Source organism: Variovorax glacialis, from assembly GCF_051216375.1.
Lineage (GTDB): Bacteria > Pseudomonadota > Gammaproteobacteria > Burkholderiales > Burkholderiaceae_C > Variovorax.
Genome location: NZ_JBPJZT010000004.1, coordinates 1 through 57,671 on the forward strand (window position 1 = coordinate 1; position 57,671 = coordinate 57,671).

Here is a 57,671-nt window from a genome sequence, read left to right on the forward strand (position 1 = left end):
CTGCCCGGAGGACAACTGCCGGCAGTTGCCGGCGCCGCCCTATACCGTCACGGCTCGATGGCCGGGACGGAGGAATTTACGTGTCGATAAGTGGGGGAGTTTGGGTGTCGTTCGGGGCTCGAGGCCGAGAACAACAAGCTCGAGAAGCTGTTGGCGGAGGCCCATTTGGACATCCACACGCTGAACACCGCCTTCGGGGTAAAGCGATAGCCCCACAGGCCAAGCGTGCCGCCATCGCCACCATGATCGAGCAATGCGATCTGAGCGAGCGGCGCGCATGCAGGCTTGTGGGGCTCTCCCGCGACAGCTACCGCAATCCACCCGAAGTCGATGCCATGACCCAGGAGCTCAGCAGCAAGATCGTCGAGATCGCGCATGTGCGCCGGCGTTTCGGCTATCGGCGCATCCACGACATGCTGCGCCCGCACTTCCCCGGCGTGAACCACAAGAAGGTCTACCGGCTCTACAGCGCCGCCAACCTGGCGGTGCGCAAGCGCAAGAAGGCCAAGCGGCCGGTCAACGATCGCGTGACGCTGCAACTGGCCAGCACGGTCAATGGGGTGTGGAGCATGGACTTCGCCGGCCGATACAGCCGCGATTCAAGTTCTTCGTCGGTGAGCGTCTGGGCCACCGCCCAGTCGATGCCTGCGGCACGGGCGAGCGAGACGTACTTGCCCGCGGCACTCTTGGAGATCTTCAGTGCGCGGCCGATCTCGTTGTAGCTGAGGTCTGCCTGCAGGTGCAGGCGCAATGTCTCTCGAATTCGGCGCATCGTGACTCTGTTCGTGGGCATCAGGCTTCACCGCAAAAAACGATGAGCTTGACGCCCGGTCAAAAGATCACTTGCACGCTCCCCAATCGTCCACGATCACGCTGAAACAGCGTCCACGATCAGTTTGAAATGCCGTCCACGATGGGCTGAAATACGCACAATCAATGGATCTGAAGCCAGGTGCCCGCATTTTGGAGATGGGATTTGGCTGGGGCAACACGACTGTGCAAATGGCGCTGTCCGGTTACCAGGTGACGGGCATCGACATCACACCCAACTACGTCGAACTCGTACGACGCCGGGCCGGGACCTTGGATCTAGACGTGGACGTGAATGTGGGCAATTTCTTCGACGTCGAGTCCGTCGAAAGCCAGTTCGATGCTGTGCTGTTCTTCGAGTCGTTTCACCACTGCGCAGACCATGTGCGGCTGCTCAAGGCAATACCCCGAGCACTCAAGGCAAGTGGCAAGCTGATCCTGGCTGGCGAGACCATCAACAACGCGTTGCCCTATCCATCGGGCATCAATCCCGATGGGCAGGCGATTTACTGCATCCGTAAATACGGATGGCTCGAATTGTCATTCCGCGAGGAGTACATCCTCGGCCTCTTGGACCATTTGGGTTGGAATGTGACGAAGCATGCCTTCCACCAAGCGGCGGGCATCACGTACGTGGCAGAGCGGCGGTAGCTTTCTACCACTTGTGCCCGCCCTCGAATGGAAACCGCTCCCACGTGTCAGATTTTTCGACCCGTGATGATTGGAGCGAACGAGAGAACATCGCTTCGTTCAGATCGTTCGAATGCGAATTGACTTGAGGCCGAGCCCCAAGACTCGACCATCCTCGTTGATCCCTGCAGCTTTGGGGGACAGAGGGCGTTCGTTGACGAGTTCGACCAGTAGTTTTCCGTCCTCGGATAACGACTCTGGGATTTCGATCTCGACGGACTTATCTCCGTTGATTTCAAACGCAAACCGAACACCGTCGACGAGGACTCTGGTGGCATCGTTCGACCCGATACGAGATGGAAGACTGCGAAGGTCGAGCTTCAGGAGGAGTTTCTTTCCCCGAATTTCGTCCGGCAGATCGAACTGCATGGCTCCGATCTTCCCGTTGCTCCAGACGCCCCAATCCTCTTGTGGCCACCACCCACTCTTGAGATAGAGGTCTGACGCCTGGTTAAAGCCGAAAGAGATCTCACCATTTGCTGGCAGTCGCATGAGGCATCGGGTGGGAACGATGGCGTATTCGCTGTTCTGCGCCTGGGGAACAGGGCATCTTTCTCGCAACTGCGTCGAGTTGTCGATCATTACGTACGCTTTTTTGGTGGTGTCAAACGTGCCATAGATGACGTTGAGTGCCTCCTCGTTGGAAGTCATCTTGAAAACCGCCAGATCGATCATATAGCGGGTGACCGGGTCAACCCCCTTCGCAATGACCAAGGTGTTGCCTGGCTTGAAATCACCGAACGAACTCTCTATTGCGCTCTGCGCAAAATTCAATGGCTTGATGACAGCCCGCATCGACATGGGATGTGCCAGAAAATACAGCACGAAGGTCGTTGCCATACCACATGCAGCAGTCGTCGCAAATTCATGCTTGCGTGCATGAAACGGACGAATCGCGGCCGCGATCAACCGTGAACCATTGAGCACTGTCAGTGGCACGAGAAAGAAGAAATGCTTTTTGATGGCATATATGGAGCCGTCGCCCCTGAGCCAGAAAAGCGCGAGTTGGGCCGACAGAAGCACGATCGACGAGATCAGTGCGGACACAAGCAGCGTGTCTATGTTGCCTCGAGAAGCCGGGTCGAGCTTGAAGAGCCGGTAGAGGGAGCCTAGAGCGACAGCGACACCCGCTACGAACAACAGGTAGGGGCTCACTCCAAAATTGAGTGAGCCATCGTTCAGCGACAGCACCTTCATGGCGCGGAGTGAGGGATGGAGCACCACGATGACCAATGCGCCGATACCGAATCCGATCAATATGATTGCCCGCCTGTGTCTGATCGATTTCGTATCGAGAGCCAGAAATGAGAATCGAAGTAGCAGGAATATCGAATAGGCCCCCATCAAGTTCAGCGTCGGCAGTGCGTGAAAGAACATCAGCACTACTGATGCAACCAGCATTGCCACCACCACTTCTGGAGCTTCTGGGTCGGCGGCCTTTGACAAATACGCCAGCAGCAGGAAATAAACCGAGGTTCCTACGAGTTGGGAATAGAAGAAGTTCCCAAAGATCTCGTACCCGGTCACGGCGGCGGTGAATCTGAGCAGAAGCATGCCTCCGAGGAATGCCGCCAGTCCGACATAGCCGCCGCTCGCCAATGCGATCCTGGACATCGCAAAGTAGGCAAGATAGATCGCAGCCATGCATATCATCCACATGGCGACATACGGAGCCGCTGTAAAGAATCCAACGGCCGCGGCCAGCCAGTGGGACCCTCTCGGATAGTTGGCCATGGCCGACATGGACGGATCGGTTGCGAGACGGCCGACGTCGTTTTTGGCCAGGAAGTCGATCAGCTGGAAGTGCGCTGCGACGTCAATGCTGCCCGAATAAACGTTTGCGCCAAACAGAAGAGCCAGCAAGGCAACTGCTGCAGCGTGAACCAGGAAATGTCGAAACTCAGGCAACCTGATCTCCCATCTTAAGAAGGTAGTGATGTCGGGATTGGGCGCGTCCCGACCAAAGCGTTGTTCCTCGCGTGCTGCCTTGAGACGTAGGCGAATAGTCTCAAGCTCGCGCGGTCCCCGCGAGGCGTTGCACCAGCCGGCCTGCCGCGTCGCGGCCTTCTCTGATGGCATAGTTGGTTCCGCGATCTTCCGGGTAGATCTGAGCCATCGTGGAGATCATCGCGTTGTCAAACGGCGTGGTCGAGCCGGGCACGTAGGTGGAATAGCCGCGCTCCGTGACAGGTTGCGCATACTCGGCGCGCCAAACTCGATACTCCAGGATCCACGATTCGTCGAACTCCGGAAACATCCGGCTGAGATGGTCCAGTGCAAACTCAAGATACTGCTCCTCCTTGAAGGACCACACAGGATCCTCGACGGCGAGATATCTCGACAGGAACGCGATTCGACTTCCGTTGTAGTTCTTGGGGTCGTCGAAGTTCGTGTGTTCGATCACCCCCACAAAAGGAAATCCCGGGTCATTGACGTTGGTCCAGTATGTGTCCGAGAGGCTTCGCTTGAGCCGCAAGACCAGACACATGTTGCCCAAGTATTTCACCCTGCGTAGTTTCTCTAGCCAAGCCTCGTCGGCTTTGCCCTGAAAAATGTCGGCGATGATGGGGAATGCCGGGGTAAACAAGAACTCCTTGCCCGCGACTTCGCCGGCGGGCGTCCTCACCGCACGAATTCGATCACCGTCGACTTCGAGCCCCGTCACATGCTGCCCCAAGCTCACCTCGCCGCCCAGGTTGCGAATGGCTGTCACCAGCGCTTCCGCCAATCTTCCAAACCCGCCTTTGAAGTAGGCAAGCTCTTCGCCGCCGGCCTTGTCGCGAGTGCTACCGCGCAACACGAGCTTTTTCCAGAACCAGACTGCGTTCACCGCCTCGGCGTAGATCGAGAACTTGGCGTTGATGAGCGGCTCCCAGACGATCTTGAACACCGTCTTGCCGCAAAGTGGCTCGAGCCACTCGCGAATGCTCAAATGCTCGATGGTGCGCCAATCCTTTACTCGTCGAACCTGAAGGACGAGCAACCCCAGTCGAATGCGATCAACAAACGGAAGTGCCTTGAAGCGCAGCAGGTCGAGCGGCGTGGAAAGTTTCCACATGCGCCCATTGAAGTACATCCCCGTGCGTGAGGGTAAGGTGATCACATCGCCATGCATTCCCAGTTCCTTGACGAGTTCGGGGACATGGACGTCATTGTTGAACCAATGGTGATAGAACTTCTCGAGCTTCACTCCGTCACTGAACTCGAAAGTCCCGGCCAATCCCCCGGGGGCGCCGTCAGCCTCTATCACTCGCACGGTCTTGCCGGCTTTGGCCAGGCAGTAGGCGGCGGTCAGGCCAGCAAAGCCTCCGCCGACAACTACAACGTCATACTGCTTCATGCTCGTTCTTCAATTGGTTGATGGGTCTGGTCGCGACGAAGACCTCTAAACATTTGTGGATTGCGCGCGATCGCGATCGCGCCAGCGAGCGTGGTGGGAGCCCACAGCCCGAGGTGCGACAGCACTGCAAAACTTGCGGCCTGTTCGCTGGTGCCGCCCAGGAGCGATATGCCCGCAAAGGCCGCCAAGTGAAATGGGCCAACATAGCCCGGCGATGACGGCACGAGGGTGGCCAAGGTGGCAATTGCCATGATGATCACCGCAGCAGAGGGCGTTGCGACCAGGCCGAAGCCCAGCAGCAGGTTGTAGAAGAGGCCCGCTTCTCCAAGCCATACCAGCAGTGACAGGCCAAGCAGCATCGCAAGAACACGAGGGCGCGTCATCGCGTCGAAGCCTTGAAGCAGCACCACGAGGGCCTTGATGGGTGGACGCGGGATGGCATGAAGGCGGCGGGCTATTGTTCCGCTCAGGGCGAACACCGCGACCAATGCCACGCTGCCGGCGATCGCCAGGGTGACGGCCGTGTCCTTGAGCCAGCCGGGCACTTCGAGTTGATGACTGAACGCAAGGCTCGCGGCTAGCCACACGAGCAGGGTCATCAGGTCCACTAGGCGCTCCATGATCAGGCTGCTCGTGGAGGTACTGCGTGACACACCCAGAGACGATGGAAACACGAGTGCCCGGACGATGTCGCCAAGCCGCAATGGCAGGACATTGTTGATGGCAATCGATCCCAGGAAAGGTGCGGCGCACTGTCGAAACTTCACCTGTGCCCCAGCCGCGTTGAGCATCCTGGTCCAGCGGAGGATACGAATGACGTACCCGAATGCTAGGCACAAGACTCCCAGCGCAAAGTAGCGCCATTCGAATCGAAGGAATGCCACCCTGACCTGATCGAGATCGACCTTGTGAAGAATGAAGGCGAGGCAGGCGATCGAGATTGCCATCCCGATCGCCATTGACGTCCATTTCCCATGACGGCGCGGCGTCGTCTCAACCATGCCAGACTCGCCAGCGAGCTTGGCCAGTCTCCCAGAGTTCCTCCAACTGGCGCTTGTCACGCAGCGTATCGCAAGGTTGCCAGAATCCTTGGTGCTCGAACGCGGCGAGTTGACCATTTCGTGCCAGGTTCTGAAGAGGCTCGCGTTCCCAGGAGCTGGAGTCTCCGTCGATGTAATCGATCACACCAGGCTCCAGCACGAAGAAGCCTCCGTTGATCCATCCGATCTCGTCACTCGGCTTTTCTTCGAAGGACCGGACATTGTCGGCTGCATCGACGTTAAGGACACCGAACCTGCCGGGTGGCTGAACCGCTGCTACCGTCGCCAGCTTGCCATGCTCGCGATGGAACTCGATCTCCTTGGAAATATCGATGTCCGCGAGTCCGTCACCATAGGTCAGGCAGAAAGTGGCATTGTCCAGGTAGGGTGCGACACGTTTGAGCCGACCGCCCGTCATCGTGTCGGCGCCCGTGTCTATCAACGTGACTCGCCAATCCTCGGCTTGGCTGTTCAGAACTCTGTGGGTGCCCTGCTTCAGATCGATCTCGAGGTCGGCCGTGTGGTTGTGATAGTTGAAGAAGAACTCCTTGATCGCATAGCCCTTGTAGCCAAGACAAATGACGAAGTCGTTTACACCGTGGTGCGCATACGTCTTCATGATGTGCCACAGCAACGGGCGTCCCCCCACTTCGACCATTGGTTTGGGGCGATGGTCGGATTCCTCCGCGATGCGCGTTCCGAGGCCGCCAGCCAGAATCACTGCTTTCATAGTTTCGAATCGTTCAAAGTTTGAGATCGGAGCGCGCGAAATTGAGGCTGTTTTCCACGATGGCAACAGGCTCCGCGCGCAGGATGAGATAGATCCGCAACAGATACTCGCCCACGATGCCGAGCAGCAGCGACTGCAGGCCGATCCCGAACAAGACCAGGATGTGGATGCTGGCCAAGCCGCGCGGGAGTTCGGGTTGCATGATCTTCAATACCGTGTAGTAGATCGCCCCGATAAAGCTGAACACCAGCATTCCGATACCGGCGATGGACGCCAGTCGCAAGGGCACCGTCGAGTGATTGAAGACTGCGGTCAGACCGAGCCGGATGAGACGAGAGACGCCGAACTTGCTTTGCCCCGCCGTGCGCGCCTCTCGCTCGTAGTCCACGCCGATCTGATTGAAGCCCAGACCCGCGATCATCCCACGCAGGTAGGGGCTCGCGGTCTTCATTTGCAGAAGCGCCTGGACAACTTTTCGGTCGATCAGCCGGAAGTCACCCGCATCTCGCGGGATCGAGTGGTCGCTGATGCGGTCGATCAGCCAGTACCCCAGCTTTCGAAATCCGTTGATCAAGGCATTCTCTTGCCGCTTGCGACGGACCCCGTAAACGACGTAGTAGCCGGCCTGCCAACGTTCGTAGAACACTTCCAGCAATTCGGGCGGGTCCTGCAAGTCTGCGTCGATCTGCATGATCGCGTCGCCGCGGGTGTGCATGTAGTTGGCAAGAATGGACCGCTGAAAACCGAAGTTCTTCGAGAAGCGGATAGCGCGTACCCGCGGATCCTTCTGCGCGAGTTCGGCAAGCTTGGACCACGTCGCGTCGTCGGAATGGTTGTCCGAGAAAACGAACTCCAGGTCGCAGCGATCGGACAAGCGTTCGGCCAATGCAGACAGTCGCGCGTACAACGCATCCAGATTGTCCTGTTCGTTGAGTACGGGGATCGACAGCGATATCAGGGGCCTGATGCGTGTCATGTTCTGTGTAACAGGCGTCATGCCTTCGGTTCCCGCAAAAGTCTGCTCAGGTAGTCGGCCATGTTGATGCGAACGTCTCGAAATACATGTCCTTCGAGAAGCGGCGTGCGCGAAAAGCGGATGCCGACCCTTTCGTTCTCCGGCATCGGAAGCGCGCCCACCTGCAGGAGCTCGGGCGCGCCGAGGATCCGGAATGTGCTCTCGGCAATCTCGGCCAGCGAGACGGCATCGCCGTGATTGAGCTCGACGATCCCGCGGGCATCCGAACCGGCGAGCGCAGCCACTGCTGGCCCCTCGTCGTCTATATGGTGATACTCCCGCAACTGCGTTCCCGGCGACATCCGAAATTGCGTGCGGTTGCGCAAGGCGTGCAACATCTGCCCGGTAAACATGAAGGAAGCGGGTAGTCCACCACCGTAGAGCGTGTGGATTCGCAGATGCATGGCAAGACTGTTCTTTTGCACCTGCCGCTCGACGAATTCGGCGAGCGCCACTTTGCTCGCTACATATCCTGAAGAAGGGAGTCTGTTCGTGACGGCTTCCATCACGGTGCCAAAGGTTACGACGCGTATTCCCAATGGCGCCATGGCCAGGATCACCTGCTGAGGAAGCAGGAAGTTGACGCGTTCGTGGTCCGCCGCTGATGCAGCCGGGTCTATGACGCCCGCCGCGACGAAGACGGCATCGACATTTTTTCCGTGCTCTTCGACATAGCGTGTGATTTCAGGAACGGCGTCGGGACGCCACCAGTCTTGGTAGACGCTCCTGTCCGGGGACTGCACGCCCGGCATTGCAAATTGCGAGCTGAGGGCGCCGCCCAAGCGGCCCTTGGCCCCAAGCAGAAGCTTCATGGCGTCGGGGCCAGCTCAGAGCGCAAGGCGTTGATCTGGCGAAGAGAGGATTCTCGGGCTTGAGTTGGATCGGAATAGTAATCCCGATACCACTGGGCTGTTTCGGCAATGACCCGCTCGGTATTCCATGGCGATTGCCAGCCCAAGTGAAGACGTGCCTTGCTGCTGTCCAGTGCAAGCGCGCGAGCCTCGGGTAGGGGATTGTCCAGATAGTCGACGTCCGGTCGTGCCCAGGCGTCGGACATCAGTTCCAGCACCTCGCGGACGGAATGCTCGCGCGAGTCCGACGGCCCGAGATTCCATGCCTGCGCGAACCTAGCCGGATCGTCTGAACTGAGCCCCGCCAACAACATGAGGTAGCCATGTACCAAGGCCAATACGTGTTGCCATGGTCGAGTGGCGTCCGGATATCGAAGGGTCAGCTTCGTGCCCCGAGTGACTGCGCGCACGAAATCCGGAATCAGGCGATCTTCGGACCAGTCACCGCCTCCAACGATGTTGCCACCCCTCGCAATGGCGATTGCCGGACCTTCCTCTTTCTGCCAGGGGTAGGACGCGGCGAAACTCTGGATCACGAACTCGGCCGCGGACTTCGAGGCGCTGTAGGGGTCTTTTCCGCCCAATGCATCGTCTTCACGGTACGGCCAGACCCATTCATTGTTCTTGTAGACCTTGTCGGTGGTCACGCAGAGCACGCCCCGGACGCCTTTGTCGTGCCTTGCCGCATCGAGGACGTGTGCCGTTCCCTGGGCATTGACCATGAAGGTGCGTGCAGGCTCCCGGTACGCGCGTCTCACCAGAGGCTGTGCGGCCAAGTGAAGGATCAACTCGGGACGATGCCGGTCGATCACATCGTGCACCACCCGGGGATCCGAAATGTCGCCGAAGGTGGAAGGGATGTCCGGCGCGAGACCAACGGCGTCAAAGAGCGCGGGTTGGGTCTCTGGAGGCAAGGCCAATCCGACAACGTCGCAACCGATCGTCTGCAACCAGAGGCAGGCCCAGCTGCCTGTGAAGCCGGTGTGGCCGGTTACGAGAATTCTCTTCGACTGCAAGGCCGTTTCGAAAGGCAGGCGGAGGTCGGGTAAGGAGAACTGCATTGTCAAGCAAGTTTAACTGCGCGGTCGAAGTGGCCGAACCTCGCGGCCCGGTCGGCGCCCGTGAATCGAAGTCCCTGTCGGAAAAATGAGCTACCGCTTCAGTTGCCAATGACCGCCGGCAAGGGGAGAAGGTCGAGTTCGACAAAATGATCGAGCATCTGGAAGTGGTCATCCGTGAACTGGCCTTCAAGCTCTGGCAGTTCGGAAATGGGCACCCACTCGACGGCCGCGGCGTCGTCGCCCGCGCGAACGAAGGGCAACGGCCGGTTGCCCAAGTCAAAGTGGTGGACGTTGGTCAACATCCTGCCACGACCGCTTCGGCCAGGACGATCGAAAAGCGCCGTGCTTTTCAAGCTTGCACGCAATGTCGTCGTGGGCAGGTCCAGATGAGTTTCTTCTTCGAGTTCGCGCAAGGCCGCTTCGCGTGCGGATTCGTGTGCTTCCATGAAACCGCCTGGCACCGCCAGAAGTCCCTTGCCTGGCGAGTGCCCGCGCCTGATCAGCAATGCGTGGTCCTGACAGCGAACCACGCAATCGACCGTGAACAGAATGGGGGGATAGGGCGTGCTTGCCCATGAAGCCCGGTAATCCTTGAGAAGTTGCCACTCCGTCCGAAGTTGGCCGATGACCGGCAGATCAACCCAATCGCGCAAGAAATCGACGGTGCCGCGCGGCAAATGATCATCTAGGTGTTCAAGAGCGGAGTCTGCGCTGAAGAGTGCATCGCGCGCCGCCGCCGCCGTGATCGAGGGTGCCCATTCCGCGTCGCGCCACTGCCAACCACTAAGCTCGCGGAAGTCATTGTGCATCTCGCCCTTGAGGCGACCAAGTAGCAGCCGGGAACCGCTTGCCCTCATCGCTGCATCGACGTCTCTTCCAACCGCCTCGATCCAGCGCGACTCGGCAAAGTGGTCCCGCACCGGTACGATTCGCAGGCGCGCGCGATCCTCTGTGGACAGCGACGATTCAATCATCTGCGCCCGCTCCCGCCACGTGAAAGGATGGATCGGAGAGCGTGCTTGTAGTGGCGAGGATATGACCACGACGCAGACAGGCGCCGCATTGAGCGCCTGGCGCAGGAGGGCCAAGTGTCCGTTGTGAAACGGCTGGAATCTGCCGATCAAAACGGAAGTGTCCTGATCAGCAAGGCTCTTGGCGTGTTGGGGGTTCATCGCATCTGGATGCGGCCTCGGTACTGAAGCTGGTACAAGTGCTCAGCGACACGCGACTGTAGCAACGCACCGCGTTCACATAGGCAACAAGCGTAGATTGCGCCAGCCCTGAACGCCATCAACGCGCACGGAGGGGACGCCACTGGAAACGTCAAATATCGCCGGACGTTCCATCTCCAATCGCCAGCCGGCAGCGACAAGAGCTTGGAAAAGCCGACCCTCGATGGGTTTTGTATGAGTGCCAATCAGCATGTAGGCCACCTTCTCATCGAGAACCGGTAGGCAGCCATCGATCAAGTCGGCCTCCCCACCCTGGATATCGATGTGAAGCAGATCAATGCGTTGATGCGGCTCCGCCAGCTTGTCGAGAGAGACCATCGGCAACTCGTCGTACTTTCCTGTGGCAACGGCATCGGCGCGCTGCTGGTCGGTCGCCGCCAACACGGCCTCTAGACCCCAGTTCACCCCGGCCAGATCCTGCTTGGGAAACAAGGCAACTCCAGACTTCGCCGCTGCGATGCCGCGATGGAGCGTTATCTGATCGTCGACAAATCCGTTTGTGGCCAGCGACTCGCGCGCAAATTCCACGTGTCCCTCATCGCCCTCCACGCCGATGACGTGAACCTTTCGACCAGCCCTGCGGGCGGCCGCGCCGGTATTGTTCATCCAACAACCCCAGCCGCAGCCGAGTTCGATCATCGTGAATGTGTCGACCGAGAGGTCGATCGCCCGCAATGCGACACCCCATTCAGCGATGTCCGCGTGCCAGTTGGCCGGAATCGGGATGCCTTCGACCTCGCCCGCGCGCTCGTTCAGAATTCCAGGGAAAAACTTCGGATCGATCTTCACGCCTAGAAAGTTGGTCAGGAACCCTGGAGTCGGGCTCAGCCCCTGTACCGCATAGCGATGCATGAGCTCGATCGCATCGAAAGTGGTGCTGTAGTGGAAAAAGACACTCTGCGCCGCTTTAGCACGCTCTTCAGCTTCTTGCAAGCGTCGGATTAACTCGTCGTTCTGGTCCCGTAGAAGATTCCTGTGTTGATAGAGCCTTCTGATCGGTGCATATTGAAGTGCGGCATCGCGTATCAAGGACATGAGTAACTCCTAGCGCCTGTTTCGTCATCAGTCTTCTCAGAAGGGCGTTGAGATGTTCGACATGCCGCTGCTCAGAACGAATGGCCAGTAGTGTTCCGACGAAGGTCTGCCTCGACCATCATCGCGCACAGTTGTTCCAGCGTGGTCGTCGGCTCCCAACCCAACTTTTCCTTGGCGCGCGCGGGATTTCCGATCAACAGGTCGACCTCCGACGGTCGATAGTACTTCGGATTGACCCGAACCAATGTCTTGCCCGTCTTGTTATCGATCGCCACTTCGTCTTGCTCGCGTCCCTCGAAGCGAATGTCATAACCGGCTGCCTTGAACGCCATGAGGACGAATTCGCGCACGGTTTCGGTACGGTTCGTGGCGAGCACGTAGCTGTCTGGCTCCTTGGCTTGCAGCATCCGCCACATACCCTCAACGTATTCCTTGGCGAATCCCCAATCGCGCTTGGCGCCCATGTTCCCAAGCTCAAGTACATCGAGCTTCCCGAGCTTGATCTTGGCGACGGAGTCAGTGATTTTGCGCGTAACAAACTCGCGGCCGCGCAGCGGGCTTTCATGATTGAACAGAATGCCGCTGCAGCCGAAGATGTCGTAGCTCTCACGGTAGTTGATCGTCATCCAGTGAGCGAAGAGCTTGGCGACGCCGTACGGGCTGCGCGGATAAAACGGCGTATCTTCGACTTGGGGAATCGCCTGCACCTTGCCGAACATTTCGGATGTGGAGGCTTGGTAGAAGCGAATTTTGCGATTCGTCATCCGAATCGCCTCAAGGAGATGCAGTGCGCCCATCCCGGTGATCTGCGCGGTCGCGTCGGGCTGGTTAAAGCTCACGCCGACAAAACTTTGAGCGGCCAAGTTGTAGACCTCATCTGGATCGGTCTCGCGAATTAGACCCAGTGAGCTTCCAAGATCGGTCAGATCGTATTCGACGAGGTGAAGGTGGGGATGGTCCTGGATGCCAAGTTCCTCTATTCGCCAAAAATTCACCGAACTCGTCCTTCGATACGTTCCGAAGACATCATAGCCCTTTTCCAGTAACAGCTCCGCCAAATAGGCCCCGTCTTGCCCGGTGATTCCTGTTACAACAGCGCGTTTTTTCATCTTGTTTTCCCTGGTTGGTGATCGAGATGTGTAAATATATCGTCGGCTAAAGTTAACCGAATCAGATAATCTCGATTTCCGGAAACGGGAATATAAATTTCCCGCCATTTGCAAGATATTCCTTCTCTCGGCGGAGGATTCCGTCTTTGAAATGCCATGGCAGGACAAGGAAATAGTCAGGATTCATCGCTCGCGCTTCTATCTCGGAAATGATAGGTATATGAGTTCCCGGAGTGACGCGACCAAATTTTTCTTGATTCACTTCTGCGATGGCGGGGATTTCGGCGGTCGTGAGTCCGCAAAATTGCAACATCACATTACCCTTGGTTGATGCCCCGTAGCCGAGAATCTTCTTTCCATCCGCAACCAAGGCGCGGATAAGTCTACCCAGATCATCACGATGTCGAAAAACCCGTTCCTCGAAGTCGCGGTACGGACGAGGGGATGACAACCCCATCCGATCCTCCTGGTCGAGAAGCCAATCAATCACGGCCTTGTTGGCTTTGAGCGAAGTATTAATTTTCTTGGCTGCAGTCACCGCAAAACTACCACCATTAATATTGTTCATTACAACATCGACGAGCCTCAGATTTGCTGCATCGAGGATTTTCTGAACTACGCTCAGTGAATAGTATTCAATGTGCTCATGGCAAATGGTGTCATAGGAATTAAGGCGAAGCATTGAAGGCATATAGCTCTGCTCGAAATGCCAGACACCATCATCAGCAAGCACCTGTTCAATCTCCTGCGCAAATTTGATGGGGCTTTCAAGATCGTAGAACATCGCAATCGATGTGACGATCTTTGCGGCCTTGTCGGTCAGTGATCGGTAGGCCGAAGCACTGAAGAAGTCCGGCACAAACCGAATCTCGGGAGGATAGTAGCTGGCGAATTTTCGTGCGGTCGGATCAATACCCAAACGAGTCAGCCCCCTAACACTATAAGCTTTTAACGTTGTGCAATCGTTGCTCCCAATGTCGAGGACCGTATCACCTGATTTCGGTTGAACAAGTCGCTCAAGATAGGCGATTTTGTGAGTTAGGTGGTCGACCATCGATTGATTGAGGCCGGAACGATAACCGTAGTTGTCGCCGTACATCTCCGAGGATTCGTACGAATGTTTCAATTGAAGCAAGCCGCTACTGGGACTCCATACGAGTTCAAGGGGGCCCACCGTTACCGGCTCTGATGCACTCGCCGGGAATACGCCGGTAAGCGCCTGGTGGCCGAGATTCAGAACACTTACGAGGTCCTCGGCGCCGCCGACACGGCACTTGTCAATGGCATGGTAAGAAGTCAAAAGCTATCCCCTTTTAATGAGTTACGGTGATTTGTGGAAATACGGAGGAGGGTGCAAGCTTTGCGGCGTGGTGCCCCTGCGCGTGAGCAGTCTCATAAATGGCAAGCAGGCGGGGCTGAATTTCCTTGAACTCCTGCAGATGCTTGAATCTCCAGACGAGTCGTTCGACTTGAAAGAAAGAAGCATTATCAAGCGGATCGTCTTGGTAGATCTGCCGAAAGAAATGCTCAATGCTTCCGATCGTATGGCTGCGCCATCGGTCGACTTCAAGGGGATCTGCGCCATTTTTCTCCGCAAGATCATAGAATTCGGGGACCCGCTCGAGAATCCAGAGTGGTGCGTATCTCATCCATGAGACGTTCATGTTCACCACGATCTGAGGTGCGCCAATCCAGACGCCCGGTTCATCCATCATGTGGCTGAGGACGTAATGTGTCGTCGGGATAGCGGTCTTCATTGACGAGAATGGTCGGCCGGATGTATCTTGCGAATAGGCATTGATGGCATGATCGCGGCGCAGAACTAACGTGTATATAGCGGTGAAGAAATTTTCGTTTCGCGCACAGATCGTTCGAATGGGCCCGGAAATGTCGGGTTCACTCGGAACTATGGGGGTTGCAGCGTCGAAGAATGCCCCGAAGTCTGTGATTGTTCTCGCGTCCTCGATGCGCGTGAATGAGTAGTTGAGGTAAATCAGTGCCGCTTCATTGTTGGAGTCCAGTGCATTCATAACGCGCGCAATCGAGCCAGGCAAGAGCAGATCATCGTCCCCTATGATCCAGACGTATTCACCCCGCGCATGATGTGCTGTTTCGCGCAAGTTGCCGAGCATGCCTACATTGACAGAATTGCAGTGATAAGAGAAATCTGCGCGTTGCAAATAGGGCTTGATCACCTCCGAAGTGTTATCGGTTGATGCGTTGTCGCAAACTAGCAGTTCCACTCCGGGAAAAGGCTCAGGGCATTGAGAAGACCAATTGACAAGACTTCTTGCCAGCCATTCACTTCGGTTGTAAGTGCTGATGCAAATCGATAGCCTTGGCCTCCTACCGAGATTCATTTTTGCTACTCGACGCTCGATTTCAATCTTTGAAACAGGAAAATCGTTGCCGGCTTGCCTTGGCGATGCTTTTGCAATGTGCAGAGAGACCTCTAGTGCATAGTCGCTCCAAGATTTGAATTCCAAGTTCGTCGCCTCCTGGGTCAGAGTGTCGAGCGCCTTGTTTTCGCTGAGCGTGAGGATAGCATCGGCGAGAGCATCAGAGTCGCGGACATCGATAGTGAGGCAGCCCCCCTGATTGGCAACTTCATACATGGCACCAAAATTCGCGCAAATACATGGTTTACCGCACCAAAGGCTTTCAAGAATAGGCAGGCCGAAGCCTTCCTCGATTGAGGGATAAGCCGTTAGATCGCAAAGTTCGTAGAGTTCCTGGAGACGTTCATCGTCGGCATTCATCTCCCAAGAGATGTTGGGATTGGCATTGACGAGGCCATTGACTGAGTCTGTGAGTTCCGCGACGCAGTCACGGCCTGCGATTATCAATCGAAGTTCACGCTTGGTACGGGCCTGAGCAGATAAAAATGCGTGGATAAGAATTAGATGGTTTTTACGCGGTTCTACTGTGCCCACACACAGAATCGTTATCGGCACATCGCTGGCTCTTGGCGCGAACGTCGTCGCCCGAGGGCGTTCGATAAATTCGCCCGGTAGAGAGACCGTTTTAATATAAGAATCCAGGCTTCGCGGTCGATCCAATGTCGAGCCCAAGAAGTGAATCAAATCGCCCCGACTGAATTCGGAGATCGGAAGCACGAGGTCGTACTCGGCAAGGGTGCTCATATATTCATGATGCGCCGTCGCAAAACTCTCAGGGTAGTCTCGACGTAATTTCCACGGAATGGCATCATAAAATATCGCCGCAGACCTCAAATTCAATGATTTGGCGAAACTCAAGAATTGCCTCTGCTCTGTCGTGGAAAGATTGAGCGGAAGTTCTGGCATCAGAAACCAACTATTGTGAGGTGCGGGAGTTTTCAGTGCTGTCCATTGTTCTGGGGCAGGGCCGCTCCATTGAGAGAGATATTTTTTCTCGTCGTAGCTTATTTCTGAGAAGACGCCGGTGATCTTGTCCCATCTAATTGGGGTGAGTCGAAATCCCAAATTCAGGAGACCTCGGGCCAACTGCCTCCCGACCCTTTGGATGCCGGTATTTTTTGGAAAGCCGATTGTGGAGTCCACCCAGTAGTAGATGGTGCCCAATGACTCGTGCACATCAACTTCCCGGTTGATTCTCGACCGGATGACTTCCGTGTAGTCGTTCCAGGTCGCGATCGGGCGCTTGGTTGCAGAAGCAGACAAGCTCGCGCGCAGGTCGACATCCGAGATCAATCGGGTAAGGGCATCCTGGAAGGCGTTCGCATCCCTCACGTCTATTGTCAAACACCCGCCATCTCGGGCCACCTCAGCCATGGCCCCGAAGTTTGCGCAAAGACATGGCTTTCCGTACCACAAACTTTCGAGGATGGGCAATCCAAATCCCTCCTCAATCGACGGAAAGACGCTGAACGAGCAGCGTCCGTACAAATCGTCAAGCTCTTCATCGGTCACATGGCCGCGATAGCTGATTGCAGGATCACATTCAACTGCGGCGTTGATTTCTGCCGCGACCAGTGGGTGGAGATTTCCGACAAGAACTAGCCTCCACGGACTATTGGGCTGCTCGGTACGGTGGGCCTGAAATGCCCGGACGAGCGCCACCTGATTCTTGCGTGGCTCGATCGAACCAACGCTGATAATCAACGTATCGCCGTCGGCTGGAAGGGTGACACGTTGACGCAGTGTGGATTCACCGGGAAGCGAAAAGGTCGTCACTTCGGGAATGGTGCTGGATGTCGCGAGTTCGCTTTTGGACCAGTAAGCCAGAAGATCTTCTCGTGCCCATTCGGATATGGGCCAGACAACATCAGCCAACCTGAGATGCTGCATGTACTCCCGATGACGGGGAACAGTATCTCGCAACTCAGGTCGGCGCAGTGGGATTGCATCGTAAAAGACAAAGCCACTCGCCAGTCCTGCACGACGAGCCCAGCCGATCAGATCAAGTGTGACCGGCGCGGAATGGGGGGTCAGATGTGTGACTTCGGGAACTACAAGCCAGTTGTTGGCGCCAGGCCGATGGAAGGGCACCGGAACGGCGGCTATGGCTGCTGGCTGATAGAGTTCGAGATCCAGTTTGGTAACCGCAGGACCATTCCAGTGACTGAGATATTCGCGGTCTTCTCTGCTGATCAGAATGCACTGCTTGCTGCCCGGGTCCCATTTGACGAATCGCACTCGTTCATCAGTTTGAGCCAGACCGGCGGCCAAGCCGCGAACAACTCTTTGAACCCCGGTATTGGTTGCGCAAGATATCGTGTGGTCAACGAACAAATAGATTGTGCGCTTGCCGACGCCCAGCGGGGTGGCGAAGACGTCAGGATCTGCTGTGGCACCCGTGTGCTGAGGCCCTGCTTCATAACTGTCGAGCGCACTTGGCGTAGGTGGCGCTTTTAGCACAGGGGTGGGTCGCGCGGGCGGCATTGCACGCTGGTTGCGCTCCCGGATAAACCGACGTCTCGCCGGCAGCTTCCACGGCGTCACGGCCCAATAGAGCGCCTTGAGCCCGCGACGTGCTTGTCTGCGCACGCCTGCAGGCAGCACGGTATACAGGCTTCGAAAGGGGCGCGTGATGCGCCAAGACAGGCTTCCTAATTGTGCTTGTAGTTGAGCGTTTGACGCATTTAGTTGAGCGTTTGACGCATCTATTTGAGCGCTTGACGCATCTATTTGAGCGTGCAGGGCATTCAACTGAGCGTTCAAGGCCTCGCCATGGTCGCGTGCTTCCTTGAGTTGCCGCTGGGTATTCTCGAGTTCTTGATCAAACACGCGTCGCCCGTCGGCTGCTTGGACTGAAAATTCGGAAAGTGTTTGCCACGCACTGTCCTCGACATTTTCAAGCCTGTCGATGGTCAGTTGCAATTCTTGCCGAGTCTTCTCATTTTCGTCGAGTGCTTGAATCAAAGCATCATTCTTTATTTTGAGTTTTTCTTCGTATTTCTCGACAATTCCGCGGGACCATTCCGAACTGTTTTCACCACTGAGTCGTACATAATCGAAAATGTTCGGCGGGGTGGAAAAAGACGCAAGGAGCGACGAGTGTTCGTTTGCGACATAGAAGCGATTCAAACCATCGAAATAGGCGAAGGTGTACCCGCCGTCGAGGACGAGTTGTTCCCACGCATGGTGATCAAGTGTCCGAGAAAGCGGCTCGGTTGCCTCGATGATCATGATCCACGGCCTCAGTACCGAACTGTCCCAGCCCTTCAAGACGTCGTGCTCGAACCCTTCGACGTCAATCTTCAACCAATGGACGTCTCGTCCCTGTAGATGCCTGAACGCCGATTTGAGTGTCAAGACTGGAACGATAGTTTTTTGCGCTGAGAACCCGTGGGTGCCTAAATGGCTGGTTGCATGGCGTTCGACCGCAGTGCTAAGGCCTGTGCCCGCGATGATGTTCAAGGTCAGTGTTCCGTCCGCGCTCCCCAACGCAACTTGGAGGACCGATTCATCGGGGCGTTGCTGACGCAGCAAGTTCGCATACTCAGGGACAGGTTCCACGTGAATACCACGCCACCCCCTGTCGTAAAAAGCCTTGCTGACGGAATCGACGACTGGGTGCTGCGCACCGACATCTATATAGCAGCCATTTGGAATGTGCTGGAGAGCACGCCACAGCATGACATCTTCGAAATTCTGTGCGTAGGATGTGAAAGTCATCGGCTTTGATTGCCCGCCGACCGGTGTCGCGGGTTCAGGGAAGGGTCTGTGCCGCTCCTCAATGAGGATTGAAGAGCGCACTCGTTGGGAGTGGACGCTTGGATGGAATGGAGGGAGTCAACCCTGCCGTGCAACCTAGAAGGAGTGCCCTTCAGCATTGCGCCGCAGGTCGGCCTCAACCATCATGGTGCACAGTTGTTCCAGCGTGGTCTTGGGCTCCCATCCGAGCTTCTCCTTCGCTCGACTCGGATTGCCGATCAGCAGATCCACCTCGGCCGGCCGATAGAACTTTGGGTTGACGCGTACCAGAGTCTTGCCTGTCTTGATGTCGATCCCGACTTCATCCTGTTCATCTCCTTCGAAGCGCAATTCGTACCCTGCTGCCTTGAACGCCATGTCGACAAACTCCCGCACGGTTTCGGTCCGGTTGGTGGCGAGGACAAAGCTATCGGCCTCCTTCGCCTGCAGCATGAGCCACATGCCTTCCACGTACTCCTTTGCGAAGCCCCAGTCGCGTTGTGCGCCCATGTTTCCAAGCTCAAGCAGGTCCAGTTTCCCGAGCTTGATTTTTGCAACTGTGTCCGTGATCTTTCGGGTAACGAACTCCCGGCCGCGCAGCGGGCTCTCGTGATTGAAGAGGATCCCGCTGCAACCGAAGATGTCGTAGCTCTCGCGGTAGTTGATCGTCATCCAGTGGGCGAAGAGCTTGGCGACTCCATAAGGACTGCGCGGATAGAACGGCGTGTCTTCTACCTGGGGAATGGCCTGGACCTTCCCGAACATTTCGGATGTCGAGGCTTGGTAGAAGCGGATCTTCGGATTTGTGAGGCGGATGGCCTCCAACAAGTGCAACGCGCCCATGCCGGTGATCTGCGCAGTGGCATCGGGCTGATTGAAACTCACACCCACGAAGCTTTGGGCAGCCAGGTTGTAGACCTCGTCGGGCGCGGCTTCTTTCATCAGGGTCAAGGAACTGCCGAGATCAGTCAGGTCATATTCGATGAGGTGCAGGTCCGGGTTGGCCTGGATCCCCAGTTCTTCGATTCGCCAGAAGTTGACGGAACTCGTACGGCGATACGTTCCATAGACCACATAACCCTTGCTGAGCAGCAACTCCGCCAAGTAGGCGCCATCTTGGCCGGTGATACCTGTAACGACAGCACGTTTTTTCATGAAAGCCTTTCTTCCGTCCTATTTAGTTCTGACCAGTAGCGGCCGCATCCACGATGCGTGCCAATGTCTCATGGCTGAGGTCACTTGTACCTTCAAACCGCCGAGACCTCAGGGAGGCGCCGCTCCCTTTGCGGGCGGTCGAGCCGCGCCGAGCAATGCAAGCTTGAAAGCCTCCGCGCTCTGCTGCCAGGTGAGGAATCGCATTTTCTCAGATCGCGGATGCTCACTTCGTCGAAAAAGAGCCAGCCACTCGACCACTGCGGCAGCCAGCAAAGACGAATCGCCTTCAAAATAGTAAGCATATGTTCCGGCCACCTCCCTGAACACCGGCAGGTCGCTCGCAAGAATCGGAAGCCCGTGTTTGGCCGCCTCGATCAGCGGCAAACCGAAGCCCTCGCCTTCGGATGCGGCAAGCAGGCATGTGGACGCTCCATACAATTTCTCCAGGTATGCATCGCTGGCGTCCTCGATCCAGAACACTCTTTTCCCAAGTTCGCGATGACGTCGAAGGCGCTCGGCCAGTTCGTCAACCATCCACCCCTGCTTTCCCACGATCACCAAGCCGACCTGTTCACCCTTCGCCCATAGCTGTTCAAATGCGTTCAACGCCGCCAGTTGCCCCTTGCGCGGCTCGAGCGTGCCCACCATTAGGAAGCTCGGCAGCGACGAGATTGCCGACAGAGTCTGCGGGGCGTTCGTCGGCATCCCTGTAGTCGGCAACGCCGAGTCCAGGTCGGCTCCCAGTTGAAACGCGCGGACGCTGAGGTTTCTGAATTGCTGCGCCGGCACGTTTTCCGTGAGCCAGGAAGACAGTTCGTCGGCAACGGCTTTGGAAATGCAGATGGCGCCGTCGTTCTCGGCGACCACTCTCAACCACCTCGCGTGATTCTCGGCTGCGCCCGCGGCAAACCGCTTGGCCAGGAGAATAGGGAGCAGGTCGTATACGACAAACTCGACGCGGACGCCTGCGTGACGCAACTGGCGGTAGTACTCGCGTTGCTCCGGCACCAAGTGCGGTTGCAGGTCGAGGCCGACGAAAAGGTCGCCGGGCCCAAAATCCAATGCCGCATCCTGGAGCGCATCGACCGGACATCCAAGGACGCCCAGGGTGAATTTGCGGGCATATCGATAGCCATGCCGCCCTAGTTCTGCGTAGACAGGTTCGATCCTGTAGCCCGCCGGCGGCGCGTCTAGAAGGGCCCGGAGGAGCGCTTTGACGACACGCTGGATTCCGCTTTTCGCGTCGCGTTGCACGAGTTCCGAAACGTCGACGAACAACTGACGAATCGGAGCAAGGGGCTGCAGTGTGAATGCGATGGCCGTCGCTAGTTGGGCGGCATCCACTTCGTCGATCGGCCTGTCAGAAGCGCGGACGGCCTCGATCAACCCGCAGCGGCCATACGAAGCACGGGCTGCAAACCTCTCGATGGCATCCACGTAACCGCGCGCGCACGCGGCTGGCGCGTGAAGGGATTCAATTGCTTGCCTGGCACGCGTTCCCAGCGCCAAGCGCGCAGAGGGATTGCGCCACAAGTCTTCCAGCGCATGGATCAATTGCGCATCGGAAAAGTCATCCGGCAAGATCGCCACCGCTTCAGGGGGCAACGAGGCCATTGACCCATTGGCATTCACCACTGTCGCGATTCCGCGGCTCATGGACTCCAGCACGGTTGCGGATGTCTCTCCACGTGACTGCGTGCGCAGCTGTATCGCCAAGTCCGCAGCGACCAGATAGCGATGAAACTCCTCGCTGCTCGCCCAACCCGTGATCCTGATTCTCGGATTCCTCGTAGTGGCGATTCGCTGATCTATCCCGGTGCCATAGACCGTTGCATCCTTGTCGCCGACGAAAACGAGATGACAACGAGGGTCGGTCGCAAGAGCGGACGCCATCCACGCGTCGAGAAGGCGGTGATTGAGTTTCGTCGGTCCCAAGAGGCCGAACGCGCACACCAGAAAATCGCCGGGTTCCAGCCCAAGTTCTGCGCGCGCGGATGCGCGCTCGTTGTCGTCACTGTGAGGAAGGACGCGCAGGAGGGGAACCAGCGCCCAATCTCGAGAAGCCGACTCGTCGAACCATTGTCTGGCGAGGTCGATGGAGTATTGCGAATGGACAATGACGCCTTGCGCGTGTGCGATGACGTCAAAGTTGCACGGGTATTTGAAGACGACATCCGCAATATCTTCGGCCCGGTAGCGTTCTGCAACCGCAAGATAGCCGTGCGATTCATACAGCGCCTCGGCCCAGGCAAATTCCCGCTCCAGGTGCATTTCCCTGTATGCCTGCACGCCACTCAGATAGAAGTCGTGCAAGATCACCGTCCCAGGAATCTCGGCCAGCAGATCGAACATGTGCTCGTGAAACTCGGAGTTTCCGAAGTGGTAGAGCACCCGATCGAATTCGGAATGGTTCTCTCGAAACCAATCGACGCTCCTGAGCGGAAAGCTCGCCGCGAGCAGCGCATCGTCGACCTTCTTCAGGTCGTTGACCAACTCGATGTCATAGTGCTGCGCGAGTTCCGGTAGAAGCTCCGTGCTGTAGCTTGCTATGCCGCTTCGTTGTGGTGGCAGTGGAGAAACATAGCCAAGCCTGGGTCGAAGGCGCCGATGGCCAGGCGCCTTCCGCTGCGGACTCTTGCTCCTGTCGTACAGCAGTTCCAGTCCGTCGAGAGCCCGCCGCGCAGACTTGCTCCAGGTGAACTTCTCGGCTTGTCGACGACCGTGCTCGACGAGCATGGATCGATACCCATGATCGGTCAGGCCCTGAGCGATCTTGCCTGCGATGGCCGCATCGTCCCGCGGATCGAACAGCGCTTCAGGCAACCCGATGACTTCAGGCACGCTCGACGTGTTCGCGCCGATGACGACGGCGCCGCAACGCATGGCTTCCAGCGCCGGCAAGCCGAAACCTTCGTGCCAGGACGGGAAAACAAACAGGGCGCACAGGTTGTAGAACTCGACAAGGTCCTGCTCCGGCACGAACCCGGTGACAACGACGTCGCCGGCGGGAATCCCCTGTTTTCGTGCCAGATCAAGAAGCGCGTTCCGATCTTCCGCTTGTGCGGAACAGACGATGGCCAGTTGATGGCTGTTGCGCAATTCGGCAGGCAGCAGCGCAAAGGCCCGGATCAGGCCGTCGATGTTCTTGCGATGGTCGATGCCGCCCGTGTACATGACGAACGGCTTGCGCAACCCATACCGCGTCCGCAACGCCTGCTCGCGTTCCGCAGGCATTTCGATCTCTCTGAAATGTTCGTCAGCGGCAGTAGAGACATTGATGCAACGATTCGGGTCGAGCCCGAGATGGTCGATGCCCTCCCGGCGCGACGATTCGGAAATCGCAAGCCAAATGTTCGCGCGCCGGAGAGCGCCGATCTTTCGCATGTACCAGCTATGGACGGCCGGATTGTCCAGGTACGGACGAGGATGAATCAGCGGAATCAGGTCATACAAGGTGACGGCGGTAGGCAGCGAGAGAAAGTTGCCGATGCCGGTGACCGTTGCGTCACCGAGTCCTTCAAAAAGGCTCGTGACGTGAACCACATCGGGTTGGAGGCTCGCAAGAAATGCTTCGTACAGCTTTTCCTGGGCTCTCGTATGGCCGGGACTGGATGAAGGCGAAAAGGGTGCGGATTGCCAGACACGGAAATTCTCCGGCGGGACCAAGGTGCCGAATCTGTCTTTGACTTGGTCGATGGAATCCGGAAAACGGCTGTTCAACGCCAGGACGATTTCGTGGCCACCTGCAAGGCGCACCATGGCTTCGGTGAGGGCAGACGTGTAACGCCCGATGCCGCGCGTACCGTTCGCTGGAGATTGGGTGCCCTGCAAGTCAATGACGATTCGCATCGAGCTCTCTCGTATCGTTTTGACGCGTCAGGCGCCGGAAAACGTTTTGGGCTGCCGGTGACAAATCCATCGGTCCCGAAACTCTCGATCTCATGGACCGGCGATGCGAAGCATCCAGCATTACGCTCAAGCGCTTGTGCAGCGGCGGGACGAGCCTGAGGCACCAGAGGGTGATTCGCTTGAGCCGCGGTCGGTGTTCGAGGCAATTCGCCGTGCTCTGCAGCGCTTCTTTCAAGCGGCGCTTGAGTCCGCTGACGATTCGGCCATCCTTGTAGGCCGTCGAGATGCGGCGCAGGGCATCCTTTGGTTTTTCGTGGGGGGCAGTCGGCATGGCGGGCTGTCTTGTAGTGTTGTCGGGCTCCTGCGAGATGTGGGGGCCTCTAGCGAAGAGCACATGGCCAAGCGGCGGCGACTCGATTCTAAATGGGGTGCCAAAGTGGCACGCAACCGACGACTAAACTCGCCCAACCCTCGATTCCTCACCGACTGATGACAAGATTTCCGACGCGCACTTTTCGTTGGCTGATGCCGCCGTGGCGCATTGTGCAGCGCGTTCGAGGACGCTTGCGCCGGGCCGCTTCCGAGGCGCGTGCAAAGGCTGACCTCGCGCCGTTGGTCCAGAAGGAGCAGGCGCGGATGGCGCAGCGACAGCATGGTGCACCTTTGGCTCCCGCCAGAGCGCTGGACCTCTTCGACGATGACAAGATCGCGCAGGCGGTCGAACTGCCGCGGGCCGAGATTCTGTGTCCGACGGTTTCGGCCCAGGAAGTGGCTGATCGGTGGTCGGCTGCAAGGCTATGCATCGATGTGTGGCGCAAGCGCGAAGACCTTCGAGCGAGGTTTCCGACGGGTTTGGCCGCTGGCTCCAAAGGCGAGTTCGGTACGTGGCTTCAAGGAGCAGGCGCAACGGAGCTTGGCTTGTCGGATGCGTCGCTGAGCCACGTTCTCGACGCGCTGGATGCCGGCATCGGTGATCGTGCACGTCAGGCCCTGCTGGCCAATGAAGGGTTGGCTTCGCTGCTGCCACATGGTCTGACGCCGGCAGGCATGTTCGATCTGTTTCGCTGGTTCATGCGTTCCGGTCTCAAGGAGGCCGGCCTGCGCCGCGAGGAGATCTGGTGGCTCTTCCTGGAGGCCGAACTGGATCCGAGCCGCGAACTCATGATCGCCTATTCGTTTGCACCAACCTGGCAGGCGCAGCATCCCGACGGACTGACGGTGTTCGGTCGCGATGCCTTCGCAGCTTGGTTTCGCGCGGAATACGGGGCATCCGGGAACTGGGCGAACCCGCACACCTGGCTTGACTGGCACGATGCGGCGCTGCAAATTCGAACCAGTTTCTGGGCGCGCAGCGCATGGCAGGTCTCCCATCCCGACGCACTGTCCGATGAAGTCGCTGCGCGACGGATGCTTGCCTGGTTGGTGTCCCCGGAAGCCGCGCTGCCCGAAGGCGTGCGCGACTGGTGCCGCAATCTCGATGCGGATGTCGTGAGCGCCCGTCTCGCGAAGTCGGGGCTCAATGTGATCGGCCATTTCTGCTATCCATCCGGCCTTCGCGTGTCCGTCGAATCCATGGTCGAAGCCTTGGGGATGGTGGGTGTGCCGACTTCATTGCGCGACGTACGGACCGATGCAAGGGACGATCCCCACCATGTCGAGTACCGGGGCTCCGAATGCTATGACGTGACGGTCATTCACGTCCAGCCCGAGCCATTTTTCGACCAGGCCTACCGGCGGGCCGATCTGTTCGAGCGCACGCCTCGGACCTACCGGGTCGCCTACTGGTACTGGGAGTTCGATTCGATCCCCGAATCGTGGGTTGCTCATGCCGAGAACGTCGATGAGGCCTGGGCCGCGACGGAGTTCGTTGCGCGCGGATTGCGTGAACGCCTGTCCATTCCCGTTCGCACGCTGTTTCCGGGCGTCAAGCTGGCGCCCTACCAGCGCAGGAATCGCGCCCACTTCGGCTTGAGCGAAGCGCCGTTCACATTCCTCTTCACCTTCCACATGGTGAGCGTGATGGAGCGCAAGAATCCGCTGGGGCTGATCCACGCGTTCAAGACGGCGTTCGGCGAGGATGACGCCGTGCGACTGGTGCTGAAGACTTCATTCGGCGACCGGCATCCGGCACAAATCGCGGAGCTTCGCGACGCCGCCGCAGGCGCGAACATCACCGTCATCGACCAGGTCTACAGCCCCGACGAAGTGCTCTCGTTGATGGACGCCTGCGACGCCTATGTGTCGCTCCATCGCAGCGAAGGCCTGGGCCTGACGATGGCCGAGGCGATGCTGATGGGCAAGCCTGTGATTGCGACGAACTTTTCCGGCAACGTGGACTTCATGGACGAGAGCAACAGCCTGCTCGTGCCTTACGAACTCGTGAAGCTCGGCAAGCCGATCCCACCCTACGGGGCGGACCTCGAATGGGCCGAGCCGTCGGTCGAGGAAGCAGCCAAACTCATGCGACGCCTGTACGAGAACCGGGAATGGGCCCGCGAACTTGGCGCACGCGCCAAGGCGAGCGCCGAAGCCAACCTGTCGCTACCGGCGGCGGGCGCACGCATCGCGAGACGCCTCGAGGAGATCAAGGCATTGCGCCGCGCGTCGCCTTGAGCTTCAGGTCTTCTCGACGATTCGCCCGTGCTCGAGGTGAATGACCCGATTGCACTCCTTGGCAATCAGTTCGGGCGAGTGAGAGGCCAGCACCAGGATGCCGGATTTCGACACGACGTCCTTCATCCGTTGTTCGGCCTTGTGGGTGAACTCCGAGTCGCCCACGGAAAGCCATTCGTCCATCAGCAGGATGTCGGCCTGGACGCTGGTCGAGATCGAGAAGGCCAGCCGCATCATCATGCCGGTGGAGTAGGTGCGCACCGGCATGTTCACGTATTGACCGAGTCCACTGAATTCGCAGATCTCAGGCGTGAGCGCGTCGATTTCCTTCTTGCTCATGCCCATCACGAGGCCTCGAAGCATGATGTTCTCAATGCCGGTGGCGTCCGGCTCGATACCGAGCGAAGGGTCGATCAAACTGGAGACGGTGCCCTGTCGAACGAACTCGCCTGACGAGGGTTCGTAGACACCGGCGAGTGCGCGCAGCAGCGTCGACTTGCCCGCACCGTTGTGGCCGATCAACCCCAGGCGGTCACCGCTTTTCAGCTCCAGGTTGATGTTGCTCAATGCCTGAACCACGTTGACGCCGGTTTCCTTGCCGAAGCGTCCCCCGGTCACGGAGGCGGCCAGCGTCTTCTTGAAAGAAGCCGCACCGGCGCCGTAGATGGGAAAGTTGACCGAGACGTCTTTGAGAGAAATGAGTGCCATGTTCTTTTACAGCCAGTAGACGACGCGACGGCGATACTTCGCAAAGAGCAGGCTGCAAAGGACCAGATTGATCGCGGTCCACGTGAGAACGCCCCACCAGTTGAAGGCCGGCGACACGCCGCCCATCAAGGGCGCACGCAGCAGGTCGAGCATTTGAGCGAACGGGTTCCAGAGGATGTATTGGGCGCGCCCCGGCAGGTTCTCGGGGAACCAGAAAACCGGTGTCAGGAACATCAGCATCTGCATCACGCTGGTGACGATCTGGGCCACGTCGCGGAATCGTGTGCAGACGAGCCCGAGCACCAAGCCCAAGGCCTGCGCATTGACCAGCACCAGCAGGAATGCCGGGAAGAACAGCAGCGCCGACCACGACAGCGTGATGCCCGCCCACAGCGCGACCGGGATGTAGATCACGATGTGATGCGCGAACTGGATCAGGTTGCGCGCCATGCTCCGCCACACGAACATGCTGATCGGGAAGTAACCCTGCTTGAGGTAGTTCGACGATCCGATGAACGCATTGCAGGAGTCGGTCACCATGCTGGAAAAGAAGCTCCAGAAGATGATGCCGAGCGCCAGGTGCGGAAAGAACTTGGACAGCACGGTGCCGAACAGCGAACTGTACAGCGGCCCCATGCCTCCGATCATGGCCGCCATGCTGAGCGTCAACCACAGCGGACCCAGCATGGAGCGGCGGTAGCGCAGGACGATGTCGAACCAGGCCAGCGTCCACCAGATGTCGGTGCGGCGGGTTCCTTCCCACCAGTCGCCCCAGGCGCTGCGATGCAGATTGGAATGCGCCTGACTCATACGCGACCGTAGGTGTCAGCCAGTCGTACGATGTCGTCCTCGCCGAGATAAACGCCGCATTGCACTTCGATGAGCACCAGCTCATCCTCTCCGATGTTGGTCAAACGATGCTTCTCCTTGAGCGGTATGTAGCGGTACTCGCCGGGCAAGGTTTTGTGTTCCACCTCCCCGACCTGAACGGTCGCGGTGCCCTGAACGACGACCCAGTGCTCTGCGCGCTGGTGGTGGTACTGCAGCGACAGCGACTCGCCCGGCTTCACCGTGATGCGCTTGACCTTGTAGCCGTCCTCTTCCTTGAGCGACGCATAGGTGCCCCATGGACGATGCACTACCGCGGGCAGGTTCACGGTTTCGTGCTTGCGGTACTTCAAGGTGTCGACGACTGTCTTTACCTTCTGCGCGCTGTCCTTGTGGGCAACCAGCAGCGCATCGGGTGTATCGACGATCACCAGGTCATGCACGCCCAGCGTGGCGACGATCTTGGGTCCGTGGCTTTCGACCTGCACGTGGGTGCCGGTGGTGTCGATGGCCACCACGTCGCGAGGCATGGTGTTGCCGCTCGCGTCGGCACTGTGGGCCTTGGCGACCGAAGGCCAGGAACCCACGTCGCTCCAGCCGAACTTGGCGGGCACGACGTGCACGTTGTCGGCTCGTTCCATGACGGCGTAGTCGATGCTGATGTCGGGTTGCAGTCCGAAGGCGTGCGTGTCGAAGCTCAGCGAATTGCCGTCTGCCTTTGCCGAGTCGAGTGCACGGCGGGCGGCAGCCAGGAGTTCCGGCGCGTAGTGCTCAAACGCCGAAACGATCGCGTCCGCAGTGAAGCAGAACATGCCGCTGTTCCAGTAATAGCGGCCCGTGGCCAGGTATTCCTGGGCGGTCTGCAGGTCCGGTTTCTCGACAAAGCGCTTGGCCGGCTGGCTTTCGCGCGACACGTTGGCGACCTCGACATAGCCGAAGCCTGTGTCCGGACTGGTGGGGCTGATGCCGAAGACAACCAGCGAGCCCTGAGTTGCCAGCCGGAAGGCCTGGCTGGCGCTGGCCACGAAGGCCTCGACATCAGGCACCAGGTGGTCGGCGGACAGCACCAGCATGACCGTGTCGCCACCGAACTTCTTGATGCATTCAAGGGCTGCCAGGGCGATGGCAGGCCCCGTGTTGCGTCCCTTGGGCTCCAGCAAGAGCGTGGCATCGGGCGCATCGGACATCTGCCGCAACACGTCCTTGGTCAGAAACAGGTGGTCCTTGTTGGTCACGACCATCAGGTCGCCAGTGCCGCACGCCTGACCGCGCTCGATGGCTTGCTGGAGCAAAGTCGAGCCTCCGAGCTTCATGAACGGCTTGGGAAAGGCTTGCCTGGAAAGCGGCCAGAGCCTGGAGCCAGAGCCTCCCGAGAGAACCACAGAAAGCACGCGCATCTTTTTCCTATAGGTTTTGCAAGGCCAGTGATTTTACCGGCGCACCCCCGGGCGACTGTGTCTCGGCCGCCACGGGGATAATTTCGCCGCTCCCCATCCGCTCAAGGTACCGCTTGATCATCCCACCCGAATCACCTGTCCACGGCCTTTCCATCTCCGTCGCGCTCTGCACCTACAACGGGGCGCGATTCATTGGCGAGCAGATCCGCAGCATCTGTTTGCAGACGCTGCCGCCCCGGGAGATCGTGATTTCCGATGACGCCTCGACCGATGGTTGCGTCGACGTCGCGCGCAAGGCCATCGAGGAATGCAACGCAGAGCGTCCCGAGTACTGGGTGACGCTGCGCGTCCTGCAGAACACGACGGCATTGCGCGTGACGAAGAACTTCGAGCAGGCCGTGCGTGCTTGCCAGGGCGACCTGATCGCGCTTAGCGACCAGGATGACGCATGGATGCCCGACCGGCTCGCCCGCATGGCCGCGCAGTTCGAGCAGCGCCCCGATCTGCTCCTGCTGCATACCGATGCGCGATTGGTCGACGGGACGCTCGCCGATCTCGGCCAATCGCTCTTTCATGCGCTCGAGGTGAAGCCCATCGAACTGGAGCGGATCCACAGTGGACGGGCGTTCGACGTACTCCTGAGGCGCAACCTCGTGACCGGTGCGACCACCGTGTTCCGCCGTTCGCTGTTGGACGCGGCCCTGTCGTTTCCGTCGGAGTGGTTGCACGACGAGTGGCTCGGCATCATCGCTGCCGCCGTCGGGCGCGTGGACCTGCTGGAAGACCCGTTGATCGAATACCGCCAGCACGCCTCCAATCAGATCGGTGCGCGTCGCGATACGTTTCCCGAAAAGATGCGTAAGGCCTTCGGCTCCCGCGGCGACACGCACGTCAAGCGCGCCTACAAGGCGGAGCTTCTTCTTGCCCGGCTGGTCGAACTCGGCGACAGGGTGCCGGCCTCCTTCATTGAAAAGGCGCAACTTAAGGTGATTCACCAGCGCTTTCGCGCGACGCTGCCGAGGTCACGCCTTGCGCGTTGCGTGCCTGTGCTGCGGGAGGTGATGACGGGGCGCTACGACCGGTTCGGGCGCGGTGTCAGGGGCATCGTGCGCGACCTGTTCGAGGCGGCCTGACCTACCTCGCCCTCTCCAGCCGCCAATAACGCCAGAACGCGGCCGACGACCAGACCTTGAGCAGGCTGGTCACGTGCCAGTAGAGATGCCGCTTGCTCCGATGGCTGGCGCGACGTGCATCGTGCCGGGCCTGCAGATCCTCCGCGATCTGCAGCTTCCAGCCCGCGAGCCGCAGGCGGGCGCAGATGTCGAAGTCCTCGCCATACATGAAGAAGCGTTCGTCGAAGCCTTCGATCTCTCGGTAGGCGGCGCTGCGGAAGAGCATGAACAGCCCCGGAATCCAGGCAGGCACGACGGGGCGGACATAGTCGGGCCGCTTGCGCGAGACGATCTCGAGCGGCGTGATGACCGCCCGGTGCTGCTCCGGCGTCGGCTTGCCCGGCTCGAGGATCCGGGGCGCCAGCAGGCCGCTGTCCGTGTCGGCGTGCGCAATCAGCGGCGCGAGCACGTCGCTGTCGAAGCGGATGTCCGGATTCAGCACCAGGAACCACGGGGTCGCGCAGCGCGCGAAGGCCTGGTTGTGATTTGCGCCGAAGCCCTTGGGCGCGGCGTTCTCGATGCGTTCGATCTCGAATCCCCAGGTGCGGCCCGCCAGCAGATCGGGCTCGGGGATGTTGAGCGTGAGCACAACCTTGGCGACCTCCCCGCGGTTGAACCGGTCGAGTTCCTCGATCAGCGGCAACACCAGTTCGAGCTGACCATGGCTGACGATCGAGACCGTGATGGGAAGGGAGGGGGGCGGGGACATCGGCATGGTCTAATTTCGCCCGGGAATTCTAGAGTTCTCGCTCCCACCCCATGATTGCTCTGATCGTCATCAGTTTTCTTCTCTCCGCATTTGCGGTGCAGGTGTTCATGCGCCGGGCGCGACGGCATGCGCGGCGCTACGCCCACGACATGCCGCAGCGCTTTCACAAGGGCCATGTGCCGCGGTTGGGAGGTGCCGGCATCCTGGTGGGGATGGGTGTGGCCTGGCTCGTTGCGGGCATGCCTTCGGACCCCTTCAATGTGTCCTGGCCGTTGAAGGCCTCGGCGCTCACGCTGCTGTGCATTGCCCCGGCGGTGCTCGGCGGCATCATCGAGGACGTGACGCAACGGGTGTCCGTGCGCTACAGGCTCGGACTCACCATCGGCTCGGCCGTGCTGCTGTGCTGGGTGCTTCACCTGGGTGTCGCGCGAACCGGCATCGCCGCCGTCGATGGCTGGATGCAGGCGATGCCCTATGCGCCGCTTCTCTTCGCGGCGCTGGCGATCGGCGGCCTGCCGCATGCCTTCAACATCATCGACGGCTACAACGGGCTGGCCGGAACGGTCGCCGTGCTCGTGTGCCTTGCCATCTCGCACGTCGCATTGCAAGTGGGCGATCGCCAGCTGGCTGCCATGGTGATCTGCCTGGTCGGGGCGACCGTCGGTTTCCTGATCTGGAACTACCCGCGCGGCAAGATCTTCGCCGGCGACGGCGGGGCCTACGTCTGGGGCATGGTGATCGCCGTGGCCGCGGTGACGCTGGTGCAGCGGCATCGGGTCGTCTCGCCCTGGTTCCCGATGCTGCTGCTGATCTACCCGGTGTGGGAGACGGTGTTCTCGATCTACCGCAAGATCGCGCGCGGCCAGTCCCCGGGAACGGCGGATGCGCTGCACTTCCACCAGCTGATCTTCCGGCGCATCGTCCGGGTCGCGTTCGCGGACGATGAAGCGCGCCAGCTGCTCGCGCGGAACAACCGGACTTCGCCCTACCTGTGGATCTTCGCGGCGCTGACCGTCGTGCCGGCGGTGCTGTTCTGGAACAACACGCCCGTCCTCATGGCGTTCTGCCTCCTGTTCGTTGCCACCTACGTGGCCGCCTACCTCATGATCGTGCGCTTCAAGGTGCCGCGCTGGCTCAGGCCCTGAGTTCGGCTGCACAATTCCGGAATCCGACTTTCCCACCGCCCACCATGACCGATCCCGTGCTCAACATCCCCCCGCGCGACAAGGCTGAAATCCTGGCCCAGGCGCTGCCCTACATCCGCAGGTTCCATGGCAAGACGATCGTCATCAAGTACGGCGGCAATGCCATGACCGATCCCGAACTGCAGGCGGACTTCGCCGAGGACGTGGTGCTGCTCAAGCTGGTCGGCATGAATCCGGTGGTGGTGCACGGCGGCGGCCCGCAGATCGAGGCGGCGCTCAACCGCCTCGGCAAGAAGGGGCACTTCATCCAGGGCATGCGCGTGACCGACTCCGAGACGATGGAGGTGGTCGAGTGGGTGCTCGCCGGCGAGGTGCAGCAGGACATCGTGGGCCTCATCAACCAGGCCGGCGGCAAGGCGGTGGGCCTGACGGGACGCGACGGCGGGCTGATCCGCGCGCAGAAGCTCAAGATGGCCGATCGGAACGATCCCAACCTGCACCACGACGTCGGACAGGTCGGCGACATCGTCTCGATCGATCCCAGCGTGGTCAAGGCGTTGCAGGACGATGCCTTCATCCCCGTCGTCAGTCCCATCGGCTTCGGCGAGGAGAACGAGAGCTACAACATCAACGCCGACGTCGTCGCCGGCAAGCTCGCAACGGTGCTCAAGGCCGAGAAACTGATGATGCTGACCAACACGCCCGGCGTGCTCGACAAGGACGGCAAGCTGCTGACCAACCTGAGCGCGCGCGAAATCGACGAGCTCTTTGCCGACGGCACGATCTCCGGCGGCATGCTGCCGAAGATCGAGGGTGCGCTCGATGCCGCGAAGAGTGGTGTGAATGCGGTGCACATCATCGATGGCCGCGTTCCTCACGCCATGCTGCTGGAAATCCTGACCGACCAAGCCTACGGAACGATGATCAGAGCTAGATAGGGGTCGCGCCCAGGCTGCGCCTTCGTCTGCCCTTCAGGCCCTATGTGTAGCCGGTGGGATTGGCTTGTTGCCAGCGCCAGCTGTCGGCGCACATCTGATCCAGGCTGCGGTGGGCGCGCCAGCCTAGCGTGGCTTGCGCCAGGGTCGGATCGCCCCAGTAGGCCGGGACGTCGCCGGGCCTGCGCGGGCCGATTTCGTAGGGGATGCGGCGGCCGCTGGCGCGTTCGAAGGCCTTCACGACGTCCAGTACCGATGCGCCGTGGCCGGTGCCCAGATTGAGCGTGACGAGGCCGGGCTGCTGCTCGGCGTGGCGCAGCGCCGCAACGTGGCCTTCGGCGAGGTCCATCACATGGACGTAGTCCCGGACGCCGGTGCCGTCCGGCGTCGGGTAGTCGCCGCCGTGCACCGCCAGCTTGTCGCGCAGGCCGACGGCCACCTGGGAGACGAAAGGCATCAGGTTGTTCGGCTTGCCCTGGGGGTGCTCCCCGATCAGGCCACTTTCGTGCGCGCCGACGGGATTGAAGTAGCGCAGCAGCGCGATGCGCCAGTCGGGACGCGCGAGCTGCAGGTCGGACAGGGCCTCTTCGACCATGAGCTTCGACCGCCCGTATGGGTTGGCCGGGCGGCGGGGCGCGTCCTCCGGGATCGGCGAGCGCTCGGGGTCGCCATAGACGGTGGCCGAGGACGAGAAGATCAGCGTGCGCACATCCGCCGCCTGCATGGCCTGCGCCAGCACGAAAGTGCCGTGCACGTTGTTTTCGTAGTAAGTGATCGGGTCGGCCACCGAATCACCGACCGCCTTGAGGCCGGCGAAATGGATCACACCGGCGATCGGCTCCGCGCTGAACAGCCTGTCGAGCAATGCCCGGTCGCGAACGTCGCCCTCGATGAGGCGCGGTACGGTGCCGATGATGCGGCCCAGCCGGTCCAGCACGCGGACGTCGCTGTTGCCGAGGTTGTCCAGGATCAGCGGCGTATAGCCGGCGGCCGCCAGGGCGACACAGGTATGGCTGCCGATGAATCCGGCCCCCCCGGTGACAAGGATGGTCTGGTTCGTCATGTGAAACGCGATCCTCCGTGAATTAACTGTCGATTCTGCGCGACAGGAAGGGGATGCCCGGTTGGCGCACGCTAACCGGCGTGTGCGAGAATCATTTTTTTACATTTTGCACGTGCCCAATGCAGAACGACGAGCAAAGCGCCTCTGATGCGCCAATCAGTTCAGAACCGGTGGCCGTTCCAACCCGGAAGCGGCCCAAGCCGGGCGAGCGGCGCGTGCAGATCCTTCAGGCGCTGGCTGCCATGCTGGAGCAGCCGGGCGCCGAGCGCGTGACCACGGCGGCCCTCGCGGCCCGGCTCGATGTCAGCGAAGCCGCGCTTTACCGACACTTCGCCAGCAAGGCGCAGATGTTCGAGGGCCTGATCGAGTTCATCGAGCAGAGCGTTTTCACGCTCGTCAACCAGATCGTGGAGCGCGAGGCACCGGGCAGCGAGCAGGCCGCCCGCATCGTAGCGATGGTGGTGCAGTTCGCGGAGAAGAACCCCGGCATGACTCGCGTGATGGTCGGCGATGCACTCGTCTTCGAGAACGAACGGCTCCAAAGCCGCATGAACCAGTTCTTCGACAAGATCGAGGCGACCTTGCGCCAGGCTCTCCGCGACGCTGCCGCAACGGACGGTTCCGCCACGCCGAGCGTCGACGCGCAGGTGAGGGCCTCCGCGCTGACAGCCTTCGTGGTCGGGCGGCTTCAGCGCTTTGCCCGCTCGGGCTTCCGACGTCCGCCGTCGGAGCATCTGGACGCTGCTGTCGCCCTCATGCTCTGAGGGGAAGAGCGCCGGCTGTGGTGCTCTTTCCTCTCAGATCATCGACTTGCCTTGCTTGAGGACGAAATCGCAGGCGCGCTTGGTGAGTTCCTGCTTGAGCCCACCGCCGGTCAGGTCCACCTTTTTGCCGTCGCTGCCGGTCAGGATGCCCTGCGAGCCGTCGACATAGCCCGCGTCCGAAGCGGGCTTGCCGCCGGGGATCTTGCCCATGAGCTGGTCCTTGACCGAGGATGCGGCGTCACCACTCAGGTAGTTGTTCTTCAGGCAGTACTCGAGGACGCCGGCTGCATTGCCCAGGCTGCCCGATGCCATCGAGCCCAGCGCCGACGACGAGCCTCCTCCGCCGGCAAGACCCTTAAGCATGTCCAGGCTCTGGGCCTGGGCGGCCCCTGCGGTCAGCAGGACGAGAGCGGCGCCGAGGCGGGCGAGGCGGGTGCGCGAAAAGGTCATGGTCAACTCCTTGAAGATTGATTTTGTGATGACCGTAGCTTAATCCCGCGCGTCGACAACATTTGAAACAGTTAGTGCTGACTGTCAAGGATGTCAGCGGTAGCCGGTCGTATCGGCCGGCTTGCCCGCATCCTGCACTTCCGGAACGTAGCGCCAGGCATCGGGCTGGCTGCCGTCGATGTCGGTGAAGCCATAGACCTTCGCCAGTTGCCCGCTGGACAGCGAATTTCCGTTCCAGCGCGCGACCTCGGGATCCCCTGCGAGTGCCGCGACCGCTCGCCCGACAAAAGCCGGGCTTTCGGAAATCGCGAAGTGCGGCTGCCGGGCCGTCGCGTCGCGCCAGTTCGATTCCGACACGCGATAGATCTCCAGCATGGCCTCTGAGCGCAGCCAGCCGGGCGTGAGCAGCACGGCGGTCGCGCCGTGCGGCCGCAGCTCGCGCGCCAGCGCGAACGCCATCCGGCTCACCGCCGCCTTGGCCAGGTCGTAGAAGAAGGACACGCGGTAGTTGCTCGCGTTGTACTCGTCGGTGCCGTCGGTGACCTCGACCACGAGCCCGCCCGGCGTCTCGATGAGCAGGGGGATTGCGAAGTGGCTCGTGATCGCATGGGTCTCCACGCCCAGGCGCAAGGTGCGCAGTCCGACGTCCAGCGAAGACTCCCAGACCGTCTTGTTCCATTCCATCGTGGTGGCGCCCCAGATGTCGTTCACCAGGATGTGCAGCCTGCCTTGCTCCGCACGGATGCGAGCCACCAGCGCACGCACCTCGTCGGGCACGAGATGGTCGACCTGCACCGCAATGCCGCGCCCGCCAGCCGCATCGACCATCTCGGCGGTCTCCTCGATCGTCTCGGGGCGGTTCATCTCCGATCGGCCATCGCGTGTGCTGCGGCCAGTCACATAGACCGTTGCACCCGCCGCGCCCAACTGAACGGCGATGCCGCGCCCCGCACCACGGGTCGCGCCAGCCACCAGCGCCACTTTTCCTGCGAGTGTCGGATGCATGGGAACGATGCTAGTGGCCCGCACAGCCGTCCGCAATGCCGAAGGCAGAATGCGTCATCTCGATGCTTCAGGTTCACGAATGAAGGCTCCGGCCCTGCCAACCCTGCCCCACGGTCGACGCCTGCTGTTCTGGCTGGCGCTGATCGCCGTCGTGACGGCGGCAAGCTGGTTCGTCGTGCGCTTCGTCAGCCCGCTGCCGCCGCGCGTGCTGGTGATGAGCACGGGCGTCACGGACGGCGCCTATCACCGCTTCGGTCAGCGTTACCAGGAAATCCTCAAGGCCAACGGCATTACGCTCGAACTGCGCCCTTCGAGCGGCGGCGTGGAGAACCTGCAGCGCCTCAATGACGGATCGGTGTCCGTCGCGTTCGTCCAGGGCGGCACCGGCGTACTGGCGCTGGATCCCGATGCGTCGGCCGATTCGACGCCCTTGCGCTCGCTGGCGACCGTGGCCTTCGAGCCCGTCTGGATCTTCACGCACACGCTCGATCTCTCCAAGGGCCTGGGGCCCTTGGCCGGAAAGCGGATCGCCGTCGGCGTGCCCGGCAGCGGCAACTACAAGGTCGCTGTCCAGTTGCTGTCCATCTACGGCGTCGTCGTCCCGGACGGCCAGCAGAGCGCCGCGGATGGAACCACCTTCGTGAGCGAAGGCGGCATGGCGGTCGTGCAGATGCTCGACGACCACCAGGTCGATGCGGCCATCATCATCGCGGCGCCCCAGGCACCGGCTGTGCAGAAACTGCTCGCGGACACCTCGCTTCGTCTCGCGTCACTGGACCATGTCGAAGGCCTGTCGAGGCGCTATCCGTACTTCCAGCCGGTGACGTTGAAGCGCGGTTCCGTCAATCCGAGACGCGACCTGCCGCCTCACGACGTCCAGTTGCTGGCGACGACGGCCAACCTGGTGGTGCGCGAGGAGATCCATCCGGCGCTGGCCTATCTGCTCCTCGAAGCGGCGCGCAAGGTGCACAGCCAGGCGACCCTGATCAATCGCCCCGACGAATTCCCCAACGCGAGGGCGACCGATTTCCCCGTGTCGCAGGAGACGGAGCGCTATTTCAAGAACGGGCGTCCCTTCCTGCAGAACTACCTGCCGTTCTGGGCGGCGAACTACTCGCAACGGCTGCTGCTGCTGCTGGTGCCACTGGCCGCCATCCTGGTCCCGCTGTCGCGGCTGGTCCCGGCGCTCGTCTCCTGGCGGCGCCAGGGCCGCCTGTACCGACGCTACGGGGAACTGAAGTTCCTCGAGCAGGACCTGGCATCGCGCAAGCTGGATGCCACGGAGCGGCAGGAAGCGCTGGAGCACCTTGACCGCATCGAGGCGGAGATCCTCCACACCAAGTTTCCGCTGGACTTCACCGATCGGGTCTACACACTACGCCAGCACGTCGACTTCGTGCGCGCACAACTGAACAGGCAGACCGAGCGCGCCGAAACGCAGGCCCGCACCTGAGAAGGCGATGAAAGCAAAAGGCCGGGCCCGCGAACTGCGGACCCGGCCTTCGCTCAGGCTCTCAGCGGATTACAGGCCGGCCTGGCGCGTCAGCGAAACCTTCGGCTTCGAATACTCGGCCGGCACCGTGTCACGGTAGAACGCACGGCGGTCGAGGCTTTGCAGCGGGTTGTGCGCGGTGGCCACGGCTTGCTTGCGCATGGCCGAGCGGTCGGCGGTCGATGTCATCTTCGTCACGCCGGCGGCCGAGCTGTCACCGTACGTATTGCCGCTGTGGGCAGCGACCTGGGCTTCCGCGTTCATGTCGGCACGGCTGTTGGCCGACGTCATCGGATGCACGCCTTCATAGGTTTCTGCGTGCACGGCACCTGCGGCGGCCAGGATGGAGAGAGCGGCCGCGGCGAGGAGTTTCGAGGTCTTCATTTTCAGTTTCCTTCAATGCGTTGGGACGATATCGAACCGGTCTCGGGGCAAGTCGCCAATCCCTTGTGGAGGTGGCTACATCGCTCTGTGCCCTGTTCACGCAGATCAGCTTGTTTGGCTGGTCCGTGAGGAGAAGTTTGAGACCAATCGCCTTGTCAAAACCCATGCATTTGGAACAACCGCGTCGCTTCTTTGGAAACAATCAATGGACCGCCACGCCCACCTTGCGGCCCGCCTCGACGATCTCGCTCCAGGTCGCATCGTCGAGCCAGATCCCTTCGCGCTCGCGCGTCGCACGGGCCTTGCGCTCGGGCTCGCCGGCGATCTGCACGGCGTCGAAGCCTGCGCCCGGCGGGCTCTGGCGAAGCCATTCGATAAAGGCGCTTGCCTCCTGCGCGAAGCTGGCTTCCGTGCCCAGCTTCACGGGGTCGATCAATACCACCAGCATGCCGTTGAGCACGGTGCGCGCCGTGTCGGCAGGCCGGTGCCAGGTTCCGCCGCCGGTCAACGCACCACCAAGCAGTTCACAGGCCACGGCCATGCCATAGCCCTTGTGCTCGCCGAAGGTCATGAGTGCGCCGAAGAGTCCGTTACTCTGCGGCACGACGACCACGCCCGGATCGTCGGTCGGTGCGCCATGCTCGTCAATGAGATGGCCCGGCGCCACGCGCTCGCCCTTGTTGTAGGCCACGCGCATCTTCCCTTGCGCGACGCGGCTGGTCGCGAAGTCGAGGATGAAGGGCTCGGCACCCGCGAGCGGCACGCCGATGCAGCAGGGGTTGGTCCCGAAGCGGCCATCGCCGCCGCCCCAGGGCGCGACCACGGGCCGCGACAACACGTTGACGAAATGCATGGCGACAAGTCCCTGTGCCGTCGCCATCTCCGCGAAGTGCCCAATGCGGCCGAGGTGGTGCGCGTTCGCGAGCGACATGATGCAACTGCCTTGCGCCTTCGCGCGCGCGATGCCGAGTTCCATCGCCTGCACGCCGACGATCTGTCCGTAACCGCGTTGGCCGTCGAGCGCCAGCATCGCACCGGCGTCGAGATTGATCTTGATCCCCGAATTGGGCTTGAGCCCGCCTTCGGCCACCGCGTCGACATAGCGCGGCACCATGCCGACCCCATGCGAATCGTGCCCGCTGAGATTGGCGAGCACCAGGTTGGCCGCGACCTGTTCGGCCTCGGCCGAGGAACTGCCCGCGGCGGCGATGACGGAGGCGACCTGCTTGCGCAGCGTCGATGCTTGAAGCGTCTGGGACATTGACTACCTTTCCAGTCCGGTTTCGGCCGGCGCCGGGCCACCCCAAGGCGGCCGAGCCTCCCCCTCAGGGGTGGCGAATTAGATGAAGCGAAGCGCAGTGAAAAGCCGGGGGGTGTACTACTTGCTACATGACTGCGCCGACTTGCCACGGCACGAATTCGTTCTGGCCGTAGCCGTGTTGTTCGCTCTTCGAGTGTTCGCCGGATGCGGTGGCCAGCACCAGCTCGAAGATGCGCTGCCCCATCTCCTGGATCGACACGGTGCCCTCGACGATCTCGCCGCAATTGATGTCCATGTCCTCCTCCTGCCGCTGCCACAGCGCGGAGTTGGTCGCGAGCTTCAGCGAAGGAGAGGGTGCGCAGCCGTAGGCCGAGCCGCGACCGGTGGTGAAGCAAATCATGTTTGCCCCGCCCGCCACCTGCCCGGTGGCACTCACCGGGTCGTAGCCCGGCGTGTCCATGTAGACGAAGCCATGCGAGGTCACCGGCTCGGCGTATTCGTATACCGCCTCGAGATTGCTGGTGCCGCCCTTCGCGACCGCGCCCAGCGATTTCTCGAGGATGGTCGTGAGCCCGCCGGCCTTGTTGCCGGGCGAGGGGTTGTTGTTCATCTCGCCTTCGTTGATGGCCGTGTAGTGCTCCCACCAGCGGATGCGCTCGACCAGCTTCTCGCCGACCTCCCGCTTCACCGCGCGCCGCGTGAGCAGGTGCTCGGCGCCGTACACCTCCGGCGTTTCCGACAGGATGGCCGTGCCCCCGTGGGCCACCAGCAGGTCGACCGCCGCACCCAATGCCGGATTGGCGCTGATGCCCGAATAGCCGTCCGAGCCGCCGCATTGGAGCCCGATCGTGATGTGCGCCGCGCTGCAGGGCTCGCGCTTCACCGCGTTCGCGCGCGGCAGCATCTCGTTGATGAGCGCCACGCCTTTCTCGACCGTCTTGCGCGTGCCGCCGGTGTCCTGGATGTTGAAGACGCGGAAGTTCTCGCCCTCGCTGAGATTGCCGGTCGCGAGCCATGCGTTGATCTGGTTCGCCTCGCAGCCCAGGCCGACCACCAGCACCGCCGCGAAGTTCGCATGCGTCGCGTAGCCGGTCAGCGTACGTTCGAGGATCTGCATCCCCATGCCGCCGGTTTCCATGCCGCAGCCGGTGCCGTGCGTCAGCGCAACGATGCCGTCGACGTTGGGGTAGTCCGCGAGCGCTGCGGGATTGGTCTTCCGCGAGAAGTGGTCGGCGATGGCCCGCGCCGCCGTCGCCGAGCAGTTCACGCTGGTCAGCACCCCGATGTAGTTGCGCGTCGCCACGCGACCATCGGCGCGGCGGATGCCCATGAAAGTCGCCTCGCGCCGTGCAGGCGCCGGCTTCACGTCGGCACCGAAAGCGTAGTCGCGCTCGAAGTGCCCCTTGTCCGGCCCCATGTCGAGGTTGTGCGTGTGCACGTGCTCGCCCGGCGCGATCGGCTTGCTCGCAAAACCGATGATCTGGTTGTAGCGCCGCACCGGCTCGCCTTGCGCAATGGCGCGAACGGCCACCTTGTGGCCCGGCGGAATCAGCCCGCGCGCCGTGACACCTTCGACCGGCGTACCGCCGACCAGTTGCCCGCGCGCGATGACGACATCGTCGGCCGGGTGAAGTCGAATAAAGGGATTCATCGTATTACCTCGTAGGGTCCATTGACAGAAGCGCCACACCAGGGCCGCCGCGGAACCGGCTCCGCCGGTCCGCAGGCGGCGCCCCCGCGAGGGGGTTGGCGAAGCGACACGCAGTGCGCGCAGCCTGGGGGCGTTCTCTAGAAAAACATTTTCGGCAGCCAGAGTACCAAGGACGGCATGTAGGTGATGACGGCCAGGCTCACCAGCAGCGGCACCAGCCAGGGCAGGATCGCCATCGTCGTGCGTTCGAAGCTCAGTCCCGCCACGCGTGCGAGCACGAAGAGCACCATGCCCATCGGCGGATGCAGCAGCCCGATCATCAGGTTCAGCACCATCACCAGTCCGAAATGGATCGGATCGATGCCCAGGTGCGTCGCGATCGGCAGCAGGATCGGCACCAGGATCGTGATGGCGGCGGTCGGTTCCAGGAAGCAGCCGACGAACAGCATCAGCAGGTTGGCCAGCAGCAGGAAAACCCAGGCCTGGTCCGTGAAGCCGAGCACCCACGCCGCGATGTCCGCGGTGACGCCGGTGGCCGTCAGCATCCAGCCGAAGATCGAGGCGGCGGCGACGATGAAGAGCACGGTGGAAGTGGTCTCGATCGTGTCGAGGCAGACCTTGACGAACATCTTCCACGACAGCGTGCCGTACCAGGCGAAGCCGAGGATCATGGCCCACACGCAGGCGGCGATCGCACCTTCGGTCGGCGTGAACAGCCCGGTGGTCATGCCGCCGATCAGCAGCACCGGCGTCATGATCGGCAGCAGCGCCTCGAAGGTGAAGATCTTGTCGAGGACGAAGAGCGCAGCCAGGCCGGCGAACACCGTCATCTGCGGCGGCGCGCCGAGCTTGTCGATCGCCACCCACAGCAGCAGCGGCCAGCCGATGACCACCGCCAGTTCGCTCAGGGCCTTGAACAGTCGCGTGCTCGAGAACTTGACGTCGCCGCCCCACTTGTTCCTGTGCGCGTAGTACGCGACCGTGAGCATCATCAGGATGGCCATCAAGGCGCCAGGCAGGATGCCCGCGAGGAAGAGGGCGCCGACCGACACGTTGGCCATCATCCCGTAGATCACGAAGGGCAGGCTCGGCGGAATGATCGGCCCGAGCGTGGCCGACGCGGCGGTCACGCCCACGGCGAACTCGGTCTCGTAGCCGTGCTCCTTCATCGCCTTGATCTCGATCGTGCCCAGGCCCGCCGCATCGGCGATCGCGGTGCCGCTCATGCCCGCGAAGATCACCGAGCCCAGCACGTTCACATGGCCGAGCCCGCCCTTCATCCAGCCCACCAGCGCCAGCGCGAAGTTGTAGATGCGGGTCGTGATGCCCGCGTTGTTCATCAGGTTGCCCGCGAGGATGAAGAAGGGCACGGCCAGCAGCGGAAAGCTGTCGATGCCGCTCACCATCCGGTGGATCACGACGAAGGGCGGCAGGTTGCTCGACAGCAGGATGTACGTCAGCGACGCGCCCGCCATCGCGATGGCGACCGGAATGCCGCCCGCCATGAAGATCAGGAAGAAGATTTTCAGCATGAGCTTGGGCTTCCGTTCGTCAGTGATCGGCCAGGGTGGATTCGGGACGCTCCAGCACGCTGTAGCCGCGGCGCCAGTGGATGCGCGCGGTCTGCACCGAACGCCATGTCATCGCGGCGAAGCCGAAGAGGCACAGCCCGTAGACGATGTTCATCGGCAGGTCGACGATGGTCATGCGTGTCTGGTTGCCGATCTTGAGCATCATCTGCACCGTCATGACCACCGCGGCCACGAAGAAGAGGATGCGGACCACGTCCACCGCCTTCGACATCCAGCGGCCCATCGCCTCCGGGATGTGGCGGTAGAAGAAGTCGACCTGGATCTGGTTGTTCTTCGCCACACCGATTGCCGCGCCGATGAACACCACGCCAATGAGCATGTAGCGCGCCACCTCCTCGGTCCACGCCGCGGAGTCGTTCATCACGTAGCGTGTGATGAACTGATAGAAGACGGTCAGCCCCAGCAGCCAGAAAAGCGCCAGCGCGATCCACCCCTCGGCGATGGTGCCGGAAAGATCGACGATCTCGTCCTCCGCATGGAAGTGCCCTTCATCGTCAATGATCTTGGTCTCAGTCAAGTGATTCTCCTTGGCCACCCGCAGGCACTGCGAGGCTATTTCGGGAAACGCCGCGGAACCGGCTCCGCCGGGCCGCAGGTGTTGCCCCCTAGAGGGGGGGATTCGGCTACACGAAGTGAGCAAGAAACGGGGGTGGTCACTTGATCGCCAAAATGCGGTCGTAGTCCTGCTGGCGATAGCCCTGGTCCGTCGGCTTCGTGTTCTTGAGCACAGCCTCGCGGAACGCGTTCTTGTCGACCGTGATGACGTTGTTGCCTTTCTTCTTGAACTCTTCGGTCAGGCGCACTTCCGATGCGATGATTTCGCGGCCGCTCTTCTCGGCAGCTTCTTGCATCACCTCGGTGAAGATCTTCTTCTCGTCCGGCGTCAGCTTCTGCCACACCGGCCCCGAGACCACGGTGAGCAGCGAGTCGACGATGTGGCCGGTGAGCGAGATGTTCTTCTGCACTTCATAGAACTTCTTCGCCTCGATGGTGGGCAGCGGGTTCTCCTGGGCGTCGACCGTGCCGTTCTGCAGCGCGAGGTAGACCTCGGCGAAGGCGATCGGCGTCGGGTTCGCGCCCAGCGACTTCGGGAAGGCCAGGTAGGCGGGGGCGTCGGGCACGCGGATCTTCAGGCCCTTCATGTCCTCGGGCTTCGCGACCGGCTTGGCCGCCGAGGAGGTCACGTTGCGCGCGCCGTAGTAGTTGAGCGCGACGATGTGGTTGCCGCTCTTCTCGTCGTAGCCCTTGGCCAGTTCGGCGAACACGTCGCTCTTGGCGTACTTCAGCAGGTGCTCGGAATCACGGAAGATGAACGGGAAGTAGGTGACGGCCAGCGGCTTGTAGGTGTTGGCCGCGAAGCTCGCGCCGGTGAGGATGATGTCCACCGTGCCCAGCGTCAGGCCCTGGTTGATGTCGGATTCCTTGCCCAGGCTCGACGCCGGGAACACCTGGATCTCGTACTTGCCGTTGGTGCGCTTCTTGATCTCCTCGCCGGCCCACACCGAATACTTGTGGAAGGGCTCGGAGGTCTCGTAGACATGGGCCCACTTGAGCTTCGTCTGCGCCTGGGCAGTGCCGAAGGCGCCGAGCACGCTGGCCGCGATGGCGCAGGCCGCGATGGTCTTGATGGCGAAACGTTTGCTGGTCATCGGTTGTCTCCGTTGTGGGTTTGTGAAAGAGAACTGCTGGCGGATCAGGAAACCTTCGCGCGGCGCCAGCTCGCGCTGAATCTCTGGTGCGACTTGTCCATGTGCTCGTGCATGGCCTTGCGCGCGCCGTCCGCATCGCGCGCGGCAATCGCATCGCGGATCGCCTCGTGCTCGGCAATGGCCGAACGCCACGACCTCACGGTCTCGAAGTAGCCGCCGAGCCGCGTGAAGATCGGCCCCTTGCGCGAATCCCAGAAGCCCTGCACGGTCTCGGAGAGCACGACGTTGTCGCAGGCGTCGACGATCGCCAGGTGGAAGGCCCGGTCGCCTTCGAGCGGCATCACGTTGCGGTCCGCCATCTCGCGCATCGTCTCGATGGCGCGGCTCATGGCGTCCACGTCCTTGCGCCTGCCCATCGTCGCGGCCAGCGCCGCGGTCTCGCCTTCGACCACGCGGCGCGCACGGATCAGTTCGAGCGGCCCCCATTCGGCCGCCTCCACCGGTTCGGACGCGCGGTGCGAGCGATCGATCACGTACACGCCGGAGCCCGTCCGCACCTCGACCCAGCCTTCCACCTCCAAGGCGATCAGCGCCTCGCGAACGGATGGCCGGCTCACGCCGAGCTGCTTCGACAGATCGCGTTCGGCCGGCAGCCGCGCGCCGACCGCGAACTCGCCGCCCGCGATCAACGCGCGGAGCTGGTCCGCGATCTGGCGATAGAGGCGACGGGGCTCGACGGTTTGAAGCGGCACGTGGGAGACGCGGATTGACTGGACGTTAAGGGTTGTCCTGAATTGGACAAGTGGTCAGGCCAATTCAGAATACGATTCGCACTGTGTGGCAGCCATCCGGCGAAACCCTGAACGCCGCGGACCGAGGCGGCGCAACCATCCGACAACGCTTCAAAGAGGACATCCCATGAGACTCCAGGGCAAGACCGCGCTCGTGACCGCGGCCGGACAAGGCATCGGCCACGCAAGCGCGCTCGCACTGGCGGCGGAGGGCGCGCAGGTCTGGGCCACCGACGTCAACGAAAAACTGCTGGAACGCTATGCCGGCGTCGCCAATATCAAGACAGCCAGGCTCGACGTGCTCGACAAGGCCGCCATCGGCGCCTTCGTCAAGACGCTGCCTGCGCTCGACGTGCTGTTCAACTGCGCAGGCGTGGTGCACAACGGCACGGCTCTTGACGCCACCGATGCCGATCTCGAATTCGCATTCCACCTCAACGTGCGCGCACAGTTCTGGACCATCCAGGCCGTCCTGCCGGGCATGCTCGCCGCAGGACGCGGCAGCATCATCAACATGGCCAGCGTGTGCTCCAGCATGAAGGGGTTGCCGAACCGCTTCGTCTACGGCACGACCAAGGCGGCGGTGCTCGGCCTCACCAAGAGCGTCGCGGCCGACTACGTGACCAAGGGCATCCGCTGCAACGCGGTGTGCCCAGGCACTGTCGATACGCCGTCGCTCGGCGATCGCATCAACGCGAACGCGGATCCGGACGAGGCACGCAAGGCCTTCATCGCCCGGCAGCCCATGGGCCGACTGGCGAAGGCGGAAGAGATTGCGCCCGTCGTGGTGTTCCTCGCGAGCGACGAATCCGTGTTTGCGACGGGTCAGGCCTTCACGGTCGACGGGGGCATCACCATATGAACCAGCTCGACTTCGCAGGTCGCCACGCGGTCGTCACGGGCGGAGCGACCGGGCTCGGCTACGGCATCGCGCAGCGGCTGCTCGCCTCGGGCGGCAGCGTGACGATCTGGGATCGCGACGGCGAAGCCGCCACCAAGGCGGCGTGGTCGCTGGGCGCCAAGGCCTTTTCACTGACGGTCGACGTGACGCAGCAGCCTTCCGTCGCAAAGGCCGTCGCCGCCACGCTGGCGCAGGCGGGGCGTATCGACGCGCTGATCAACAGCGCGGGCATCACCGGTCCGAACGCCAAGCTCTGGGACTATCCGGTGGACGGATGGCGGCAGGTCATGGAAGTCAACCTCACCGGCCCCTTCATCTGCTGCCGCGAAGTCGTCCAGCAGATGCGCACGCAGGGCTACGGCCGCATCGTCAACATCGCCTCGGTCGCAGGCAAGGACGGCAATCCCAATGCCAGCGCCTACAGCGCGAGCAAGGCCGGTCTCATCGCGCTCACCAAGTCGCTCGGCAAGGAACTCGCCGACACTGGCATCCGCGTCAACTGCGTGACGCCCGCGGCGGTGAAGACGGCGATCTTCGACCAGATGACACCGGACCACATTGCGTTCATGCTCTCGAAGATCCCGATGGGCCGTTTCGGCAAGGTGGAGGAGGTCGCCGCGATGGTCGCCTGGCTTTGCACCGAGGATTGCTCGTTCTCCACCGGCGCCGTGTTCGATCTCTCCGGCGGCCGCTCGACCTATTGATCACACAAGAAAGGACAACATGAAACTCGTTCGCTATGGCAACCCCGGCAAGGAGAAGCCGGGTCTCGTCGACGACAACGGCCAGCTCCGCGACCTGAGCGCGGCGGTCAAGGACATCGGCCCCGATCAACTGGGCGATGCCGCCCTCGCCAAGCTGCGCAAGCTCAAGGTCGACAAGCTGCCGCTGGTCCGTGGCAAGCCGCGCTACGGCTGCCCGGTGGCCGGCGTCGGCAAGTTCATTGCCATCGGTCTCAACTATGCGGACCATGCAGCCGAGTCCGGCATGCCCATCCCGAAGGAGCCGGTGGTCTTCACGAAGGCCATCAGCTGCATCCAGGGCCCGAACGATCCCGTGATGCTGCCCAAGGGCTCGGTCAAGGGCGACTGGGAGGTCGAACTCGGTGTGGTGATCGGCACCCGCGCGCGTTACGTGTCGCAGAAGGACGCGCTCAACTACGTGGCGGGCTACTGCACCATCAACGACGTGAGCGAACGCGAATGGCAACTCGAACGCGGCCTCACCTGGGACAAGGGCAAGGGCTTCGACACCTTCGGCCCGATCGGCCCGTGGCTGGTCACGCGCGACGAAGTGCCCAACCCGCAGAAGCTCGCGATGTGGCTGGACCTCAACGGCAAGCGCGTGCAGACCGGCAGCACCAAGACGATGATCTTCAACGTCGCGAGGCTGGTGAGCTATGTGAGCCAGCTCAACACGCTGGAGCCCGGCGACATCATCACCACCGGCACGCCGCCCGGCGTGGGCATGGGCATGAAGCCGCAGGTCTTCCTGAAGAAGGGCGACGTAATGACGCTCGGCATCGAAGGCCTGGGCGAACAGCGGCAGGAAGTCGTTCCGTTCAAGCTCTGAAATCCATCGGGCACGTGGCGCGGGGCGCCGCGTGCTTCGACCCATGGGCGTTTGCTTGCACGGAACAAGACGCATCCGCCCCATATTCAGACGAGTTGACCTTCGCCTTCACGGAGACTTGAATAGCCCCGCGCCTCGACAGTGTCAGGCGCGCGCCGGCATTCAGTTCCATCCAGAGGGTCACACCGATGTCCAACTTCAAACGCCTCGCCGTCGCGGGGCTGCTCGCCTTCGGCTTCGGCTCTGCCGCCATTGCGGCGGAGCACGCGCACTGGTCCTACAGCGGCAAGACCGGCCCCAAGGAATGGGCTGCACTGTCGGAGGAAAACAAGCTCTGCGCAAACGGGCTGCAGCAATCGCCCATCGCGTTGCAGACGCGCAAGGCCAGCCACCTCGCGGACCGCGACGTGGCGATTCGCTTCGGCAAGACGGCCGGCAATCTGCTCAACAATGGCCACACCATCCAGATGGACGTGGCCGACAGCGCGCACAACGCCGTCGCCTTCAAGGGCACCGACTTCCATGTGGCCCAGTTTCATTTCCACGCGCCCAGTGAACACCATCTGGACGGCAAGTCCTTTCCGATGGAACTGCACCTGGTCACCAAGGACAGCAGCGGAAAGATCGCCGTCGTCGCCGTGCTGATCAAGGCGGGGAAAAAGAACGCAGCGCTCGCGCCGCTGTTCGACCAGTTGCCCCCGTCGGAAGGCGCGTCGCGCGACGTGGAGGTCGACCTCGCCGCGTTGCTGCCGTCCGGTCGCAAGGCGCTGATCTATACCGGCTCGCTGACCACGCCGCCGTGCTCCGAGAGCGTGAGCTGGGTGGTGATGGAACAGCCCATTGCGATGTCGCGCGCACAGATCGGCGCCTTCCACAAGCTGTTCCACGACAACCATCGCCGGATCCAGCCGATCAACCAGCGCGAGGTCGTCGAAGAGACGGCGAACTAGCAGGCGGCTGGCCGGGTTCGAGATCCGGCGCCGGTCGGGACCAGAAGAAGGGCCGAGTAGGCCCCAGCAGGGATGAGCAAATGAAGAGATGGTTTGGAGGCTGCCTGCTGGCCGCCTCCGTGTTGACATTGAGTGGGTGCGGGTCGCTGATTGCCGAAAGCGCCTCGGCCGGCGCCGGTATCGCCGGTGGCGCGATCGCCAGCGCCATCACGGACAACGCCGGCGTTGCCACCGGCATCGGTATCGGCGTCCAGGCCATTGCCCGCGCGGGCGTTCAGTACCACGAGCGAAAGATCCACGCGGAAGCGCAGACGCAGATCGCGCGCGTCGCCGGTCCGCTCAAGGTCGGCCAGGTCAAGCCATGGAAGACCACGCTTTCGCTTCCCCTCGAGCCCGAGGAAGCCGGCCGAGTGACGGTCAGTCGCGTCATCAGTTCCGGCGAACTCCACTGCAAGGAGATCGTCATCTCGGTGGAGCGCAGCGGGGGTGACCGGTTGCCGGCCACCGAGTTCTATGTGGCGGCCGTCTGTCGCAGCGGGAGCGAGTGGGCCTGGGCGTCGGCCGAGCCGGCGACCGAACGGTGGGGCTCGCTGCAATGAGGTTGCTCCTGGCGCTGGTCGGCGTGGCTGCCCTGTCGGCCTGCGGCGCGGTCGGCAGCCTCACCGGTGCGGTGGCGGGCGCCGCATCCGGTGCCGCGACCACCAATCCCGCCGTGGGCGTGGCCGTGGGCATCGGTGTGCAGGCGGGGGTCGATGCCTCGATCAGCACCGCGTTGCGCTATTGGAGCCGCGAAGGGCAGGACAGCATCGCCATGCTGGTGGGCGAGATGGCCGTCGGCGAGCGTCGGCGCTGGGAAGTGCGCCACCCCGTGCCGTACGGCAACGAGCAGGGCGAAGTGAAGGTTGTGCGTGCGTTCGCGACGCCGTTGGCGGCCTGCAAGGAGGCCGCCTTCACGGTGGAGGAAATCGACGCCGAGCCGACCGGCGCGCCACCGTCGCGCTTCGTCATGACCGCCTGCCGGGGCGAGCACGGATGGAAGTGGGCAACAGCGGAACCGGCTGTGTCGCGCTGGGGCGCCCTGCACTAGTCATCGGCCGACCGATCCGTTGAAAGACCTGCAACTCTTGCAGGTCTTTCGTCTTTCGGAAGCCATGAATCTCCTGCAAAATAGAACGATCGTTCGTTTTATTCTGTCAGCCCATCGATGCCCGATATCGCCGCCTCCGCCAAGTCAGCCCGCGCGCCTCAAAAGGGCCAGCAGACCAAGGCCGTCATCATCGATGCGGCGCTGAACCTTGCCGCGCAGATCGGCCTGGAGGGCCTGTCCATCGGCGCGCTGGCCGAAGTCACGCAGATGAGCAAATCGGGCGTGTTCGCCCATTTCGGCTCGCGCGAGGAACTGCAGATTTCGGTGGTGCGGGAGTACCACACGCGCTTCGAGCAAGAGGTGTTTTATCCCGCGCTCGAGGCCGAGCGTGGCTTGCCGCGCCTGCGCGCCCTGTTCGCCAACTGGATGAAGCGCACCTCGGCCGAGATCGATTCCGGCTGCATCTACATCAGCGGCGCGGTCGAGTTCGACGACCGGCCCGGCCCCGTGCGCGACGCGTTGGCCGATTCCGTCAACACCTGGCTGGCCGCCGTGTACCGCGCCGTGGTGCAGGCCAAGGCCGAGGGCCACCTGCGCGAGGACGCGGACGAGAAGCAGATCGCCTTCGAAATCCATGCCCTGATCCTGGCGCTTCACTACGAAGCCAGATTCCTGCGCTCGCCCGACTCGCTAGCGCGTGCCAACGCTGGCTTCGACAACATCCTCTCGCGCAGTGCCGCGCCCGATGCGCCTTCTGCCACCGCGGCCGCCGCTCCGGCGCGTCGCCGTCTGAAGCCCGTGCGCTGATCGCGCGGCCTTGCCACTTTTTTTCTCTTCCTTTTTCTTTCCCCGGAGATTTCCCCATGCCCGCCTATACCCCGCCTCTTCGCGACATGCAGTTTGTGATGCACGAGGTGCTGAACGTCACCGAAGAACTCAGGGCACTTCCGAAGCATGCGGAGGTCGACGCCGAGACCATCAATGCGGTGCTGGAAGAGGGCGGCAAGTTCGCCTCCGAGGTGACCTTCCCGCTCAACATCAATGGTGACGAGGAAGGCTGCGTGCTCGACAAGACGACGCACGAGGTGAAGACGCCGAAGGGCTTCAAGGACGCCTATGCACAGTTCGTCGAAGGCGGCTGGGCGGCGCTGTCGTGCGACCCCGCCTACGGCGGCCAGGGCCTGCCTTTCGTGGTGAACCAGTGCTTCTACGAAATGCTCAACTCGGCCAACCAGGCGTGGACGATGTACCCCGGCCTCTCGCACGGCGCGTACGAAGCCCTCTCGGCCCACGGCACCGACGAGCAGAAGAAGACCTACCTGCCCAAGCTCACGAGCGGCGAGTGGACCGGCACGATGTGCCTGACCGAGCCGCATTGCGGCACCGATCTCGGCCTGCTGCGCACCAAGGCCGAGCCCCAGGCCGACGGCACCTACAAGCTCACCGGCAACAAGATCTTCATCTCGGCCGGCGAACACGACATGGCCGCGAACATCATCCACCTCGTGCTGGCGCGCCTGCCGGACGCGCCCAAGGGCAGCAAGGGCATCAGCCTGTTCGTGGTGCCGAAGTTCAACGTCAAGGCCGACGGCTCGCTCGGCAGCCGCAACGGCATCTACTGCGGCGGCCTCGAACACAAGATGGGCATCCATGGCAACGCCACGGCGCAGATGGTGCTCGAAAGCGCCACCGGCACGCTGGTCGGCCAGCCCAACAAGGGCCTCGCCGCGATGTTCGTGATGATGAACGCCGCGCGCCTGGGCGTCGGCAACCAGTCGCTCGGCCTGACCGAAGTGGCCTTCCAGAACGCGCTGGCCTATGCCAAGGACCGCATCCAGATGCGCTCGCTCTCCGGCGTGAAGGCGAAGGACAAGGACGCCGACCCGATCATCGTGCACCCCGACGTCCGCAAGATGTTGATGACCGCCAAGGCCTACGCCGAAGGCGGCCGTGCGCTGGCGATCTACTGCACGCTGCTGCTCGACAAGGAGCACCACCATCCCGACGAGAAGGTGCGCAAGGATTCCGGCGAGATCGTCGCGCTGCTGACGCCGATCGTGAAGGCCTTCATCACCGACAACGGCCACATCTCGACCAACGCCTGCATGCAGGTCTTCGGCGGCCACGGCTTCATCAAGGAATGGGGCATGGAGCAGTTCGTGCGCGACAACCGCATCAACATGATCTATGAAGGGACCAACACGATCCAGTCGCTGGACCTGCTGGGCCGCAAGGTGCTGGGCAACAACGGCGCGACGCTGAAGAAGTTCGGCAAGCTGGTCGGCAAGCTGGTGGAAGAAGAGGGCGTGAACGAGAAGATGAGCGAGTTCATCACGCCGGTGGCGATCCTGGGCGACCAGCTCACGAAGTTCACGACCGAGATCGGCTTCAAGGGCTTCCAGAATCCGGACGAAGTCGGCGCCGCCGCGGTGGACTACCTGCGCGTCGCGGGCCACTTCGTGTTCGGCTACATGTTCGCGCTGATGGCGCGCGCCGCGCTGCGCGAGATCGCCGCCGGCAACGCCGATCCTTTCTACCAGGCCAAGCTGCAGACCGCGCGCTTCTACTTCGCCAAGCTCTTCCCCGAAACCGCGACGCTGATGCGCACCGCGCGTGCCGGCGCCGCGCCGCTGATGAACACCGACGCCGCTCTGGCCTGAACGCCATGAAAGCGCTCTTCGCAGCCATCGTGCTGGCAACCGGCGCCACCTCGGCGCTGGCGCAGATGAGTCCGGTGGGCCTCTGGCGCAGCGTCGACGACAAGACCGGCGAGGCCAAGGCCGAGATCCGCATCAGCGAGACGGGCGGCGCGCTGCAGGGCCGCATCGAGAAGACGCTCCGCAAGGACGCGAAGCCCGACGCCGTGTGCGAGGAATGCACCGACGACCGCAAGGGCAAGGCCATTGCCGGCCTCGAGATCATCCGGGGCGGCAAGAAGGTCGAGGGCAAGGACGTCTGGGAAGGCGGAAAGATCCTCGATCCCGAGAACGGCAAGGAATACCGCGCGAGCTTCACGCCCATCGATGGTGGCAAGAAGCTCGAAGTGCGCGGCTACCTCGGCCCTTTCTGGCGGACCCAGACCTGGAACCGGATGCCTTGAGCCCACCCCCGTTGCTTGCTCACTTCGTGTAGCCGCCTCCCCCCTCCAGGGGGCAACACCGGTGGACCGGCGGAGCCGGTTCCACGGTGTTTTTCGAATCAGTCAGTCAGTCAGAACTTTTGTAGGACCTGTTTATGTCCAGATTTCAAGTGAAGAAAGTCGCCGTGCTTGGCGCCGGCGTGATGGGGGCGCAGATCGCGGCGCACCTCGTCAACGTGCGCGTGCCGGTCGTGTTGTTCGATCTGCCTGCGAAGGAAGGTCCGAAGAACGGCATCGTCAGCCGCGCCATCGACAACCTCAAGAAGCTCAAGCCCGCGCCGCTGGGCGATGTGGCCGATGCCGGCCTTATCGAACAGGCCAACTACGAGGACGACCTCGCGAAGCTCGGCGAGTGCGACCTGGTGATCGAGGCGATCGCCGAGCGCATGGACTGGAAGCTCGATCTGTATCGGAAGATCGCGCCGCACGTCGCGAAGCACGCGATCCTGGCTTCGAACACCTCGGGCCTGTCGATCACCAAGTTGAGCGAGGCGCTGCCCGAGGCGCTCAAGCCGAGCTTCTGCGGCATCCACTTCTTCAATCCGCCGCGCTACATGTTCCTGGTCGAGCTGATCAACACGCCGACCACCCGGCCCGAAGTGCTCGACCAGCTCGAAGCCTTCGTCACCAGCACGCTCGGCAAGGGCGTGGTACGCGCCCATGACACGCCCAACTTCATCGCCAACCGCGTCGGCATCGCCGGCATGCTGGCCACGCTGAAGGAAGTCGAGAAGTTCGGCCTGACGCCCGACGTGGTGGACGACCTCACCGGCAAGAAGCTCGGCCGCGCGAGCTCCGGCACCTTCCGCACCGCCGATGTGGTGGGCCTCGACACGATGGCGCACGTCGTGAAGACGCTGCAGGACAACCTCGACGAGAAGAGCGATCCGTTCTATTCCAACTTCGCGACGCCGCCGGTGCTCGCCAAGCTGCTCGAACTGGGCAACCTGGGCCAGAAGACCAAGGCCGGCTTCTTCAAGAAGGCCGGGCGAGACATCCTTCGCTTCGACTTGGCCAGGGGCGAGTACGTGCCATCGGGCGACAAGGCAGACGAGGTCTACGGCCGCATGCTCAAGAAGCCCGCAGCCGAACGCCTGAAGTTGCTGCGCGAGAGCGAAGGCGCGCAGGGCCAGTTCCTGTGGGCCATCCTGCGCGACAGCTTCCACTACGCCGCCGTGCACCTCGCGACCATCGCCGACAGCGCACGCGACATCGACTTCGCGATGCGCTGGGGCTTCGGCATGAAGCAGGGTCCGTTCGAGCTCTGGCAGGAAGCCGGCTGGACGCAGGTCGCGACATGGATCCAGGAAGACATCGATGCGGGCAAGGCGCTCTCGACCGCTCCGCTGCCGAAGTGGGTCTTCGAAGGCCCGGTGGCCGAGGCCGGTGGCGTGCACACGCCGGAAGGCTCCTGGAGTGCGTCGAAGAGCACCTTCGTCGCGCCGCGCCGTCTGCCGGTGCACGAGCGCCAGCTCTTCCCCGAGAGCGTGCTCGGTGCCAACGCGCCTGACGCGAACAAGGCCGGCACGACGATCCAGGACGAAGGCGATGTGCGTCTCTGGACCCTGGACGGCGAAGTCCTCATCGCAAGCATCCATTCGAAGATGCACGCCATCAGCCCCGACGTTGCCGAGGCGCTCGCCGCCGGCGTCGAGCTGGCCGAGAAGGACTACAAGGCGATGGTGATCTGGTCGCCCGACGAGATGTTCTCGGTCGGCGCCGACCTGCAGGCGATGCTGCCGGCCTTCGTGGTCGCCGGCATCGGCGCGGTCGAGGCGGCCGAGGAAGAGCTGCAGAAGGTCATGCTCAAGATCCGCTACGCCAGCGTGCCGGTCGTGTCGGCCGTGCGGGGCATGGCGCTCGGCGGTGGCTGCGAGCTCGCCGTTCACTCAGCGAAACGGGTCGCCGCGATGGAAAGCTACGTCGGCCTGGTGGAAGTCGGCGTCGGCCTCATCCCCGGTGCAGGCGGCCTCACTTACATCGCACGTCGCGCCGCGGAGAACGCTGCTGCATCGACGGGGACCGACCTGCTGCCTTTCCTGACCGAGGGCTTCACCGCCGCGGCCATGGCCAAGGTCGGCACCAGCGCACTCGAATCGAAGAAGCTGGGCTACCTGCTCGACAGCGATGTGATCGTTCCCAACAAGGACGAACTCCTGTACGTCGCACTGCAGCAGGCCAGGTCGATGGCGGACGCCGGCTGGCGCCCGCCGCTCCGGCGCTCCTTCAAGGTCGCGGGCCGCAGCGGCGCCGCGACGATCAAGGGCCAGTTGGTCAACATGCGCGACGGCGGCTTCATCAGCGCGCACGACTTCCACATCGCGAGCCTGATCGCCGGCGTCGTCACCGGCGGCGACGTCGATGCCGGTTCGCTCGTGACCGAGGAGTACCTGATGACGCTCGAACGCAAGGCCTTCTGCTCGCTCATCGTGCATCCCAAGACGCAGGAGCGGATCATGGGCATGCTCAGCACTGGGAAACCCGTGAGGAACTAGACCACCCCCAGGCTCCGCGCACTTCGTGTCGCTCCGCCAACCCCCTTCGAGGGGGCAACACCAGCGGCCCGGCGCAGCCGGTTCCGCGGTGATCCCCAAACTGAGACTCCAGGAGCTTCTCGTGAAACAAATTCAAGACGCCTACATCGTTTCCGCCACCCGCACGCCGATCGGCAAGTCGCATCGCGGGTACTTCCGCAACTACCGGCCCGACGACCTGCTCGCGACCACGCTGAAGGCGGCGCTCGCGGCGGTGCCGGGGCTGGACCCGAAGTCGATCGAGGACATCATCTGCGGCTGCGCCATCCCTGAAGCGCAGCAAGGCCTCAATGTGGCGCGCATCGGCGCGGTGCTCGCGGGCCTGCCCAACAGCATCGGCGGCATCACGGTCAACCGCTTCTGCGCATCGGGCCTCTCCGCGGTGCAGATGGCCGCGGACCGCATCCGCGTCGGCGAGGCGGACGTGATGATCGCGGCCGGCGTCGAGAGCATGAGCATGGTGCCGATGATGGGCAATTCGCCCTCGCTGTCGCCGTCGATCTTCGAGCGCGAAGGCGATGTGGGCATTGCTTACGGCATGGGCCTCACGGCCGAGAAGGTGGCGCAGCAGTGGAAGGTCAGCCGCGAGGCGCAGGACGCCTTCGCGCTGCAGTCGCACCAGCGCGCGCTCGCGGCGCAGCAAGCCGGCGAGTTTGCCGACGAGATCACGCCGATCGAAGTTACGGACCGCACGCCCGATCTCGCGACCGGCGAGCCGATCGTCAAGACCCGCACCGTGAGCCTGGACGAAGGCGCGCGCCCCGACACCTCGATCGAAGGCCTGGCCAAGCTGCGCACGGTGTTCGCAGCGCGCGGCTCGGTCACGGCGGGAAACAGCTCGCAGACTTCCGACGGCGCAGGCGCGCTGATCCTCGCGAGCGAAAAGGCCTGCAAGCAGTACGACCTGAAGCCGCTCGCGCGCTTCGTGAGTTTCGCCAGCAAGGGCGTGCCGCCGCACATCATGGGCATCGGCCCGATCGAGGCCATCCCGGCTGCGCTGCGCTACGCGGGGCTCACGCAGGACGCCATCGACTGGATCGAACTCAACGAAGCCTTCGCCGCCCAGTCGCTCGCGGTCATGAACACGCTCGGCCTCGATCCGGCCAAGGTCAACCCGATGGGCGGCGCCATCGCGCTGGGCCATCCGCTGGGCGCGACGGGCGCGATCCGGTCCGCGACGGTGATCCACGCACTGCAGCGCAAGAAGCTGAAGTACGGCATGGTCACGATGTGCGTCGGCATGGGGCAGGGCGCGGCCGGCATCTTCGAGCGCGTGTGACGCCTCAGGGTTTGTGAGCAGGCGCAGGCGTCACCGACACGACTGCACGAGCAACCGGCACGGAGGCACACTGCGGCCATGAAATCACATCCCCTCGACAAGGCCCTCGCGCTGGCGCACAGCGACATCCAGGCGGGGCTCTTCACCGGCGCCACGAGTCCGGATTACTGGAACATGGTGGGGCCCTTCGGCGGCACGACCGCGGCCGTGATGCTGCAGGCGGTGCTGCGGCATCCCGACCTGCTCGGCGAGCCCATCGCACTGACGGTCAACTATGCCGCGGCGCTGGAAGCGGGCCCCTTCGAACTGCTGGCGGTGCCGGTGCGAACCAACCGATCGACGCAGCACTGGACGGTCCAGATGACCCAGTCCGGCAGCGAAGGCAAGCCCCACGTCACGACGACCGCCACCGTGGTCACGGCCGTGCGGCGCGAGACATGGGGCGTCAACGATTTTCCGATGCCGGAAGTGCCGTCGCCCGAACGGGTCGAGCGCCTGAGCATCGGGCCGACGCGGGCTGCCTGGCTCGAACGCTACGAGATGCGG

The 57,671-nt window shown here is 61.9% G+C and carries 48 protein-coding genes and 1 pseudogene (1 of these 49 running past the window's edge); 20 read left to right on the plus strand and 29 right to left on the minus strand.

Annotation, left to right across the window (positions count from 1 at the left end):
- Positions 1-117 precede the first annotated feature (117 nt).
- Positions 118-578: pseudogene (locus tag ACSFBL_RS11635) on the plus strand (IS3 family transposase); the annotation flags it as partial.
- Between the two features lie 358 nt (positions 579-936).
- Complete coding sequence (locus ACSFBL_RS11640) at positions 937-1,461, plus strand: class I SAM-dependent methyltransferase (RefSeq protein ID WP_435515943.1); 525 nt, start codon at positions 937-939, stop codon at positions 1,459-1,461.
- A 99-nt stretch (positions 1,462-1,560) separates the two neighbouring features.
- Here the strand turns inward: ACSFBL_RS11640 and ACSFBL_RS11645 are convergent, their stop codons facing one another.
- From ACSFBL_RS11645 to ACSFBL_RS11715, 15 genes are all read right to left on the minus strand, one after another.
- The gene (locus ACSFBL_RS11645; protein ID WP_435515944.1) at positions 1,561-3,579 is read right to left on the minus strand and encodes a hypothetical protein; all 2,019 of its coding nucleotides are present in this window, start codon (positions 3,577-3,579) and stop codon (positions 1,561-1,563) included.
- A complete protein-coding gene (locus ACSFBL_RS11650) occupies positions 3,509-4,840 on the minus strand; it encodes an NAD(P)/FAD-dependent oxidoreductase (RefSeq protein ID WP_435515945.1) in 1,332 nt (443 codons plus the stop codon). Before ACSFBL_RS11650 ends, ACSFBL_RS11645 begins: the two co-directional genes overlap by 71 nt.
- Positions 4,837-5,841 (minus strand): lysylphosphatidylglycerol synthase transmembrane domain-containing protein, encoded by a 1,005-nt coding sequence (locus ACSFBL_RS11655; protein WP_435515946.1) that lies wholly within the window; start codon positions 5,839-5,841, stop codon positions 4,837-4,839. The genes ACSFBL_RS11650 and ACSFBL_RS11655 overlap by 4 nt, the downstream gene beginning before the upstream one ends.
- Positions 5,834-6,610 (minus strand): glucose-1-phosphate cytidylyltransferase, encoded by a 777-nt coding sequence (rfbF, locus tag ACSFBL_RS11660; protein WP_435515947.1) that lies wholly within the window; start codon positions 6,608-6,610, stop codon positions 5,834-5,836. The genes ACSFBL_RS11655 and rfbF overlap by 8 nt, the downstream gene beginning before the upstream one ends.
- Before the next feature lie 13 nt (positions 6,611-6,623).
- Positions 6,624-7,607, minus strand: a complete 984-nt coding sequence (locus tag ACSFBL_RS11665) for a glycosyltransferase family 2 protein (RefSeq protein ID WP_435515948.1) — start codon at positions 7,605-7,607, stop codon at positions 6,624-6,626.
- Complete coding sequence (locus tag ACSFBL_RS11670) at positions 7,604-8,437, minus strand: NAD-dependent epimerase/dehydratase family protein (protein ID WP_435515949.1); 834 nt, start codon at positions 8,435-8,437, stop codon at positions 7,604-7,606. The genes ACSFBL_RS11665 and ACSFBL_RS11670 overlap by 4 nt, the downstream gene beginning before the upstream one ends.
- Positions 8,434-9,492, minus strand: a complete 1,059-nt coding sequence (rfbG, locus tag ACSFBL_RS11675; RefSeq protein ID WP_435515950.1) for a CDP-glucose 4,6-dehydratase — start codon at positions 9,490-9,492, stop codon at positions 8,434-8,436. The genes ACSFBL_RS11670 and rfbG overlap by 4 nt, the downstream gene beginning before the upstream one ends.
- Positions 9,493-9,635: 143 nt before the next feature.
- Complete coding sequence (locus tag ACSFBL_RS11680) at positions 9,636-10,709, minus strand: NUDIX domain-containing protein (protein ID WP_435515951.1); 1,074 nt, start codon at positions 10,707-10,709, stop codon at positions 9,636-9,638.
- A 75-nt stretch (positions 10,710-10,784) separates the two neighbouring features.
- The gene (locus ACSFBL_RS11685) at positions 10,785-11,804 is read right to left on the minus strand and encodes an FkbM family methyltransferase (protein ID WP_435515952.1); all 1,020 of its coding nucleotides are present in this window, start codon (positions 11,802-11,804) and stop codon (positions 10,785-10,787) included.
- A gap of 71 nt (positions 11,805-11,875) precedes the next feature.
- Complete coding sequence (gene gmd, locus ACSFBL_RS11690; protein WP_435515953.1) at positions 11,876-12,913, minus strand: GDP-mannose 4,6-dehydratase; 1,038 nt, start codon at positions 12,911-12,913, stop codon at positions 11,876-11,878.
- Between the two features lie 61 nt (positions 12,914-12,974).
- Positions 12,975-14,213, minus strand: coding sequence for a class I SAM-dependent methyltransferase (locus ACSFBL_RS11695; RefSeq protein WP_435515954.1), 1,239 nt, complete (start codon positions 14,211-14,213; stop codon positions 12,975-12,977).
- A 13-nt stretch (positions 14,214-14,226) separates the two neighbouring features.
- Positions 14,227-19,032, minus strand: a complete 4,806-nt coding sequence (locus tag ACSFBL_RS11700; RefSeq protein WP_435515955.1) for an FkbM family methyltransferase — start codon at positions 19,030-19,032, stop codon at positions 14,227-14,229.
- A gap of 135 nt (positions 19,033-19,167) precedes the next feature.
- Entirely contained in the window at positions 19,168-20,205 is a 1,038-nt protein-coding gene (gene gmd / locus ACSFBL_RS11705; protein ID WP_435515956.1) for a GDP-mannose 4,6-dehydratase, read from the minus strand.
- A 108-nt stretch (positions 20,206-20,313) separates the two neighbouring features.
- A complete protein-coding gene (locus ACSFBL_RS11710) occupies positions 20,314-24,054 on the minus strand; it encodes a glycosyltransferase (RefSeq protein ID WP_435515957.1) in 3,741 nt (1,246 codons plus the stop codon).
- The gene (locus ACSFBL_RS11715) at positions 24,038-24,385 is read right to left on the minus strand and encodes a hypothetical protein (protein ID WP_435515958.1); all 348 of its coding nucleotides are present in this window, start codon (positions 24,383-24,385) and stop codon (positions 24,038-24,040) included. The genes ACSFBL_RS11710 and ACSFBL_RS11715 overlap by 17 nt, the downstream gene beginning before the upstream one ends.
- Before the next feature lie 587 nt (positions 24,386-24,972).
- On the opposite strand from ACSFBL_RS11715, the gene ACSFBL_RS11720 reads away from it, so the two are divergent.
- Entirely contained in the window at positions 24,973-26,667 is a 1,695-nt protein-coding gene (locus ACSFBL_RS11720; protein WP_435515959.1) for a glycosyltransferase family 4 protein, read from the plus strand.
- Positions 26,668-26,670: 3 nt separating this feature from the next.
- Here the strand turns inward: ACSFBL_RS11720 and ACSFBL_RS11725 are convergent, their stop codons facing one another.
- Genes ACSFBL_RS11725 through ACSFBL_RS11735 form a run of 3 tightly spaced genes read right to left on the minus strand, consistent with a single transcriptional unit; the run spans position 26,671 to position 29,600 of the window.
- Positions 26,671-27,375 carry an ABC transporter ATP-binding protein gene (locus tag ACSFBL_RS11725; protein ID WP_435515960.1) on the minus strand — a complete coding sequence of 235 codons (705 nt, stop codon included), beginning with the start codon at positions 27,373-27,375 and terminating at the stop codon, positions 26,671-26,673.
- A gap of 6 nt (positions 27,376-27,381) precedes the next feature.
- On the minus strand, positions 27,382-28,185 hold the full coding sequence (locus ACSFBL_RS11730; protein ID WP_435515961.1) for an ABC transporter permease: 804 nt from the start codon (positions 28,183-28,185) through the stop codon (positions 27,382-27,384).
- On the minus strand, positions 28,182-29,600 hold the full coding sequence (locus ACSFBL_RS11735; RefSeq protein ID WP_435515962.1) for a mannose-1-phosphate guanylyltransferase/mannose-6-phosphate isomerase: 1,419 nt from the start codon (positions 29,598-29,600) through the stop codon (positions 28,182-28,184). Before ACSFBL_RS11735 ends, ACSFBL_RS11730 begins: the two co-directional genes overlap by 4 nt.
- Positions 29,601-29,713: 113 nt before the next feature.
- Here ACSFBL_RS11735 and ACSFBL_RS11740 point away from each other — a divergent pair, with 113 nt between their 5' ends.
- Positions 29,714-30,733, plus strand: coding sequence for a glycosyltransferase family 2 protein (locus ACSFBL_RS11740; RefSeq protein WP_435515963.1), 1,020 nt, complete (start codon positions 29,714-29,716; stop codon positions 30,731-30,733).
- 1 nt (position 30,734) lies between these two features.
- Here the strand turns inward: ACSFBL_RS11740 and ACSFBL_RS11745 are convergent, their stop codons facing one another.
- Positions 30,735-31,481: a glycosyltransferase family 2 protein gene (locus ACSFBL_RS11745; protein ID WP_435515964.1), complete on the minus strand. Its 747-nt coding sequence runs from the start codon at positions 31,479-31,481 to the stop codon at positions 30,735-30,737.
- A 50-nt stretch (positions 31,482-31,531) separates the two neighbouring features.
- Between ACSFBL_RS11745 and ACSFBL_RS11750 the strand changes: the two genes are divergently transcribed.
- Both ACSFBL_RS11750 and argB read left to right on the plus strand, forming a co-directional pair.
- Positions 31,532-32,626, plus strand: a complete 1,095-nt coding sequence (locus tag ACSFBL_RS11750; RefSeq protein WP_435515965.1) for an MraY family glycosyltransferase — start codon at positions 31,532-31,534, stop codon at positions 32,624-32,626.
- Between the two features lie 44 nt (positions 32,627-32,670).
- Entirely contained in the window at positions 32,671-33,564 is an 894-nt protein-coding gene (argB, locus tag ACSFBL_RS11755) for an acetylglutamate kinase (protein ID WP_435515966.1), read from the plus strand.
- 40 nt (positions 33,565-33,604) lie between these two features.
- Here argB and galE read toward each other — a convergent pair whose 3' ends face one another.
- Positions 33,605-34,624, minus strand: a complete 1,020-nt coding sequence (gene galE / locus ACSFBL_RS11760; RefSeq protein WP_435515967.1) for a UDP-glucose 4-epimerase GalE — start codon at positions 34,622-34,624, stop codon at positions 33,605-33,607.
- A 119-nt stretch (positions 34,625-34,743) separates the two neighbouring features.
- Between galE and slmA the strand changes: the two genes are divergently transcribed.
- On the plus strand, positions 34,744-35,388 hold the full coding sequence (gene slmA, locus ACSFBL_RS11765) for a nucleoid occlusion factor SlmA (protein ID WP_435515968.1): 645 nt from the start codon (positions 34,744-34,746) through the stop codon (positions 35,386-35,388).
- Between the two features lie 33 nt (positions 35,389-35,421).
- On the opposite strand, the gene ACSFBL_RS11770 is transcribed toward slmA, so the two are convergent.
- Positions 35,422-35,844 (minus strand): YjjA family protein, encoded by a 423-nt coding sequence (locus tag ACSFBL_RS11770; protein WP_435515969.1) that lies wholly within the window; start codon positions 35,842-35,844, stop codon positions 35,422-35,424.
- An 87-nt stretch (positions 35,845-35,931) separates the two neighbouring features.
- Complete coding sequence (locus ACSFBL_RS11775; protein WP_435515970.1) at positions 35,932-36,843, minus strand: SDR family oxidoreductase; 912 nt, start codon at positions 36,841-36,843, stop codon at positions 35,932-35,934.
- A gap of 79 nt (positions 36,844-36,922) precedes the next feature.
- Here ACSFBL_RS11775 and ACSFBL_RS11780 point away from each other — a divergent pair, with 79 nt between their 5' ends.
- A complete protein-coding gene (locus ACSFBL_RS11780; protein ID WP_435515971.1) occupies positions 36,923-38,296 on the plus strand; it encodes a TAXI family TRAP transporter solute-binding subunit in 1,374 nt (457 codons plus the stop codon).
- Between the two features lie 69 nt (positions 38,297-38,365).
- On the opposite strand, the gene ACSFBL_RS11785 is transcribed toward ACSFBL_RS11780, so the two are convergent.
- From ACSFBL_RS11785 to ACSFBL_RS11815, 7 genes are all read right to left on the minus strand, one after another.
- A complete protein-coding gene (locus tag ACSFBL_RS11785) occupies positions 38,366-38,719 on the minus strand; it encodes an alpha/beta hydrolase (protein ID WP_435515972.1) in 354 nt (117 codons plus the stop codon).
- A 202-nt stretch (positions 38,720-38,921) separates the two neighbouring features.
- Positions 38,922-39,980: a malate/lactate/ureidoglycolate dehydrogenase gene (locus ACSFBL_RS11790; RefSeq protein ID WP_435515973.1), complete on the minus strand. Its 1,059-nt coding sequence runs from the start codon at positions 39,978-39,980 to the stop codon at positions 38,922-38,924.
- A gap of 124 nt (positions 39,981-40,104) precedes the next feature.
- Entirely contained in the window at positions 40,105-41,631 is a 1,527-nt protein-coding gene (locus tag ACSFBL_RS11795; RefSeq protein ID WP_435515974.1) for a UxaA family hydrolase, read from the minus strand.
- A gap of 137 nt (positions 41,632-41,768) precedes the next feature.
- Positions 41,769-43,163: a TRAP transporter large permease gene (locus ACSFBL_RS11800; protein ID WP_435515975.1), complete on the minus strand. Its 1,395-nt coding sequence runs from the start codon at positions 43,161-43,163 to the stop codon at positions 41,769-41,771.
- 19 nt (positions 43,164-43,182) lie between these two features.
- Complete coding sequence (locus tag ACSFBL_RS11805) at positions 43,183-43,740, minus strand: TRAP transporter small permease (RefSeq protein WP_435515976.1); 558 nt, start codon at positions 43,738-43,740, stop codon at positions 43,183-43,185.
- A gap of 136 nt (positions 43,741-43,876) precedes the next feature.
- Positions 43,877-44,872, minus strand: a complete 996-nt coding sequence (locus tag ACSFBL_RS11810) for a sialic acid TRAP transporter substrate-binding protein SiaP (RefSeq protein WP_435515977.1) — start codon at positions 44,870-44,872, stop codon at positions 43,877-43,879.
- 44 nt (positions 44,873-44,916) lie between these two features.
- On the minus strand, positions 44,917-45,624 hold the full coding sequence (locus ACSFBL_RS11815) for a FadR/GntR family transcriptional regulator (RefSeq protein ID WP_435515978.1): 708 nt from the start codon (positions 45,622-45,624) through the stop codon (positions 44,917-44,919).
- Positions 45,625-45,790: 166 nt separating this feature from the next.
- On the opposite strand from ACSFBL_RS11815, the gene ACSFBL_RS11820 reads away from it, so the two are divergent.
- The 12 genes from ACSFBL_RS11820 to ACSFBL_RS11875 form a co-directional block, all read left to right on the plus strand.
- Complete coding sequence (locus tag ACSFBL_RS11820; protein ID WP_435515979.1) at positions 45,791-46,525, plus strand: SDR family oxidoreductase; 735 nt, start codon at positions 45,791-45,793, stop codon at positions 46,523-46,525.
- Positions 46,522-47,268: an SDR family NAD(P)-dependent oxidoreductase gene (locus ACSFBL_RS11825; RefSeq protein ID WP_435515980.1), complete on the plus strand. Its 747-nt coding sequence runs from the start codon at positions 46,522-46,524 to the stop codon at positions 47,266-47,268. Before ACSFBL_RS11820 ends, ACSFBL_RS11825 begins: the two co-directional genes overlap by 4 nt.
- Before the next feature lie 19 nt (positions 47,269-47,287).
- Positions 47,288-48,136: a fumarylacetoacetate hydrolase family protein gene (locus ACSFBL_RS11830; RefSeq protein WP_435515981.1), complete on the plus strand. Its 849-nt coding sequence runs from the start codon at positions 47,288-47,290 to the stop codon at positions 48,134-48,136.
- Between the two features lie 188 nt (positions 48,137-48,324).
- Complete coding sequence (locus tag ACSFBL_RS11835) at positions 48,325-49,086, plus strand: carbonic anhydrase (protein WP_435515982.1); 762 nt, start codon at positions 48,325-48,327, stop codon at positions 49,084-49,086.
- Positions 49,087-49,166: 80 nt separating this feature from the next.
- The gene (locus tag ACSFBL_RS11840; protein ID WP_435515983.1) at positions 49,167-49,685 is read left to right on the plus strand and encodes a hypothetical protein; all 519 of its coding nucleotides are present in this window, start codon (positions 49,167-49,169) and stop codon (positions 49,683-49,685) included.
- A complete protein-coding gene (locus ACSFBL_RS11845) occupies positions 49,682-50,173 on the plus strand; it encodes a hypothetical protein (RefSeq protein ID WP_435515984.1) in 492 nt (163 codons plus the stop codon). Before ACSFBL_RS11840 ends, ACSFBL_RS11845 begins: the two co-directional genes overlap by 4 nt.
- A gap of 117 nt (positions 50,174-50,290) precedes the next feature.
- Entirely contained in the window at positions 50,291-50,980 is a 690-nt protein-coding gene (locus ACSFBL_RS11850) for a TetR/AcrR family transcriptional regulator (protein ID WP_435515985.1), read from the plus strand.
- 56 nt (positions 50,981-51,036) lie between these two features.
- The gene (locus ACSFBL_RS11855; RefSeq protein ID WP_435515986.1) at positions 51,037-52,833 is read left to right on the plus strand and encodes an acyl-CoA dehydrogenase C-terminal domain-containing protein; all 1,797 of its coding nucleotides are present in this window, start codon (positions 51,037-51,039) and stop codon (positions 52,831-52,833) included.
- A gap of 5 nt (positions 52,834-52,838) precedes the next feature.
- On the plus strand, positions 52,839-53,273 hold the full coding sequence (locus tag ACSFBL_RS11860; protein ID WP_435515987.1) for a DUF2147 domain-containing protein: 435 nt from the start codon (positions 52,839-52,841) through the stop codon (positions 53,271-53,273).
- A gap of 134 nt (positions 53,274-53,407) precedes the next feature.
- Positions 53,408-55,807, plus strand: a complete 2,400-nt coding sequence (locus ACSFBL_RS11865; protein WP_435515988.1) for a 3-hydroxyacyl-CoA dehydrogenase/enoyl-CoA hydratase family protein — start codon at positions 53,408-53,410, stop codon at positions 55,805-55,807.
- 121 nt (positions 55,808-55,928) lie between these two features.
- On the plus strand, positions 55,929-57,125 hold the full coding sequence (locus ACSFBL_RS11870) for an acetyl-CoA C-acyltransferase (protein ID WP_435515989.1): 1,197 nt from the start codon (positions 55,929-55,931) through the stop codon (positions 57,123-57,125).
- Positions 57,126-57,203: 78 nt separating this feature from the next.
- A protein-coding gene (locus ACSFBL_RS11875) for an acyl-CoA thioesterase (RefSeq protein WP_435515990.1) crosses the window boundary here: on the plus strand, positions 57,204-57,671 show its 5' portion. It continues 363 nt past the right edge of the window; the window shows 468 of its 831 coding nt (coding positions 1-468); its start codon is at positions 57,204-57,206; its stop codon lies off the right edge, out of view.

Bases quoted from the DNA above. Each gene is read 5' to 3' on its own strand.
- ACSFBL_RS11775 (WP_435515970.1), bottom strand. From the start codon at position 36,843: ATGCATCCGACACTCGCAGGAAAAGTGGCGCTGGTGGCTGGCGCGACC.
- rfbF (WP_435515947.1), bottom strand. From the start codon at position 6,610: ATGAAAGCAGTGATTCTGGCTGGCGGCCTCGGAACGCGCATCGCGGAG.
- ACSFBL_RS11745 (WP_435515964.1), bottom strand. From the start codon at position 31,481: ATGTCCCCGCCCCCCTCCCTTCCCATCACGGTCTCGATCGTCAGCCAT.
- ACSFBL_RS11665 (WP_435515948.1), bottom strand. From the start codon at position 7,607: ATGACGCCTGTTACACAGAACATGACACGCATCAGGCCCCTGATATCG.
- ACSFBL_RS11840 (WP_435515983.1), top strand. From the start codon at position 49,167: ATGAAGAGATGGTTTGGAGGCTGCCTGCTGGCCGCCTCCGTGTTGACA.
- ACSFBL_RS11820 (WP_435515979.1), top strand. From the start codon at position 45,791: ATGAGACTCCAGGGCAAGACCGCGCTCGTGACCGCGGCCGGACAAGGC.
- ACSFBL_RS11750 (WP_435515965.1), top strand. From the start codon at position 31,532: ATGATTGCTCTGATCGTCATCAGTTTTCTTCTCTCCGCATTTGCGGTG.
- ACSFBL_RS11790 (WP_435515973.1), bottom strand. From the start codon at position 39,980: ATGTCCCAGACGCTTCAAGCATCGACGCTGCGCAAGCAGGTCGCCTCC.
- ACSFBL_RS11645 (WP_435515944.1), bottom strand. From the start codon at position 3,579: ATGCCATCAGAGAAGGCCGCGACGCGGCAGGCCGGCTGGTGCAACGCC.
- ACSFBL_RS11830 (WP_435515981.1), top strand. From the start codon at position 47,288: ATGAAACTCGTTCGCTATGGCAACCCCGGCAAGGAGAAGCCGGGTCTC.
- ACSFBL_RS11825 (WP_435515980.1), top strand. From the start codon at position 46,522: ATGAACCAGCTCGACTTCGCAGGTCGCCACGCGGTCGTCACGGGCGGA.
- ACSFBL_RS11685 (WP_435515952.1), bottom strand. From the start codon at position 11,804: ATGTCCTTGATACGCGATGCCGCACTTCAATATGCACCGATCAGAAGG.
- ACSFBL_RS11845 (WP_435515984.1), top strand. From the start codon at position 49,682: ATGAGGTTGCTCCTGGCGCTGGTCGGCGTGGCTGCCCTGTCGGCCTGC.
- ACSFBL_RS11795 (WP_435515974.1), bottom strand. From the start codon at position 41,631: ATGAATCCCTTTATTCGACTTCACCCGGCCGACGATGTCGTCATCGCG.
- ACSFBL_RS11670 (WP_435515949.1), bottom strand. From the start codon at position 8,437: ATGAAGCTTCTGCTTGGGGCCAAGGGCCGCTTGGGCGGCGCCCTCAGC.
- ACSFBL_RS11780 (WP_435515971.1), top strand. From the start codon at position 36,923: ATGAAGGCTCCGGCCCTGCCAACCCTGCCCCACGGTCGACGCCTGCTG.
- ACSFBL_RS11640 (WP_435515943.1), top strand. From the start codon at position 937: ATGGATCTGAAGCCAGGTGCCCGCATTTTGGAGATGGGATTTGGCTGG.
- ACSFBL_RS11860 (WP_435515987.1), top strand. From the start codon at position 52,839: ATGAAAGCGCTCTTCGCAGCCATCGTGCTGGCAACCGGCGCCACCTCG.
- galE (WP_435515967.1), bottom strand. From the start codon at position 34,624: ATGACGAACCAGACCATCCTTGTCACCGGGGGGGCCGGATTCATCGGC.
- ACSFBL_RS11700 (WP_435515955.1), bottom strand. From the start codon at position 19,032: ATGACTTTCACATCCTACGCACAGAATTTCGAAGATGTCATGCTGTGG.
- ACSFBL_RS11785 (WP_435515972.1), bottom strand. From the start codon at position 38,719: ATGAAGACCTCGAAACTCCTCGCCGCGGCCGCTCTCTCCATCCTGGCC.
- ACSFBL_RS11655 (WP_435515946.1), bottom strand. From the start codon at position 5,841: ATGGTTGAGACGACGCCGCGCCGTCATGGGAAATGGACGTCAATGGCG.
- ACSFBL_RS11800 (WP_435515975.1), bottom strand. From the start codon at position 43,163: ATGCTGAAAATCTTCTTCCTGATCTTCATGGCGGGCGGCATTCCGGTC.
- ACSFBL_RS11850 (WP_435515985.1), top strand. From the start codon at position 50,291: ATGCCCGATATCGCCGCCTCCGCCAAGTCAGCCCGCGCGCCTCAAAAG.
- ACSFBL_RS11715 (WP_435515958.1), bottom strand. From the start codon at position 24,385: ATGCCGACTGCCCCCCACGAAAAACCAAAGGATGCCCTGCGCCGCATC.
- ACSFBL_RS11730 (WP_435515961.1), bottom strand. From the start codon at position 28,185: ATGAGTCAGGCGCATTCCAATCTGCATCGCAGCGCCTGGGGCGACTGG.
- slmA (WP_435515968.1), top strand. From the start codon at position 34,744: ATGCAGAACGACGAGCAAAGCGCCTCTGATGCGCCAATCAGTTCAGAA.
- ACSFBL_RS11650 (WP_435515945.1), bottom strand. From the start codon at position 4,840: ATGAAGCAGTATGACGTTGTAGTTGTCGGCGGAGGCTTTGCTGGCCTG.
- ACSFBL_RS11865 (WP_435515988.1), top strand. From the start codon at position 53,408: ATGTCCAGATTTCAAGTGAAGAAAGTCGCCGTGCTTGGCGCCGGCGTG.
- ACSFBL_RS11680 (WP_435515951.1), bottom strand. From the start codon at position 10,709: ATGAACCCCCAACACGCCAAGAGCCTTGCTGATCAGGACACTTCCGTT.
- ACSFBL_RS11810 (WP_435515977.1), bottom strand. From the start codon at position 44,872: ATGACCAGCAAACGTTTCGCCATCAAGACCATCGCGGCCTGCGCCATC.
- argB (WP_435515966.1), top strand. From the start codon at position 32,671: ATGACCGATCCCGTGCTCAACATCCCCCCGCGCGACAAGGCTGAAATC.
- ACSFBL_RS11855 (WP_435515986.1), top strand. From the start codon at position 51,037: ATGCCCGCCTATACCCCGCCTCTTCGCGACATGCAGTTTGTGATGCAC.
- ACSFBL_RS11710 (WP_435515957.1), bottom strand. From the start codon at position 24,054: ATGCGAATCGTCATTGACTTGCAGGGCACCCAATCTCCAGCGAACGGT.
- gmd (WP_435515953.1), bottom strand. From the start codon at position 12,913: ATGAAAAAACGCGCTGTTGTAACAGGAATCACCGGGCAAGACGGGGCC.
- ACSFBL_RS11725 (WP_435515960.1), bottom strand. From the start codon at position 27,375: ATGGCACTCATTTCTCTCAAAGACGTCTCGGTCAACTTTCCCATCTAC.
- ACSFBL_RS11835 (WP_435515982.1), top strand. From the start codon at position 48,325: ATGTCCAACTTCAAACGCCTCGCCGTCGCGGGGCTGCTCGCCTTCGGC.
- ACSFBL_RS11735 (WP_435515962.1), bottom strand. From the start codon at position 29,600: ATGCGCGTGCTTTCTGTGGTTCTCTCGGGAGGCTCTGGCTCCAGGCTC.
- gmd (WP_435515956.1), bottom strand. From the start codon at position 20,205: ATGAAAAAACGTGCTGTCGTTACAGGTATCACCGGCCAAGATGGCGCC.